We start from the raw sequence: 57671 nt of genomic DNA on the forward strand, positions 1-57671 counted from the left end.
GGAGTCACTCATGCTGGGCAAGTCGGGAAGCTAGCGGCGCGCCCGTGACCGAACCCGAAAAAGTTGCGTGCCCAAACCCGAAAGTTTTCCGTGATCATTTCAGAAAGACGGACTTGACCAAACACACCGCTGGCCGGGTAGGCGCCGGAAGGCCCCATAGGCCCCGCGGGGACCCGTTGCGCTGAGTCCGGGAGGGCCGGCCGGCGGGGCGCCCCCGCATGCCTCCAGGACCCAGCGCAACGCCCGCGCGGGCCCCGTCCGGGCGCTCCGAGCTGGGGGGATGCCGACCCGCGGGGGTCGGGGGCGTTGCGATGACCTCGGGATATGCGGACCGTGAGGAGGGTGTTGCATTGGGGTTGGGAATCAACCACATACTAGGAAACTGCACGAATGCACGCGCCCAATCCCCGTCGCGTCAACGGAAGGCTGATATAAGACGAGGGGACGGATGATGCGTCCGCCCCCTCGTCGTCAACGTCTTGTCCGCGCCAGAACTTACCTACCCTGTGCGCGAGACTCCTCGTAGAACTCGATCAGGTGCTTCTGCACGTCGTAGGGAACCTGCTCGTAACCGGCGGGCTCCATGGTGAAATCACCGGTGCCGCGCGTCAGCGAGCGCAGGCGGGTCGCGTAATCGACGAGCTCGGCGTACGGGACGGTCGCGGTGACCACGGTGTTGCCGCGATCATCGGTATCCATGCCGGTGACGCGGCCGCGGCTGGCGGACACGTCGCCCATCACGGCGCCGGCATAGCTCTCGGGGATGGTCACGGTGATGTTCTCCATGGGCTCGAGCACCACCGGGTCGGCCTCGGAGCAGGCCTTCTTGAGCGCGATGCGCGCGGCGGCGCGGAACGCCATCTCGTTGGAGTCGACCGGATGATAGGAGCCGTCGTAGCACGCCACGCGGATGCCCGTCAGCGGATAGCCGGCGATGACGCCTTCCTTCATGGTCTCCTGGACGCCCTTGTCGACCGCGGGGATGAGGGCGCGCGGGATGCGGCCGCCCACGACCTCGTCGACGAACTCGTAGTCGCCGTCGGCCAACGGCTCGACGCGCAGGTAGCAATCGCCGAACTGGCCCGCGCCGCCGGTCTGCTTCTTGTGGCGGCCCTGGGCGCTCGCCACGCGGCGGATGGTCTCGCGGTACGGAATGCGGATGGGGACGATGTGCGCCTCGACCTTGGTGCGCTCCTCGAGGCGGTTGAGCAGGACGGACACCTGGGCCTCGCCCACCGCGGAGATGATGGTCTGGCCGGTCTCCTCGTCGCGCTCGATCTTCATGGTCGGGTCCGCCTCGCACGCCTTGTCGATGAACGTGAAGAGCTTGTCTTCCTCGCTGCGGTTCACGGCCTCGATGGCGATGCGGTACTGGCTGTTCGGGAACTTGAACGCAGCGGCCTCGATCTTGCCGGACACCGACAGCGTGTCGCCGGTATCGGCGGAGATCTTGGTGGTGACGATGATGTCACCCGCCTCTGCCTTGCCGACCTCGTTCATGTCGCGGCCGCACATGACGTACAGGTGCGCCAGGCGCTCGCTCTTGCGGGTGCGGGCATTCACGAGCTCGATGCCGGGGGTGAGCGTACCGGTCAGAACCTTGAGGAAGGAGATGCGGCCCTGCTGGGCGTCGTTCAGGGTCTTGAACACGAAGGCCACGGGGCGATCGTCCTCAGAGGAGATCTTGAGGGTGTCGCCGTCCATGAGCGGCATCTCGCCGTAATCGGTCGGCGTCGGGAAATAGGTGGCGATATCGTCCATGACGGAATGGACGCCGAGCTCCTTGGTGCAGGAGCCGACGAACACCGGGACGAACAGGCGCTGGGCGATCGCCTTGGAAAGCAGGCTCTCGACCTCTTCCTGGGTAAGCGGCTCGCCGTCGAGGTACTTCATCATGAGCTCGTCGTCGGCCTCGGCGACGGCCTCGCACAGCTGCTCGCGCGCGGCCTCGGCGGAGGGCAGGTACTCCTCGGGGATGTCGAACTCGGTCTGCGTGGTGCCCTCGCAGTGGCGCGCCTTCATACGCACGACGTCGATGACGCCCTCGAACGCCTCGCCCGTACCCCACGGGAGGGTGACGGCACCCAGGCGCATGCCGAAGCGCTCGCGCAGCCGCTCCATGCAGGCGTCGTAATCCGCCGTTTCCTTATCGATGCGGTTGATGAAGACGGCGCGCGCCAGGCGCAGGTCCTCGGCGGCGTACCACAGCTTAACGGTCGTGGGCTGCGGCCCCTCGGAGGCGTCGACCACGAACAGCGCCGTCTCGCTGACGGCCATGGCCGCATACGCGTCGCCGATGAAGTCGGGGTAGCAGGGCGCATCGAGCACGTTGATGCGCGTGCCCTTCCAGTCGATAGGGGCGATGGAGGTGGAAATGGAGACGCCGCGCTTCACTTCCTCGGCGTCGTAATCCAGCGTGGGCTTGGTGCCCGCGTGACCGCCCAGACGGGTGGTCTTGCCTGAAAGATGCAGCATCGATTCTGCCAGGGAGGTCTTTCCTACTCCTCCCTGGCCAACCAAGACGACGTTCCTCACATTGTTCGTCTGAGGTGCACCCATGATGACCATCCTTTCTTCGGCACGCGTGGCGCCGACGAGCAGCGAGGCGGCATATCGCCCCGCATTTCAGCCGTATGGCTTGAGACTACCCCGGAGAGCTCCGGTCATAACTGACGTATCGCCAGACGGCGCACTGCAGCGCGCTAAAGGGTTGAAAGGGTGAGGAGACATGTGCCTTATCGTCTTCCCGCAAAAAACGTCGCGACGGATTTTGCGGGAAGACGGAGCCCGTTGTGCATAACGGCCAAATCGATATAGCTGTTTACCTGCGATGTTTTCATTATGCTTAATCAGCTGTGAATATTTCTTGCGCGCTTCCCGCGAAATCCGTTACTTCGTAATATATAGACAAAAATACTTTCTACATATATACAATATTGAGTGCTAATGATACTCTATTTGCTATGAAAGACTGGATACTGCATGGCATATCGGCTCTTGAATTCCTACGCACACCACCGTGCATCAGAGAGCTTGAATTTCCTCCCGAGGTGCTGGAGTCGCTGAATCGCGCTTCGCCTTCATATCGAGAACGCTTGAATACCCCACAGCTCATCTTGGAGATCCGCCACGAAATCTTCCGCTCGCTTAAAGGGGTCTCGATTCCCGTTCACGTGCTAACCGACGGAATCCCACGCGGCGCGTCGCCCTATGCCGTATGGCATACCAGGTCGAATGATATCTCCGACGATGATCTTGAGCAGATTTCCGACAACCTTTACGCCACCTCACCGCGGGTGGCGCTCCTCCATATGGCTCGCGACTGCACGCCCGTGCAATTGGCTATGGTCATGATGGAGTGCTGCGGACTCTACGCCACCTGTCCCGGCACGTCTCGCATGCAGCGCGCCATAAGCCTGCTCGACACTACATGCGGGCTGCCCGACACGACGCGACAACTCGCGGCGTTCTACGGACTCGACGGGAAACCGCTTGCGTTCACCGACAACCACGGCGCCCCCTTGCCTTGGAGCCCCTGCAGAACGCGTGACGGCACCATCTCCAATCTCTGGAAACGGCCGCCGCTGTGCAGCATCGAAGAGCTTGCGGAGTTTTCCAAATCGCTGGGACCGGTGCACGGGGCAAAGACCTTCAGGCGCGCACTCGAGATGGTCGTCGCGGGTGCCGCCTCTCCGCTGGAGGCCCAGGCCGCTCTCCTCATGGGCATCAACAGGAAGCTTGGGCTCGAGGGGCTTCCACCGTTTCAGCTCAATCGTCGTGTCAAGCTATCGCCCTCTTCGGCATCGGCGTGGGGATCGCCCATCTGCGTCGTCGACATCGGATGGTTCGACGAGGGGAGCCACACACCAAGTCTGTGCTGCGAGGTGGAGGGAGCGGCATTCCACGGCATCGCGCTCGAAGATAGCAAAGGGACGCAACGGGACGACTCAGCGCGCAAAACGGCTCTGCGCAGCATGGATATCGCCGTTGAAACCATCACACACTCCCAGATCAAGAACATCGAGCGATGGGACGTGCTGATGGACGTGCTCTACCGGCATCTCGGCATCGAACGCCCGGAGCGCACCAAAAGGTTTATGGAGCAGCGGGTAAAGCTTCGCAAAGACCTGTTTGGGAGGCCTCGGCTCTGAGCGCTCATATGAAATCGGTGCCTGTCCCCGTTTTCTTTTGGGAAAACGGGGACAGGCACCGATTTCTCACCTACAATCGAGGCGCATTGTTATTTGGCCAGATGGATGGTGCGGAGACGCACGGGCGCAGGCGAGATGCCGAACGCCCAGGGGAACGGGGTGAAAAGCCCCAGCTGTACCAGCAACCGTGAGTTCAGCTGCCGCGAGCATATCGTCGTAGATCGGGCGACGAGGCGCGGTGTGGGAACGAGCCGGATCGCCTCTCCATCGGTATGGGCCCTGGGGAGAAAGGCATGTATCATGCTCGAAAACCTGTCTCGCACGCTGTCCGCACTTTCGCGCCGCACCGTTGCAATCGGTGCGCTGACCTGCGCGCTTGCCGTTGCCTGCCTGGGCGGCTGCACGCAGACCACCGCCAGTGATGGCGGCTCGGGCGCAAGCAACGCCGCCGTTGTCGCCGACACGGGATCTGCCGCGGCGCCCGCTGCCGACGACGCCCAGATCGCCGTGCAGGTGGTCGTCGACTCGAGCGCGGCCGACGGCAGCGTGACCTATGACGACACCGTTGAGCTGGACGAAGGTGCCACCGTGCTCGACGCGATCAAGGCAACCGGCCTTGAGCTGGACATCCAGGACTCCGACTACGGTTCGTTCGTGAACGGGATCGGAGGGCTCGCCTCGTTCGACTTCGGCGATTCGAGCGGTTGGGGCTATGACCTCAACGGCGAGACGGTGATGGATTCCGCCGACGTGGCAACCGTGTCGGATGGCGATGTCCTCACCTGGACCTACCTCGTCTAGTCGCCACCATACGCGCCCGCGCCGACCTTGCAGAATGCGGTCGGCGCGGGCGTTTTTTGCAAGAGGCATCCTGATGCACGTTCGATACAATCCTTTTTCCGATTTCCATCCTGCGGTGGTCGTCGTCTACCTCGTCTGCGCCGCCGGCTTTGCCATGGCTGCCTCGCAGCCGGTCTATGCAGCGCTCTCGTATGCAGGCGCGGGCGCATGCGCCTGCTGCGTGCGCGGAATACGCGCCGGATTGCGCCAGATCGGCTGGACGATCCCCGTGGTAGGGGTGGTCGCCGTGGCGAACCTCCTGTTTGTAGGCCGGGGAGCCCACGTTCTGTTTTCGCTATTCGGCCGCGCGTTCACCGCGGAGGCCCTGTTTTTCGGCGTGTGCACGGGCATCATGCTCGCTTCCGTCCTGCTGTGGATGACCACATGCCTCGCCTGCATCGATAGCTCCGCGGCAACCGAGGTGCTCGGCGGCATCGCACCGACCGTCGCCCTGATGGCCACGCAGGCTATGCGTTTGATCCCCCAACTCGTTTCGCGCGGGCGCACCGTGGAGGCCGTCGCACAGGCGACGCCCGCGATCGCTCCGCGCACGACGCGCGAACGGGCGGCCGGCCACCTGCGCACCAGCTCGGTCCTCATGGGCTGGGCGCTGGAGGACAGCCTGGTGCGCGCCGACGCCATGCGCGCGCGTGGATACGCCTGCGGGGCGCGCCGCACGGTCTACCGCCAGTCGCGCGTCCGAAAGGCCGATGCCGGGCTGATCGGGGCCATGTGCGCGCTCGCGGCGGTCAACGTGCCGCTCGTCGCCATCGCCTGTTCCCAATACGCGTTCTACCCCACCCCTCCCCAACTCGTGTTGTGGTGGGGATATGCCCCGTTCGCCGCACTCATGCTGGTGCCCGTCGCACTGTCGATACGGGGGTGGTGGCTATGGCGAACGCTCTGAGCGCCCGCGCGGCACGAATCTGCGATCTCACCTTCGCCTACCCTGAACATGAACCGGTCCTCGAGCACATCTCCCTCGAGGTGGATGCCGGCGCGTTCTGCCTTGTGAACGGACCCACCGGATGCGGGAAGACCACGCTTCTGCGTCTGCTCAAACCCGAATTGGCGCCCGAGGGGATCAAAACGGGCACCATCGAGGTACTCGGCGAGCAGGCGACGGATTCTCTGCGCTCGGCAACTGACATCGGCTTCATCATGCAGGATCCCGCAGCTCAGATCGTGTGCGACACCGTCTGGCACGAGATCGCGTTCGGGCTGGAAAACATCGGCATGGCGCAAAGCGAGATGCGCAGGCGCGTGGCGGAGATCGCGCACTTCTTCGGCATCGAGCCGCTTATGCACACATCGACCGACGCGCTCTCCGGGGGACAGCAGCAGCTGGTGAACCTTGCCGGAGTGCTCGCGCTGCAGCCACGGCTGCTCGTGCTCGACGAGCCGACCGCGAGCCTCGATCCCGATGCCCGCCGACAGTTTTTGTACCTGCTCAGTCGGGTGCACCGGGAACTCGGCATCACCGTCATCATGTCGACCCATCTGCCTGAGGAGGCCGAGCATCTGGCGACCCAGACGTTCCCGATCGGGCCCGTGCCGCCCGCCGTCCCGCGCGCCGAGCTCGACCGTCGCCTTGCCGTTCGCTGGAGCACCTTCCATCGGGGCCTGCCGGTCCTGTCGGCGCGCGACGTGTTCGTCCGCTACGACCGCGATGCCCCCTGGACGCTGCGGGGCCTCGACCTCACCGTCTGTCAGGGCAGCGTGCACGCCATCGTCGGCGGCAACGGCTGCGGCAAGTCAACCCTGCTCAAAACGCTCGTCGGCATCCTGCGACCCCAACGCGGGCATGTGGACAACACCTGCCATGAAACCCAAAGCTACCTACCGCAGGACCCGAAGGCGCTTCTGGTGTGCAACACCGTCGCCGACGAACTCGACGAATGGCGCGAGCGGGCGGGATATAGCGCCGACGACATCGCGCGCATGATCGAGCGCATGGGGCTTTCCGGCCTTGAGGCCCATCACCCCTTCGACCTCTCCGGAGGACAGCAGCAAAAGCTCGCCCTCGCAAAGGTGCTGCTCACCAGGCCCCGGCTGCTCGTGCTCGACGAGCCCACCACGGGACTCGACGCGAGCGGGGCGGCCGAGATCGTCACCATCCTGCGCGGCATCGCCGAGCGCGGCTGCACCGTTTTGCTCGTGACGCACGACCTGGATGTCGCCTACGCCGTCGCCGACGAGGTGTCGCTCATGTTCGACGGGCAGATCGCCTGCACCGAGCCCGCACGGGAGTTCTTCGGCTACAGCCTCATGTATCGCCCCCACGAGCGCGCGCGGCTGTTCGGCATGCTGCTGCAACGCGAGGAGGCGCCGCTGGAAGCGGTCGATCAGCCTCCCTCGGATGTGCGCCCCTCCGTCGCAGAGGCCCCGCTCGAGCGGCCCCGACCCCGTAGGCCGAAGGGAAACGCGGCGCTCGAGGCAGTCGCTCTGGCCGCCGTACCGGCCGTGCTCGTCATTGCGGGCCTGTGCGGTTTCAGGCAGACCGCCCTGTTGTCGTTTACCGTGGTGCTCGCCGCGCTCGGCATCTTTTTCGCCTCATACGAGACGGGTGAGATGCATATGCGCGAGATCATGCCCACCGTGGTGCTCGCCGCAATCGCCGCCGCCGGCCGCGTGCTGTTCGCCGCGGTGCCGAGCGTGAAGCCGATAAGCGCCGTCGCGATCATCGCCGGCGTCTGCCTGGGAAGGCGCTCAGGCTTTATGGTTGGAGCACTTGCCGCCCTGACCTCGAATTTCTTTTTCGGACAGGGCGCGTGGACCCCATGGCAGATGTACGCCTGGGGACTCGTGGGCTATGGCGCGGGCGCGCTTGCGCAGATCGGCGTGTTCGGGCATCCGGACGCGAGCGGGCAGGAACGCAAGGGCATGCCGGCGCTGCTCATCTACGGATTCGTGGCCTCGGTGCTCTATGGGTGGATTCTCAACGCGTGGTCGATCATCGGCTACCTGCACACCGGGCTCGGTTTCAACCTGCTCGCGGTCTACGCCGCCTCGTTCCCCTTCGACGCCGCCCACGGAATCGCCACCGTCGCGTTTCTCGGCGCCCTCTACCTGCCCTGGCGCCGCAAGCTCGCCCGCATCGTGCGCAGGTACGGCATAGAGCGCGGCGAAAACCGCTGACCGGACTCGCCCCGCGCCGGAGCGTCGCGCGGGGCACCCGTTACGCAAGCCTCTGTCAGACGGGTTGGTTGGGGATGGGTTGGTTGGGGACGAGTTCGTTCCAACCCATGCCTGACGTCGCGACGGTTTCTGCGGGAAGGCGCCACGGCGGCCTAACGGAGGCCGACGCAAAAAGGCGGCCCGCCATCCGACGGGCCGCCTTGCAGCACCTATGCCTTTACCCCCGAGGCCGGCACGGTCACCTCGGGCATGAGCTCCTCGCTCATAACGGTCAGGATCTCCCCCATCTTCGTCAGGTCCTCCTCGGAGAACCGCTGACGGATGCGATCCATGACATCGTGGATATACGAGGAGCTGATGCGATAGTAGTCCAGGTACTTCTGCGTGGGGCGCAGATGGTACTCGCGCCCATCACTTTCCGATTGGACCTTCTCGACATACCCCTTGCGAATAAGGCTCCCGATCTTGTAGGCCGCGTTCGAAGACGAGATGCGCATGAACTCGGCGAACTCGTGCACCGTCGGTGAACCGAGCGCGTAGATCGCTTCCATGGCGAACGCCTCGACCGTCGTCAGGCTCGCCTCACGATCCTGAAAGCGCGAGAAGGTCTCCTGGTAGAAATGGAGCTTGAACTTGTTATATATGCTCTCAAACATCTCTTCCAACTCTTGATGCTCCCTGCGCGCTGACATGGCGCACTAGGCCTCGTCGGCGGAACCGAGGGCGAGCGTCAGCGTGGCGGTGCAGGCGACCTCGCCATCGACACGGGCCTCCGCCTCGACGAACGCGAACGAACGGCGCGTCTTGACGATGCGGCTCTCGAGCTCGAGCACGTCGCCGGGACGCACCTGCTTGCGGAACTTCGCATCCTTGATGGACGCGAAGAAGCCGAGCTTGCCGCGGTTCTCGGGAAGCGACAGCATGGCGACGGCCGCGACCTGCGCGAGCGCCTCGACGATCAGCACGCCGGGCAGGACATGGTACTGCGGGAAGTGGCCGCAAAACACCGGGCTCATATTGCTCACGCACAGGCGACCGCGGGCCCAGGAGCCCTCCTCGCCATCGGTGATGCGGTCGACGAGCGCAAAGGGGTAGCGATGCGGCAGGATCTCCGCGATCTGGTTGGAATCAAGCTGCATGTGACTCACCTAGCCATTCCATTTCTTGAGCAGGACGCAGGCATTGTGGCCGCCGAAACCAAGCGAGTTGGACAGCGCGTACTCGAAATCGGCCGCACGGCCCTCGTTCGGCACGTAGTCGAGATCGCACTCAGGGTCGGCCTCGACGTAGCCGATGGTGGGCGGCAGGAACTGATCGCGCAGGGCGAGCGCGGTGAAGATGGCCTCCACGGCGCCGGCCGCACCGAGCATATGGCCGGTCATTGACTTGGTGGAGGAGACGGCCATGTGGTAGGCATGATCGCCGAACACGGTCTTGATCGCCGCGGTCTCGCCCTTGTCGTTGAGCGGGGTGGAGGTGCCGTGCGCATTGATGTAGCCCACGGCCTCCGGGGCCACGCCGCCGGCATCGGCCAAAGCCTGCTCCATGGCGCGTGCGCCGCCCTCGCCGTTCGGCGCGGGAGCGGTGATGTGGTAGGCATCGCAGGTCACGCCGTAGCCGACGATCTCGGCGATGATGTTCGCGCCGCGGGCCTGAGCGTGCTCGAGCTCCTCGAGCACCAGCATGCCGGCGCCCTCGCCCATGACGAACCCGCTGCGACGGGCGTCGAAGGGCACGGAGGCGCAGGTGGGGTCGTCGCCGACGTGCAGGGCGCGCATGGTGGTGAAGCCGCCGATGGAAAGCGGGGTGATGGCCGCCTCGGTGCCGCCGGTGAGCATGATGTCCGCATAGCCGTCACGGATATGGCGGAAGGCGTCGCCCACGGCGTTGGAGCCGCCGGCGCACGCGGTCACGGGGCAGGTGCACATTCCCTTGAAGCCGAACTCGATGGCCACCTCGCCGGCCGCCATGTTGGAGATGCCCATGGGGATGTAGAACGGGGAGCAGCGGTCGAATCCGCGCTTGAGGCAGCTGGTCTGCTGGGTCTCGGTCTCGCGGACGCCACCGATGCCGGAGGACACGATCACGCCGGCGCGGGTGAGGTCCTCGGAATCCAGGTCGAGACCGCTCTGCGCGATGGCTTCGCGCGCCGACACAATCGCGAGCTGCGTGAAGCGGGACTTGTGCTTGGCCTCGGGAGCGGAGAAGTGCTCCTTGGGCTCGAAGCCCTTCACCTCTGCCGCGATCTTGACCTTCTGGGCGCTCGCATCGAACTGTGTGATGGGCGCGATGCCCAGCTTGCCGGCGCGAGCTGCGTCCCAGCTCTCAGTCGCGGTGTTACCGATGGGCGTCAGGGCTCCCATGCCGGTGATAACAACCCTGCGTTTGGACATATGAAAGCTCCTTTCGGGAGATGAATTCGAACAATTGGAGGCGGGTCACTTTTGGTCGAGATACCCGCGATGCGCTGTCCCAGGTGCGCCAGGTTGCCCTGAAAGAGGAGGGCATAGACCTTAGGGTCATGACCGACGATTGAAGGGCAAGATGGCGCACCTGGGACAGCGAGCCTACATGGCCATGCCGCCGTCGACGGCCAGCACCTGGCCGGTGATGTAGGCCGCGTCATCGGAAACCAGGAAGGCGACGGCACGCGCCACGTCCTCGGGCTTGCCGGCGCGGGCGGCGGGAATCATGGAGCACATGGCCTGCTGGGCGGCCTCAGGCATAGCCGCGGTCATATCGGTCTCGATGTAACCGGGGGCGACGGCGTTCACGCGAATGCCCGCGGCGGCCACCTCGCGCGCAACGGACTTGGTCATACCGATGAGACCGGCCTTGCTGGCGGCATAGTTTGCCTGCCCCGCGTTGCCCATGATGCCGACGACGCTCGCCATGTTGACGATGCTGCCGCTCTTGGCGCGCATCATGGGGCGCAGCACGGCCTTGGTCATGAGGAAGGCGCCCTTGAGGTTGGTGGCGATCACAGCATCGAAATCCTCCTCGCTCATGCGGGCGGCGAGCTTATCGCGCGTGATGCCGGCGTTGTTGACGAGGATGTCCACGCCTCCGAGCTCGCGGGCGGCCTCCACCAGCTCCTTTGCGGAGTCGGCGCTGGTCACATCGCCCTTCACGGAGCGAGCGGCCACGCCCTCCGCCTCGACGAGCTTCACGGTCTCGTCGGCAGCGGCCGCGTTGCCGGCGTAGGAGAACACGACGTTGGCGCCGCGGCGGGCGAGCTCGATGCAGATGGCGCGTCCGATACCGCGGCTGCCGCCGGTCACGATGGCGGTCTTACCGGTCAAATCCATGGGTAGTTCCTCCTTGGAACAAAACGTCGGGCGTTTTGGGGACGATAGGCCCCGCAGCAGGTCGCCGGGACCGAGCGCGCTGCCGCGCGGACTGCCCCGGCTCCTCGCCCTACTCGGCGGTCAGCTTGGCGAGATCCTCGACGGTCTCGACGGGGGTGCAGGCAAGCTCCTTGGCGGTCTTGCGAACCAAGCCGGAGAGCACCTTGCCCGGGCCGATCTCGATGATGCGATCGACACCCAGGTCGGCCAGACGGCAGATGGTGTCCTCCATGCGGACGGAGGACTGCACCTGGCGCTCGAGCAGGCTGACGATGGTGTCGCCCTCGCCCATCTCGCGCCCCAGCGTGTTGAACAGCACGGGCACGCGCATCTCGCCCAGCTCCAGGCCGGAAAGACGCTCGCGCAGGGCATCGCCGGCGGGCTTGAGCAGCGAGGTGTGGAACGGGCCGCTCACCTTGAGCGGGATGCAGCGGCGGGCGCCGGCCTCCTTGGCGGCGGCAGCGGCGGCCTCGACCGGCTCTCGGTCGCCCGCGATGACAATCTGGCCGGGGCAGTTGTAGTTGGAGACCTCGACGGTCAGGCCCTCGGCGGCGTCCGCAGCGGTAGCCTCGACCACGGACTCCACGGTCTGGCGGTCAAGGCCGAGGATGGAGATCATGGCGGTGTCGCGACCGGCGGCGGCGCTGGCCATGGCCGCCCCGCGGAAGGCAGCGAGCTTCACGGCCTCGACGGGATCGAACACACCCGCCGCGGCGAGCGCGGAGTACTCGCCCAGCGACAGGCCGGCGACGTAGTCGGGCGTGAGGCCGAGCTCGGCCAGCACCGCCGTCATGCCGCAGGCGAAAGCGACCATGCACGGCTGGGTGTACTCGGTCTGGTTCAGCTGGTCGTCGGGACCCTCGAACATGAGCGTCTTGAGATCGAAGTCGACGGCCTCGTCCGCGGCGTCGATCATGGCAGCGAACGTCGGATAGGCCTCGTACAGGTCACGGCCCATGCCCGCGTGCTGCGAGCCCTGGCCGGCATACAGAAACGCGGTCGTCATTATGCGCTCAACCCCTCGATCGTTGCCTTGCAGCCGGCAACCATGTCCTCGAGGATCGCGCGAACCGGACGGACCTCGTGCACCATGCCGGCGATCTGGCCGCACATGAAGCTACCGGTGTCCACGTCGCCATCGAGGACGGCGCGACGCAGGGAGCCGAGGGTCAGCGCCTCGAGCTCGTCGCGTTTGGTGCCCTCCTGCTCGAGCTCCAGATACTTCTTGGTCATCTTGTTCTTGAGGCAGCGAACGGGAGCGCCGGCGGGACGGCCGGTCACCACGGTGTCGTTGACGCCCGCCTTGACGACCTTCTCCTTGTAGTTCGCGTGGATGGGGCACTCCTCGCTCGCAAGCAGGCAGGTGCCCACCTGCACGCCGCACGCGCCCAGCGCATAGGCGGCCGCCATGCCGCGACCGTCGGCGATACCGCCGGCGGCGATCACGGGCAGATCGACCGCGTCGACCACAGCGGGGACGAGCGCCATCGTGGTCGCCTCGCCCACATGGCCGCCGGACTCGGTGCCCTCGGCGATGATGCCGTCGATGTCCAGCCGCGCCAGGCGCTTGGCGAGAATCGGGGCGGCGACCACGGGGAAGATGCGGATGCCCGCCTCCTTCCAGGCGGCAACGTACTTGGCGGGGTTACCTGCACCGGTGGTGACGACCTTCACGCCCTCCTCGACGACGACCTGCGCGCACTCGTCGATATGCGGGTTCATGAGCATGAGGTTAACGCCGAAGGGCTTGTCCGTGAGCTCCTTCGCGCGGCGGATCTGAGCGCGCAGGCTCTCGCCGTCCAAGCCGCCGCCGGCCACAAGACCGAGGGCGCCGGCATTGGAGCACGCGGCAGCGAACTCGCCGGTGGCGATATTCGCCATGCCGCCCTGGATGATGGGGAACTCGGTCCCCAAGATCTCGTTGAGCTTCTTCATGTATCTCTTCCTTTCGAAGGTCAGTTGCGTCTATCGATCTGATGCCCAGCGCTACGCCAGCTCGGCGAGGGCGCCGGCCCAGGTGAGACCCGCGCCGAATCCGGCCATGAGCACGCGGTTGCCGGGAACGATCTTGCCGGCGCGCACGAGCTCATCGAGCAGGATCGGCACGCTGCCGGCCGACGTGTTGCCCATATGGTCGATATTCCCCTCGCACTTCGCGGGATCGAGGCCGAGCTTCTTGACCGAATAGTCCACGATGCGCTTGTTGGCCTGGTGGTACACGAAGCGGTCGACCTCGTCTGCCGTGATGCCGGCGGCGTCGAGCACCTCTTTGGTGGCGCGCGGCATCACCTCGGTGGCGAAGCGGAAAACGGCGCGGCCGTCCATATGCAGGTACGACGGCTCGTCGCACCCCACGCCCGGCGCGTACAGGGACGCATCGTCGCCGCGCGAGCCCCAGACCGCATACAGCTGCGGGTAGCCCTCGCGGCACTCGAGCACCGCCGCGCCGGCGCCGTCGCCGAACAGCACGCACGTCGTGCGGTCCGTGAAATCCATGACGCGCGACAGCGTATCGATGCCGACCACGAGCGCATAGGGGCGCTTGGCGCCCGGAAGCAGGCACTCGGCGACGTGCAGGCCGTACACGAATCCCGCGCAGGCCGCGTTCAGGTCGAAGCACAGCGTGTCCTCGGGCATGCCCAGATCGGCCTGCAGCATGCATGCCGCCGACGGGGTGCAGGTGTCGGCGGTAAACGTGGCGACGAGGCACACGCCGACCTGGTCGGCGGTAAGACCAGCGGCCTCGAGCGCACGGGACGCCGCATCGCGCACGAGCGAGCGGTGGGTCTCCCCCGCCTCCGCGTCGCAATAGTGACGCGAGCGGATGCCGGTGCGCGAGCTGATCCACTCGTCCGACGTATCGACGATCTTCGCCATGTCGTCGTTGGTCATCACGCGCGACGGCACCGCCGATCCGGTTCCGACGATCTTCACTCCGCTCATACGCGACCCCTCTTCACGGCCGTCGTGCCCACGGCACGGAACTTGCGATACCGGTCGTTGGCGAGCGCGGTGGGGCTCATCTTGGAAAGCTCCTCGAGCTCGCGCGAAAGCTGCGTGTCGAGCACCTGGAACAGCGCCTGCGGGTTCTCGTGGGCGCCGCCGGCGGGCTCGGGGATGATCCCGTCGATGACGCCGAGCTCGAGCAGGTCGTCAGCCGTGAGCTTCATGACCTCGCAGGCCTCGTCGGCGCGGCTCGCGTCCTTCCAGAGGATCGATGCGAAGCCCTCGGGCGACAGCACCGAATACACGGCGTTCTCGAGCATGATGACACGGTTGCCCACGGCGAGCGCCAGCGCGCCGCCGGAGCCGCCCTCGCCGCAGATGACGCTGATCACGGGGACCGTCAGCGAGCTCATGAGCTCGATGGAGCGCGCGATGGCCTCGCCCTGACCGTGCGCCTCGGCCTCAAGACCCGGATAGGCGCCGGAGGTGTCGACGAACGTGAAGATGGGGCGGCCGAACTTCTGCGCCTGGAGCATGATGCGCTGCGCCTTGCGATAGCCCTCGGGAGACGCCATGCCGAAATTGAACGCGATGCGGTCCTCGATCTCGGTGCCCTTGCGGTTGCCGAGAATCGTGACCGGGCGGCCGTGGAAGCGCGCGATACCGCCCATGATGCTGCGGTCGTCGGTGGCGGCACGGTCGCCGCGCTGCTCGAAGAAGTCCGTGAACAGGGCGTCGACGATCTCGGCCACGCCCGGACGACCGGGATGGCGCGCGATGGCCACGCGCTGGGCTGCGGTAAGCACGTCGACTGGGACAAGGTTATCCGACATGTTCGGCACCCCCCTTCTTGTGGAGAGAAAGCAGACGGATGAGCGTGGTGCGCATGCGGGCACGCGGCACGACGGCATCCAGGAATCCGTGCTCGACCTGGAACTCGGCGCTCTGGAAGCCCTCGGGAAGCTTCTCGCCGATGGTCTGCTCGATCACGCGCGGGCCGGCGAAACCGATGAGCGCGCCGGGCTCGGCGAGCATGATGTCGCCCAAGCTGGCAAAGCTCGCGGTCACGCCGCCCGTGGTGGGATGGGTCATAACCGAGATATACAGGCCGCCGCGGTCGGAGAAGCGCTGGATTGCCGCGGAGGTCTTCGCCATCTGCATCAGCGAGATGATGCCCTCCTGCATGCGGGCGCCGCCGCTGGCGGAGAAGATGATCAGCGGAAGGTGCTGCTTGGTCGCGCGCTCGATGAGCCGCGTCAGGCGCTCTCCGACCACAGCCCCCATGCTCGCCATGAGAAAGCGCGTGTCGAGCGCGGCGATGGCGACGCGGATGCCGCCGATCTTGCCGATGCCCGTGACGACCGCGTCACCGGTATGCGTCTTGGCGCGCAGGGTGGAGAGCTTGTCGGGATAACCCGGGAAATCGAGCGGATCGGTCGAGACGAGCGAGGCGTCGAGCTCGCGGAACTGACCGTCGTCGACGACCATGCGGATGCGGTCGCGCGCGGGAATGCCGAAATGATGGCCGCAGTACGGGCAGACGAACTGATTCGCCGCCAGGTCGCTGTCTGCGAGCGCGCGCCCGCAGCTGGGGCACGTCTTCTCCTCAACCGTCGGGGCGCTGCCCTGCTCGCGCATCTTCTTGAGCGCTATGAGCCGGTTGCGGCGCTCGGCAAGAATTCCTGCCATGCGTTACGCCTCCTCTTGCACGTCGGCGGCGTTGGTCCACGCGAGCAACGTGTCCAGGTTCTCGTCGATAAACGACGTATTGTACGTCGCGCGGATGAAGCCGGGGTGATACATGATCTGATGAAGGACGTCGATGTTGGTCCTGGGGCCGTCGATAACGAACTCCTCCAGGCAGCGACGCATGCGGCGAATGGCCTCCAGACGCGTCGGCGCCCAGACGATGAGCTTGGCCGCCAGCGAGTCGTAGTAGGGCGGCAGCTCGCAGCCGGCATACAGGCCGGTGTCGACGCGCACACCATAACCGCCGGGCAGGTGCACGAAGTCGACAAGGCCCGGCGAGGGCATAAAGCCGTGAGCCGGATCCTCGGCGTTGATGCGGCATTCGATCGCATGCCCGCGCAGGTTGATATCGTCCTGCGTGAAGGACAGCGAGAGGCCCGAGGCCACGCGCAGCTGCTCGCGCACCAGGTCGATGCCGGTCACGCACTCGGTGATGGGATGCTCGACCTGAATGCGCGTGTTCATCTCGATGAAGTAGAACTCGCCGGAGGGATCAAGCACGAACTCGATGGTACCCGCGTTCACGTACCCTGCGGCGCGGGCCGCCTTGACCGCCGCCTCGCCCATGCGCTCGCGCAACTCGGGCGTGAGCACGCGCGAAGGGGTCTCCTCGATCATCTTCTGGCCGCGACGCTGGATGGAGCAGTCGCGCTCGCCCAGCTGCACGACGTTGCCGCAGCTGTCGGCCATGATCTGGAACTCGATGTGGTGGGGGTTCAGCACGAGCTTCTCGAGGTACATCTCGTCATCGTTGAAGCAGGCGCGCGACTCGGCACGGGCCTCCTCAAACAGGTCCTCGAACTGATCCGGGTCGAACACCTTGCGCATGCCGCGACCGCCACCGCCGGCAGCGGCCTTGATGAGCACGGGGTAGCCGATCTCATCGGCGATGCGCTTGGCCTCCGCCGCATCGGCGACCGAGCCGTCGGAGCCGGGCACGACCGGCACGCCGGCGTTCTTCATGAGCTCGCGCGCGGCGGCCTTGTTGCCCATCATGCGGATGACGTCGCCCGACGGGCCGATCCACGTGATGCCGTTCTTCTCGCACTCGTCGGCGAACTCGGCGTTCTCGGAAAGGAAGCCGTATCCGGGGTGGATGGCATCGCAGTGCGCGGCCTTGGCCACCGTGAGAATGGCGTCGGTGTTGAGGTAGCTCTGGGCCGACGAGGCGGGACCGATGCAGTAGGAATGCTCGGCGAGCTGCACGTGCAGGGCCTCGCGATCGGCCTCGGAATAGACGACCACCGGCTCGATGTCGAGCTCGCGGCACGCGCGGAACACGCGCACGGCGATCTCGCCTCGGTTGGCGATGAGGATTCGCTTGAACATAGACCCGCTTCCCTTACGCCTCGTGATAGCGGATCAGCGGGGCGCCGAAGGACACGAGCTCGCCGTCGGTCGCCATGATCTCGTCGATCACGCAGTCGACCGGAGCGGTGACCTCGCTCATCATCTTCATGGCCTCGAGCAAGCAAACCGTATCGCCCTTCTTGACGCGGTCGCCGGGCTGGACATAGGGGTCCTTGTCGGGCGACGGGGCGACGTAGAACGTACCGACGAGCGGAGCGGTGATGCAGGGACCGTCCGCTGCCGCGGGCTCCTCGGACGCAGGCGTGGGCGCGGGCGCAGCGGGTGCCACGGAAGCGGCAGGGGCAGCGGGCGCGACCGGCGACCGGAGCGGCAGGGGCGGCAGCAATCGCCGCGGGCGCCGGCACGCAGCCGGGCTTTTCGAGCTCGATGGTGGTGTCGCCACTCGTGATCTTCATGCGGCCGATGCCGCTCGTGTCAAAACGACCCATGAGGTCGATGATGTCCTGAGTTTTCATAGCCATGTGCATGGACCTCCTTTGTTCGGGAAACACTGGTCGTTTGCCTCCGGGGCGAGGCGCCCGTCTGCGGCGCCGGCTCGGAACCAATCGATCAGCGCATCCCGCGAAGCATAAATAAAACCGGGCAGAGCGCACGGCCCTGCCCGGTTCTCGGCTCGGATATGTTACTGAGCCTTGTTCTCCAGGTAGTCGGCCAGATCGCCAACGGTCTTGAACTGGTCGAGCTCGGCGTCGTCGATCTCGCAGTCGAAGGCCTCCTCGAGAGCCATGACGAGCTCCATGGCGGCCAGGGAGTCAGCGCCCAGGTCCTCCTCGAGCTTGGCCTCGCGGGTGACCTTCTCAAGGTCGCAACCGACGGTCTCGGAGATGACCTCGCGCATCTTCTCGAAATCCATGACAACTCCTTCCCGAGCGCGCCATTCGTCTGCGCTCGAATCCGAAACGCACGCAGCGCGCACGCCCCTGTCTGCAAAACTCGCTAAAGCATTTTAGTTAAAAATTTTGAGATGTTGACGACGCAACATCTCTACGCAGGAACTGCACAATCCGGCATTGTGGCTGGTAAAGATTGGTAAACGAGTCGTAAGGAGGTATACGGAAAGGCCGCATACGGGACAGCTCCCGCACGCGGCCCTGAAACCCTTGAGTTGCGATGGGATCCTATTCGGTGCGCAGCGCCGTGACCGGGTCCTTCTTCGCGGCCATGCGGCTGGGCGCCACGCCGGCGACGAGCGAGAGCACGACCGAGATGAGCACCAGTGCGACACCGGCGCCGACGGGCACCGCCGCGAGGTCGGCCACGCCCGCCACCTGCTCGATGATCATGTTGGCAGGGATGTCCAGCAGGACCGTGACCGCGATGCCCAGCACGCCGGAGACGAATCCGATGATGAACGTCTCTGCCGTGAAGATGCGGCTCACGTCGCGCTTGCTCGCGCCGATAGCGCGCAGGATACCGATCTCCTTGGTGCGCTCGAGCACGGAGATGTAGGTGATGATGCCGATCATGATCGAGCTCACCACCAGCGAAATCGCTACGAACGCGATGAGGATGTAGGTGATGGCGTTCACGATATCGGTCACGCTCGACATCAGCGTCCCCACGATATCGGTGTACTGGATCTCGGTCCCCTCGCCCGATGCGGCGATGTCGTCGTTGTACTCGGCGATGAGGTTGTCGACGTACTCTTTGGCCTCGAAGTCGTTGGGGTAGATGTTGATGGAGTACGGATCGTCCAGGTCCGCGACGCCGAGCTTCTCCAGATTGCCGTCATAGGTCGCGTTGTCGGTCTGCTGGGACATCTGGCGCGAGAAGGCGGAGGCGATCTCCTCGTCCGATAGGCCCTCGCTTCTCAGCTGGTCGACGTAGGCCTGCAGCTGGGCACCCTGCTCGGCGGGCATTTGGGAGATCAGGGCCTCGACGCCCTCCATGGTGAGCTCGTCGGTCGAAGAATCCTGGAAGGGCATGCCGGTGAAGATATCCGTCGAGGGATTGCCCTGCTGGGCCTCCACGACGGCGCTGTCGTTAACGAGGCCGACCATGTGCTCCATAAGCTCAGGTGTATACAGGACGGCGCCCCAGTTGCTACCCGAATCGTTGTCCTCCGAAGGGCGCACGATGCCCACGACGCGCACCTCTTCGGCGCTGTTGACCACATCGGTCATGTAGGCGTCGTCATCCTCCATATCAAGCCAGGTGCCGTCGTCCTGCTCTGCGTACTTGGAGCTCTCGGGCACGAGCTTGAACGCGAGATCCATGAGCTCGTCATAGGTGTAGCTCGTCTGCTCGACCTCCTCGACACGCTTGCCGGCGATGACGTCGGCCATCATGCCGCGCAGGTCGGACTGATCGAGCAGCCCGAGCGCGTAGAGCGTGTAGTCCGAGATGCGGTCGTTGCGGTCGACGTAGATGACGACCTCGTTCCAGCTCTCGGGCATGCGGCCGGCAACGATGTCGTAGTCGCGATCCCACAGCTCGCGGTTGGGGAGCAGCGCCGTCCATACGTCATAGCTCGAACCGCTCGTCCCCGACATGGAGCTCATCATCTCGGTCTGTGTCGAGCCGGAAGTCGAGAAGCCGAGCGAGTCCATCACGGTCGCGGGGTTGACCTGCACCGGGCCATCCGACGTATCGGACTTGTAGACGTTGAGCGGCGTGTCGTAGCTGTACTCTATCGCGGTCACGTAATCGTTGATGTCACCGGGGTTGGAGTCGAGCCACTTCTTGATGGCCTCCATGTCGTTCTCGTTAGCACCGTCGGCGACGCTGGTCACCATATCGGTCACCAGGTCTTTCGACTCGACCTCGCCCGATGTGTTCTCGGATGCCGCCTCTCCGGCGGTCCCCATCATGGACGTCATCATGCTCGCGATGTCGATCGAGGTCTCCTGGATCGTGAGCGGGTAGTCGCCCATCGTCGATTCCTCGGTCTCGGCGATATAGTTCTGCGCTCCATCCGACAGCGACAGAATCAGCGCGATGCCGATGATGCCGATCGACCCCGCGAACGCCGTGAGAAACGTGCGCCCCTTCTTGGTCATGAGGTTGTTGAACGACAGCATGATGGCCGATAGATAGCTCATGCCCCGCTTGCCCTTGCGCGCATCGGCGACGGCGTGCTCTTGGATCTGTTCTTCGGTGAGGTACTCGACCTGGGAGTCGACGGGATTGGAATCGCTTATCAGAACGCCGTCTGAGATGCGAACGATGCGATCCGAATACTCCTCGGCGAGCTGAGGGTTATGGGTCACCATGATGACCAGGCGATCGCGCGACAGACGCTTCAGGATCTCCATGACCTCGACGGAGGTGTCGGTATCGAGCGCGCCCGTCGGCTCGTCTGCCAGGATGATCTCGGGATCGTTGACGATGGCGCGCGCGATGGCGACGCGCTGCATCTGACCACCGGAGAGCTGGTTGGGGCGCTTGTGCATATGCTCAGCCAAGCCGACCTGCACCAAAGCCTCCTCGGCGCGCTGCCGGCGCTCCGCCTTGGGTGCACCCGAGAGCAACAGCGCCATCTCCACGTTCGCGATGACGCTCTGATGGGGGATCAGGTTGTAGCTCTGGAAGACGAAGCCCACGGAATGGTTTCGATACGTATCCCAGTCGCGATCGAGGTAGCTTTTGGTCGATCGTCCGTTGATGACGAGGTCGCCGCGGGTGTACTGGTCGAGTCCGCCGATGATGTTGAGCAACGTGGTCTTGCCGCAGCCGGACTGGCCGAGGATGCTCACGAATTCCTGGTCACGGAAGGTAACCGATATGCCCTTCAGCGCATGGACGACGGAATCACCTGCCGGATAGTCCTTGGTAATGCCTTTGAGTTCGAGCACCGAATCTCCTTTGGGATATGTGGATCGGCGAAAGGCCGCCTCGAGTTCCGAATGCAGTTATCCTACCCACTCGATGCGGCAGCATACGAAAAAGAATGGGGCCACGGCAGCAAAGTGGCCACATCGGACACATGGGGCAGGGACTGGATGCGAATGGCGCTGAAATCATGGGTAGTATGCCGGAAAACCCGGCATACTACCCATGATGTAATGTTTTTCTATAGTTATTATTTATTTAAATATGTTGCTCAAACAAAAAAGGGACTTTTGGGTACATTATTCATGGGTCCGTAAGTAGATGGCCTGATAGATATCTTTTTATATATTTTAACAGTATTGAATATTATCTACCTATAGGTCTACTCAGAGGGTCTCAAAATATGTACCCAAAAGTCCCGTTTTCGTTTTGGCCTCCCCTCTCATCGGCACCTCGCACCCCTTGAGACGTGTTCATTTTGCTGAAGGCGGGCGCGGACCGCTTTCATGCAGCACAATGGTTCTGTTTTGACCCACACCCAGCGCTCGATTGGATCGTTCATGCCAAAGCCCTCCGCCCCGCTCAAGCAAAAGCGCGTCACAGCCGACGGGCCGTGCCCGGTTATGCGTTCGTGCGGCGGCTGCGCCTGGCTTGGCATGCCCTATCGCAAACAGCTTGCCCGTAAGCAGCAGGCCACCGAGGGGCTCTTCGCCCCGCTCATCGCACGCCATCAGTGGGATGTCTCCATCGATCCCGTGCGAGGCATGGGAGGTTGCGCCGGTGAGGGGTCGCTTCCAGCTCCGCGCGCATTCCGCTACAAAGCGGTCACCCCGTTTGCACCCAGCCAGCACGGAGGGGTGCGCTGCGGGTTTTTCGCACGGGGCACCCACCGCATCGTGCACGTTCCGGACTGCATCGTAGAGGCGCCTGACGCCCGGCATATCCTCAACGCGGTGGCGCACGCAGCAGAATCCTGCCACATCCCCGCCTACAACGAGGACACCCACCGCGGCCTGCTGCGCTACGCCGTCCTCCGCATGGGATGGCGCACCGACGAGGCCATGCTGACGCTCGTGACGAGTCAGCGACAGCTGCCGCGCTATCGAGCCTTCATCGAGGCCCTTCAGCGTATCGACGGGCGCATCACCACGATCGCCCAAAACGTCAACCCTCGTGTCACCAACGCGATCTTGGGCAACGACACGCACATCCTCTTCGGTCGTACCCACCTGCGTGATGAGCTGCTCGGATGCACCTTCGACATCTCCCCCACCGCGTTCTACCAGACGAACCCCGCACAGACGGAGGTGCTCTATCAGCTCGCCATCGAAGGCATGGGGCTTAAAGAGGGGGACGTTCTGATGGACGCCTACTGCGGCAGCGGCACCATCGGCCTGTGCGCCGCGCAGACAGCATCGGATGCGGGGGTCAACGTTCAGGTCATCGGCGTCGAGCGCAACGCCGCCGGCGTCGCCGATGCAAAGCGCAACGCGCAGCTGAACAGCCTTGAGCAGCGCGCGCGATTCATCAACGATGACGCCACCTCGTATATGAAGCGCGCCGCCGAGCTAGGCGAGCGCGTCGACGTGCTGTGCTTCGACCCGCCGCGAGCGGGCTCTACGCCCGCATGCCTCGACGCGGCGTGCGCGATGGCTCCCCGCCGCATCGTCTACGTCAGCTGCAACCCTCAGACACAGGTGCGCGACATCGAGCATCTCGCACGCGGGGGATATCGTCTAACGCGTCTGACGCCCGTTGACATGTTCCCCCACACTGAGCATGTGGAGACGGTCGCGATTTTGAACAGGGTATTATAAAATAAGTTGATAATGATACTGATATTATAGTATTATTATATTTTTGATATGATAACACTAAAACTAGATATATATGCTGCAACTAGAGCCACATTTTCTTCCAAGAAGTGTAGTATCATTTTGTTGTTGAAAAAGACATCGTTCGTGTAGTAGTCGGGTGCTACGCATATGAACTTCTTATTCGTTGGAGCCTGTGACACGGCGGGTAGCTCCATCGCCACGCGCATGTACCGTGAGGGCCATCACATCGCATGGCTCACGGATGAACCCACGCTGCCGCTCTGGGGAGACAAGATCCATGGAAAGGTCTTTCGCAGCAGCATCACCCCAAAAACGTGCAAGCAAATCCTCGAAGGAGAGGCAGCCGACTACCTCATTTTTCTAACCGCCCCTTGGCGTGAAAAGACAAGTAGGAGCAAGAGCGCATACGGATCGCTCCTGAGCACCCTGAACGTCGTGCTGAGGACAGCCGCGGCGGCCAAAACGAAGCGAATCTGCCTCCTTTCGAGCGACCAGCTGGCTGACGACCATCTCCTCAATCCCGAACTTGAAGAGCTGCGTGCAGCCGAACGCATGGCAGCCTCGTTCAGCAAACAGAACAACATGAGCCTGCTCATTTTGCGCATGGGCCTCTTGTTCAGCGATGACATCACAACTGCCACGCTTGTTGAACAGCTGATACACGACATGACAGAAGACGATGTCCCTCGCATCCCCTTCACCGCCGATTCCGAGCTTGACCTGCTGTGCGCATCTGATTTAGCAGAGGCGTTCCTTCGACTCGTAAACCTCAACACCATGGGAACGCACACCGTGTTGACCGGGTCCCCTGTAACCGCGCGCACGCTCTGCACATCGGTCGCACACGTCGCTCATTACAGCGGGGAGATTGAATACGGAGGCACACAATACCTTTGCGACGAACGGCCTTCAGACGAGATACGCCTCCTCACCGGCTGGATGCCTTTCTATCTGTTCACCGAGAAAGGCGAGTTGTTTCTACAAAAGAGTCTCTCTCGCAAGACTGTGGTTCAAGAAGAGGAAGAAAGACGCACCTGGTTGCAGGTGCTCCGAAGCCATTCGTTTGCCTGGGCAACCATCCAGAACTTTTTGCTCTTCGCCGTCGCCGCAACAACTTCAGCGCTAACCGAAGATTGGAGCGACCTGCGATACGTCGACGTCCGCCTTCTCTATGTGGTGATCATCGCCATCACCTTCGGCATGCGGCAAGGACTGATAGCTACGGCGCTCGCCTGCTGCAGCTACGCCGTGAGCCTACTGAACTCAGGAATCGACTTGTCGTATCTGCTCTACAACGTCGGCACGTGGATTCCGTTCATCATTTACGGTGTAGCTGGTGCGTTCGGAGGCTATTGGAGCGATAAGAAAAACGATGAATACGATACGCTTCAAAGAGAGAAAGATGAGCTTAATCAACGCTATGACCTGCTCAAGCGGCTATATCGAGAAGTTGTGTCGCTCAAAAACCAGCTGCAGAAGCAAATCGTTGTTTCCAAAGAGAGCTTCACTCGCATGTACTCCATCATGTCGGAATTGGATTCCACCGATCAGCGCATGCTCATGGCACGCACCGTACGCGTAGCAGAGCAAGTCATGAATTGCGAGGGCGCGGCATTCTACATCCTCGCAGGGAAGCGTCATCAGTGGGCTCGCCTATCGGTTTGCTCAGCAGCATGGTCTCCCAATCTCCAGCGAAGCAAAGATCTTACCTCCATGCCAACACTGTACACCAGAATCATGGATGGAAAGATTTTCGTAAACACCGATCTTATGGCCGGATACCCATCCATGGCCATGCCGGTTATGCAAGGCAGCACGCCAAAGGCACTGGTCACCATCTACAACATTCCTTTGGAAAACTTCACGACCGACTATGAGAACCGTTTCCAAACACTCGTGCAGATGATTCAAGACTACCTGGTCAAAGCACTTGAGCACGAGCGAAAAAATCGCGACAGGCTCTTTCTGCCCGGCACGCGCATCTATAACGCAAAGGCGTTCTCTAAAGAGCTGGAAACCCTACGCACCATCGACAAAGAATTCGGCTGCCCGTTTTCCCTGGGCCGCCTGAATTGTACCGACGGGGCGACCAGCCTTAAGGCGCTCTATAAACGAGCTGAACCGCTTCTGCGCAGCACCGATCTCATCGGCGTCGGACCAGACGGCAGCGCACATGCCCTGTTCTTATATGTCGACGACTCCGCCCGTGCCCAACTGAGCGCGCGTCTCGCATCCAAAGGCCTCTCGGTAACGTGGGAGGACTAGGTTATGGACATGATCTTATGCATACTTCTGGCAATACATGTCATTCTCTCCCTCGTCTACCCATGGGACTGGTTCCAGACCTATGGCCGTATTCAAGAAGCCATCGTTCGTATGGTGATCAGCCTCTTCCTCCCACTTGTGGGAGTTGTCACCATGAAACTCGTTGACTACTTCTATGAGCAGAACCCATACGCCCAGATGGATGAACTCTATTTGGATCGAGGAGAATTGACTGACGAACTGCAGCTTCTTCGCGCCGTCGATTCGCAGCAAGCCGCCAAAACCGCCCCAGGCGTAGACGTGCTCCAGCTGGAAAACTATGACGAGCGTCGCCGAATGGTTATGAACACGCTGCGTCAATCCGATACCGCCGACTACATGGACGTACTGCGCCGAGCACTTGTCAACGAGGATCGTGAGACGTCCCATTATGCCAGCGTCGTGATCATGGACCTTCAGGAGCGCATGCAGAGACAGCTCGTCGCCGTTGAGCGGCGTCTTCGCGAGGATCCCGACAACCCTGATGCGCTTTATGCACTTGAAGAGGAGCTGTACAGCATTATCCGCAGCGAGGTCATTGACGAAAACAGCCTGCCGCGATATTACAACCGCTATATTCAGGTTTCCGATGAGCTCTTAGCACAGGCTTCGCCAAGTGCCGAGTGCTTCCATCGACGCATCAAAGTCGATCTCAAGACGCACGATAGCACCCATGCCAAAGAGACCGCCGAGCGGTTCCTTACGAGCAATCCGGACAGCGAAGATGCGGTTGTGGACATGATCAATGTGTGTGTCCAACTCAATGATCGCGCCGGACTGGACAGACTCCTTGACAACCTTGGCAGCATGCCCGTAGTGCTCACTGAACGTTCCCTGCAATACATCAGGTATTTGAGGAGGTAGATGAATATGGAAAAATACTATCGCAAGATCTACCTCTATATCTTCGGAGCTATCGCTATCGCTGTGGTGCTGTTTGCCATGAATAGCGGGCTGCTCATCAGGTCTGACGAGCAGAGCGTATCGTTTCAGCGCTCCGAATCCGTGGATACTCTATCCCAAGCGGATATGGAAGCCTCAACCACCTCCGCATTGGTGCTCTATGATCCCGGTGACGAAAACTCCAAAAAATACCAAACCAACCTGGAACGCGTGTTTGGTTGGCTCCGTATCGACGCGAAATACCTCTCCGCTGAGCGCAAGGACTCCGTCTCGTACCAAGACTACGACATGGTGATGGTTGCGTTTTCCGATTGGGAGGGATTGATCGGTCAGGACTGCACGCGTCTTCTGCATTACGTCAACGACGGAGGCAAGCTGTTCCTCGGCTTGCTTCCAGATGATTTGGGCGGCGCATATCAGACCCTCTACCGACATATGGGCGTCACGGATTACGGCGACTATCAGGAATCTGACGGCATTCGATTCGCCAAAGAGTTGGTACCGGGATCTACAAGCCAAACGTTCAAAGATGCCGACATATTCAGAGATGCCGTGCTCGGCGTTCAGGTGGAAGACAGCTGCCCCGTCTACGCCACGGCGCTCGTGGGCGATCGAGAAATCCCCCTGGTATGGCGCAGCGATTCGGGAGAAGGAGAAATACTCACCTATAACGGCACGGCAATCGTAGGCGACAGCTGGACAGGCTTTGCCGCGGGCTGCATTGCAACCCTGCTCGGCAACTACATGTATCCGGTCATCAACACCAAGACGGTGTTCATCGACGACTTTCCGTCGCCGCAGTACAACACCCAAAGCGATGTCATAGAGGAAGGCTACAACAGAACCGTGCAGGAGTTCTTCCGAGATATCTGGTGGCCGGATATGCAAAACGCCGCCCAACAATACAACTACGATTATGTTGGGTTGTTCATCGCGACCTACGACGACGTCGTCGATCCGGACGACTTCTTCTACCAGAAAGACACGGTGGAACAGTACTTCGGCAACAGCTTGCTCGACAACAACTTTGAAATCGGCGCGCACGGCTACAACCATCAGTCCCTTGCCCTCGATGGCGAGGTGCCCGCCGACCTCGGATACAATGCCTGGGATAACGAAGGCGATATGGAGGCCAGCCTGACCGAGCTGCTCGACATCACCGCAGATCTGTTTCCCGACGTCAAACTCTACACGTACGTGCCACCCTCCAACTACCTAGGATCCGACGGCCGCGAAGCCGTGGCACATGCCCTACCTGATCTGCAGGTGATATCCGGCGTGTACACAAGCGAAGGCGAGGAAGGCAGCGTCTACAAACAAGATTTCGAGGTCGCGTCGGACGGCATCGTCGAATTCCCCCGGACAACCTCCGGAACACTGGATGACCCCTACGATCGTTTCACTTCCCTCAGCGTTGGAGGACTCTACGGGGTCTTCAGCCACTTCATTCATCCCGACGACATTTTGGACGAAGAGCGCGGGCAGGGCCTTTCATGGGAAGAGCTCTACCGACAGTACTGCACCCGTCTGCAATACATCAATGATTGCCTTTCGAGCCTGCAGCCGGCAACCGCAGTGGAGGCGGCACAGGCGCTGCGCATCGCTGAGGAGCTTGATGTCTCATATGCCGAGACCGACGGCAGGATCGAAGGCCAGTGCAACGGATACACCGGTACAAGCTACTGCTATTTCCGTAGCGACAAGAAGGCGGTCACCGACAACGACAGCTGCAGCGTCAAACCCGTCAGCGATGTTGCCGGTGAGAAGTGGTATGTCGTGGAGATCTATGAGCCCACGTTCTCCTTTAAGCTGGAGGGCTGAGATATGAGAATCTGCCTGATAGCCGAGGGGTGCTATCCGTATGTAGCCGGCGGTGTTTCTTCGTGGGTGCAAATGCTCATCCAAGGCATGCCGGAACACACGTTCATCATCTACACGATCGGGGCGAACGAATCCCAACGCGGACAGTTCAAATACTCACTGCCCTCCAACGTGGAACATGTCGAAGAAAACTTCCTCGACCAATATATGGATGCCAAGATACGAAAGCCGGCGCGCTATGATCTTCAATCGAAAGAGCATGAAGCGCTGCTGGACCTCATCACCACCAGCAAACCGAATTGGAATACCTTATTCGACATGTTCTCATGTAACGGCCCCTACCAAGCAAATGAGTTCCTCGCAAGCGATGCCTTTTTGGACGTCGTGATGGACGCATGCCAAGACACCTTCAGGATGACTCCGTTTAACCAGGCATTTTGGACCATCCGGTCGATGCTGCTGCCCGTCTTGAACATCCTGCGCTGCCCCGCCCCCGAAGCCGATGTGTACCATACGGTTTCGACCGGTTATGCTGGCCTGCTGGGTGCACTGTTCCAAAAGCAGACCGAAAAGCCGCTCATCATCACCGAGCACGGCATCTACAGCCGTGAACGGGAAGAGGAGATTCTCAAGGCGGCATGGGTCGACATCTATTTCAAGAAAACCTGGATCGACTTTTTCTTGGGCATGGCGGGTGCCGCTTATAGCAGGGCGACCACCATCGTTTCGCTGTTTCAGCATGCTCGCGATCTGCAGATTGAATACGGCGCCGATGCGAATCGCTGCCGGGTCATTCCGAACGGCATCAAATTGCAACGTTTTGAAGATATCGATCCCCTTCCCCTCGAACGCAAGGGCCTGGTGATCGGCGCCGTCATTCGCGTCGTTCCCATCAAGGACCTCAAAACCATGATCAACGCATTCGCTTTGGTGCTTGAAAGGCGCCCCGATGCAGTCCTCTACATGATTGGCCCTACCGACGAGAATCCCGAATACTATCAGGAATGCCTAGAGCTCATCGAAAACCTGCATGTTCGCAATATTGCATTTGTTGGTCGCGTCGATGTGGCACAGTGGTACGGCGAGCTTGATCTGATGCTTCTGAGCAGCATCAGCGAGGGCCAACCCTTGGCAGTACTCGAAGCCATGGCAAGCCGTCGCCCCATCGTCGCAACAGATGTTGGATCCTGCCGGGAGCTTTTGGAAGGCGTTGACGATGGCATCGGCCCAGCAGGAATCATCGTTCCCGTCATGAGTCCGAACATTATGTCCCAGACCATACTGCAGCTTGCAGAAGATCGTCTCTTGATGCGACAGATGGGTGAAAACGGTCATGCCCGCGTAAGTCGTTACTACCGAGAGGAAGACTTCTTGACTACCTACAGACAGCTCTACCGGGAGGTGAGCGTGAGTATTCGTCCGCAGAGAAGCCACTAAATATTGCCAACTGGAGCCGGGGGTATTGCGCGTGAGAGCCGGGCGCGGTGCCGCAGGGAGCCGCGCCCGGCATCAGCTCGTCAGCCGGATCCGCTGCCGAGCTTCCTCCTCATGTTGAGCTCGCCCATCTCGACCCACGCGGTGCCGTGCACGATGCGGTCCATGATCGCGTCGGCGTGCACGCCGCCCCCGAGCCGCGCGTGCCAGTCCTTCTGCCTGAACTGGGTGCAGAGAACCGTCGAGCACGAGCCGTAGCGCGCCTCCATGAGCTCGAGCAGGAAGCCCCGGAACAGCTCGCCGGGGCGGTCGAGCAGCCACTCGTCCAGCACGAGCACCTGGAAGGCGGCGTACTTGCGGGTGAGCTTGCGCTCGCCGCCCGTTCGCTCGCGCGCCTCGCGCCACGCCTCCTCGAGGTCGGGGCAGCGTATGTAGCAGGCGCGCATCCGTCGCTGGCAGGCGGCCTTCGCGAGCGCGCAGGCCAGGTAGGTCTTCCCCGTGCCCGTCGGCCCCTGGAGCACGACGTTCTGGCCGCGCTCGGCGAACCCGCAGGTCGAAAGCTCGGTGACGAGCAGCCGGTCGAGCCCGCGCTCCTCCGAGAAGTCTATGGAGCGCACGTCCGCCTCGGGATAGCGCAGGCCCGCGCGCTTGGTGAGGTTGCGCACCTTGGACGTCAAGAAGGACGAGTGGGCCTCGTCCACGGCCATCTGCACGCGCTCGGCGCAGGTCATGCCCATGCACATGCCCTCGTCCTGCGCCGCGAAGGCGTCGAGCAGGTCGGATGCGCCCATGTCGCGCAGCTTGCGCCTGGTCTCCACGGAGAGGTCCATCTCCCTACACCTCCCCGTAGAAGTCCGCGCCCCGGACGTATCCGGCCTCGTCCTCGCCCGGCCCGCCGTCGTCGCCCGCCCGGGCGTCGGCGAGCCTGTCCTGGTTGCTCCTGAGTATCGGCTCCACATCCCGGTAGCGCGGTGAGCGCCTCCCCGTCGCCAGCGCCATCTCGCACGCCCTCTCGAGCCGCGGGGCGGAGTACTTGTGCGAGAGCCTCAGCACCGCGAGCGCGGCGTTGAACCCCTGCTCCTCGAACTCCACGGACTGGAATATCCGCTCGACGACGCCGGCGCACGACGGGCCGACCCTCTCCGCCCAGCGCCGGATTCGCCCGGCGTCCCAGTCCGAGTACGACCCCCCGTCCGGCAGGTCGGCCTCGTGCGTCGAGTACCTGTTGCGCGCGTATGCCGGGAACAGCGGGTGGGTCGCGAGCCGCTCTCCGCCCAGGAAGACCTCGACGGTGGACTCAGTGACGCGCAGGTCGACCGTCCTGCCGACGGCGAGATGGGTCACCGAGTAGAAGTTGCGCTTGTACGACACGTGGCAGTTGCGCTGGACCTTGCGCCCGTACACCCACTCGCAGACCTCGTAGGGGACGGCCGGCAGCGGCCTCAGGAGCGGGCGTTCCTGCTCCTCGAAGACCTGCCTCCGCGTGCCCTCCCGTTTGGAGAAGGGGCGGGAGTTGTGCTCGTCGACCTTCTTCCTGACGGCCTCCTTGAGCGCGCCGAAGTCCGTGAAGACCGTTTCGCGCAGCGCCGCTATCACCTCGGTGGCCGCCTGCCACACCTCGTTCTCCACGCTGGGCTTGTCGCGCGGCCTCCTCACGCGCGCGGGCATCACCGCCGCCCCGTAATGGGCTGCCATCTCCCGGTATGCGTCGTTGATGACGACCTCGCCCTCGCGGGGATGGCGCTTGACGCCCGTCTTGAGGTTGTCCGGCACGATGCAGGGAGCCGCGCCGCCGAAGTAGCCGAATGCGTGCACGTGGCAGCGAAGCCATGTATCCTGCTTCATGTCGAGCGTCGGCTCGACCCACGACATGCGGCTGAAGGGCAGGCAGGCCACGAACAGGTAGACCTTGGAGACCTCGCCCGTCGCCGGGTCGACGACCGCCATCGTCGGCCCGGCCCAGTCGACCTCCATGATCCTTCCCGCCTTGTGCCCGACGCGGCTCACGACGCTTTTCCTCACGGTGAACTCGCGGTAGCGCTTGCAGAAGCGGTCGTAACCCATCGACGCCTCGCCCCTCGCGGAGCACGCGTCCCGGTACTCGGCGTGCAGGCGCTTGAGCGTCACCCCGTCGCGGGCGAGCTCCCTGTGGATGCGCCCCCAGTCGGGATCGGGGTAGACGGTGGCCTCGTGCGCCCTCTCGGGGAAAAGGCGGTCGTAGACCTCGCGGTCCGAGAGCGGGCGGGCGTCCTCCCACCCGAAGCCCTCCCGCTTGGCCGCGGCGAGCACCGCGGTCACGCTGTTGCGCGACACGCCGAGGGACGCTGCGATGGTGCGCCCCGACAGCCCGGACCCGTCGAGCCTCAAGATGTCCTTGGCCCTGATTCTATTCGCCATGCTGAAAACCTCCTTCGTCTTGACTCCGACATGGCAAGACGAAGGTAGCAGCAGGCGGCTCCCTTGCGAAATATCGATGGCTCTCTATGCCAATATCTGACGTTGGCCACCAGCGGCTCCCATTCGCAATATCGCATGCTCTGAAGCGGGCGATTACTCAGTGAGCGGTCCATGGCGGGCGTCGGATTCGAACTGAAAAAGCTTTTCCGCCGAAAAGGCGGCTATATCAACACGCTCAAAGCCTATGCAACCACCGCAGTGGTTACCGAAGGCCCCATGGTGTTGTGCATCGTGATGCTATTTGCCATCCGCACCCTGTTGCGGATGTGGAACACCAGCTTTTCTGACCAAGAGGTCTACCTGATCACCACGACCTACATCATGGTGTTCTCCCTCATCCTGTCAAATTCCCTGCTGATGTTTATCAGCCGGTTCATCTCTGATTGCATTTATGAAGACAACAAGGACCAGATTCTCCCCTCTTTTTTCTGCACCATTGCCTACCTACTCGTGTTGGGGGGCATCATAGCGGTCATCTATCTTGCGCTGCTTGACATCCCCTTCCTGCATAAGATGCTGAATTTCCTCCACTTTGAAGTAATGCTCATTCTTTGGACCCAGATGGCGTACCTCTCTGCTATCAAGAAGTACCTCAAAGTGTTAACTGGATTCTTGATTGCAGCGCTGCTCGCCATCGGCGGCAGCATCGTGTTGATGCTTCTCAGTATAAACCCATTGACCGCAGCGTTTTTGGCATCGACCGCAGGGTTCGTCTTGATGATGATCCTCTACATGCAGGAGCTCATCACGTTTTATCCGATGGGTCCGCTGAGCCTTGTGACGCTCTTCCCCTATCTGGATAAATACAAGAGCCTGATACTCACGGGATTCTTTTCCGCCGTCGGTCTGTTTGGACACAACTTCGTATATTGGTGCAGCGAGTATCGAACTCATGTGATTCCACATATGATCTACTGCATGAAATATGATGTTGCCTGCTTCTGGGCAAGTCTTACGATCATACCTTTCCTGGTGATCTTCGTGGTGGCGCTCGAGGTGAACTTCCACAAAGCGTACCGAACCTATTTCGACACCATCCTTTACGGAGGAACGCTTACAGACATCCGAACCGAGAATCGAAACCTAAGACGCACCGCTTTTCGCGAGCTGGCGCACGTCTTCGAGCTTCAGTTTTTCGTCGAGCTGCTGTGCATCACGTTTCTGGGCAACTTTTTACAAAACTCTGCATTTGACCTCGAGATGCTCTCTATCTTTCGCTACCTGTGCGTGGGGTACTGCTTCTACGTACTTGTCAAAAGCCTCGTGACCATGCTCCTGTACTTCGATGACCGCAAAGGTGCCGCCGTGTTGAGTGGATCGTTCGCAGGATTGAGCATTCTCTGCTCCGTTCTCGTTCTACCGGCAGGCATCGAGTGGTACGGAACGGGCTTCCTGGTCGCCGGCGCACTGTGCGCCATCTTTGGACTCAAATATCTCCATAGGTATCTGGAGCGCCTTGAATATCAGGTGTTCTGCCGTCAGCCACTGTTCTACGAAGAGCCGCAGGGCATATTCAAGAACCTCGCTGACCTGGTGAACGAACAAGAACGCCAGATCAGCCTACTCCACCAGTACAAAGGCGGAAATGCTAAAGCAGATGCACCCGAGAGCGGACACGATGAAGAGGTGGTAATCGATGAGAAGGATTAAGTTGAAGCCGGCGTACCTGGCTGCAATGGCCGGCATCTTCCTGCTGCTGGCATTAGCGGCAGGCGCCTCAAGCCTTCGTCAATCCATCATACCCAATGAGGAAGCAGAGGATGTACCGGAGGCGATTGCCGAATCCCAGAAGAACGCTCAGCAGAACGATCAGGGGTTCCAGATCGCGGAAACCGACGATATCGACAGCGGCCTGAACGAAGACAAAAGCGTCTACGCCGAGGATGACCCAGATTCTCTCGTCTACTTCTACGTGACCGTAAGGTACGGAAGTGAAGCGAAGGGTACGAATCACACCTTCAACGAGGTCAACAACGCAATTCGCTTTGTCGACGATGCTCATCTCGATAACGACGTGTATGCCGAAGCTTTGGTACAGGTGGGCAATGAATCCGGTCCCCAACCGGGCATGCTGGGCTATGGCGAAACCGAGAGCAACGCAACCATTCGCGTCCGCGGCAATTCTTCTACCGTCATGCCTCAGAAGAACTACAAGCTCTCCCTCAACGATGAAGCAGGAACCTGGAGGGGACAGAGTAATATCGCCCTCAATAAGCACGCTTTTGATGCCACGCGCATTCGCAACAAGCTGTATTTCGATTTAGCCAAAAATCTCTCCGACGTACCCAGCGAGCGAACGCAGTTCGCCCGCCTCTTCATCAAGGACGAAACCTCAGGAGCAACCGAGTTCGTCGACTACGGCCTGTTCACCCAAGTTGAGGTCCCCACAAAAAAATACCTCGCGAATCACGGCCTCGACCGCGCTGGATACCTGTATAAAGTCATCAGCTTCAATTACGAGCCCAACGACCTGGTCAAGAATTTCGACGCTGAAGACTTTGATCGAGGGGCCATGGATACGGTCATTAGCTGTCGGGGGCGGGAAGACAACGCCCGTCTGTTGGAGATGGTCGATGCCGTTAACGACATGGCCCTCGACATCAACGACATACTCGATACCTACTTCGATCGGGACAACTATATGCAGTGGCTCGCGTTTAACCTGCTGATGGGCAATCGCGACACCACGATGCAAAACTACTATCTTTATAGCCCCTTGAACGGCACAAAATGGTATTTCATCCCCTGGGACGGCGATACGAGCCTAATGAGAGCTGAATACCAAATGGAGGGAAATTCGCAAATCTCGGATTGGGAATGGGGTATCGCCAACTACTGGGGAATTATACTTCACCAGCGCGTCCTTAAAAACGATCGCTGCCGCAAAGAGCTTGCAGAAACCGTAGAACAGATGCACAAATGGCTCAACAAGGAAACCGTCGATCAGATGGTTGACGGCTACTACGAAACCGTGAAGCCCTACATCTATGCCATGCCCGATTATCTCAACCTTCAGCACAACCAGGCGGAGGTCGAGCACCTTATCTCTGTGATGGGTGATGAGGTTGAAGAGAACTATGACAACATCATGGACAGCATGGACGACCCCATGCCGTTTTGGCTCTTCGAAGCCGAGCGCGTTGATGACCAGGTGCGCCTGAGCTGGGAGGCTGCTTACGATTTCGAGGGCGCGTCGTTTACCTACGACATCACGGTAAGTCGGTATCCCGACATGCGCGACCCCTTGTTCAGCCAGCAGGGATTGATAGCAACCGAGGCGACCATACCGCAAAGCACTTTGGAGTCCGGAGAGTTCTACTGGCGTGTCATCGCCACGCGCGAGGATGGGCAGACGGTCAACGCCATGAATCAGATAGAAGTGAACGATCTCTACTATCCCGGCGTCTACAGCTTCACACTGCAATAGGAGTCATCCCATATGAAGGCATACCGCTATGAGCAGAAGTACGTGCTGCATGAGGCTCAATACTTGCCGTTGCGGCAAGCGGTCAGAACTCTTATGGACCGAGATCGCCATGCAGGCCCTGGCGGAGAATACATGATTCGCAGTTTGTACTTCGATGATATGTATCAGACCGCATATCGAGATAAGCTTGGCGGCGTATATGCGCGCAAAAAGTATCGCGTTCGCATCTACAACTGCCAAACCACCAGCATCAACCTCGAGTGCAAATACAAACAAGGGTCCTATATCAACAAGGAAGCCGTCGCGTTGTCACTCGACGAGTATCGGCGCATCCTCGAGGGAGATTGTCGGTTCCTGTTGGATAAAGACTCCCATATGGCCCATGAGTTCTACCTTGATTGGCGCAATCGGCTGTTGCGCCCAGTGGTGATTGTGGATTATGAGCGCGAACCCTATGTGTTGGAAGCGGGTACGGTCCGCGTCACGTTCGACAAGAACCTGCGTGCGGTATCCCCGCAGGAAAACATCTTTGATGCTGACGCCGCAGCGCGCAGCGTCCTGTTCCCAGGACAACTCATAATGGAGATCAAATTCACGGGATACCTGCCCGAGCGCGTTCGGCGCATCTTCCATATGCGCAATACTACGCAGACATCAGCCTCCAAATTTTGCATGTGCATTGACCGCCTAAACGGCAACGCACCCATCCCCGTGATGCTTTAGACAGAGAAGGGACACGATACCATGGACCAAGCAACGACTACATTTGGGGATCTGTTCAAAAACTCATTCCTCAGCATGTTTCCGGAAACAGTCGACCCGTGGCAACTTATTACCGTGCTCGCGGTCTCTCTGCTTCTCGGCCTGGGCATATTCGCCAGTTATAGAGTTTAGCCTTTCCTTCGAACCACTTCTAGCCTTTTGCTAAAAAACGGCACGAAGGTAGCCTAAGCTCTACCGGTGTGACTCAGTCTAGCACCGATTTATTCTTTGTCTACCTTTTTTTCGTCAGGCTTTTTTCTTAAATCTTAAGAAGCGCGACGTTAAGCTGCATTTCTGGTGTGATTTGGCCGTTTTACCACCATATATTGTGGTCAATCCTCCGGCACGTCCGAAATTATAGGTGCTCGCCGCGAATTTGAACATATCCCAATTTCCTCCTTTATTTCTGCACTGTTTCCATCCGCGATTCAAATGACCCCGAATATCAGGCCTCGCTGACCACGTCGCGCGGGTTGTGCTCCTCCATGATCGCCCGCAGGCTCGACGACGAGACATGCGTGTAGCGCTCCGTGGTCTTAACCGAACTGTGACCCAGGAGCTGCTGGATATATCTAATACTTACTCCCTGCTCCAGCAGCGTGGTGGCGAACGTATGCCTGAACATGTGCGGCGTGATGTGCAGCTCCACGCCCGCCTCCTGCGTCCGTTTGCGGATGATCTTCCGCACCGCCTGGGTGGTCAGCCGCTGCATGGTCCTGCTCAAAAACAGCGCCTCGCTTTGCGGTTGCGCCCAAGCGGTCTTTGGCCCCTTGCGGCTTTTCATATATACCTCGAGCACCGCCAGCGTCTGCTTCGACCCCAGCACCACGATGCGTTCTTTCGACCCCTTTCCGAACACCCTCAATTGCTGGGTCGAGAGGTCGATGCTCTCTACATCAAGCGAACACAATTCCGATACGCGGATTCCCGTCGCCGTCAGCAGCTCCAACACGGTCTGGTCGCGCAGGGCGATCGCGCTTTTTTGCCACGCTCCCTTTCTGGGCCTCCCCTTCTGTGCCCGCCCGGACGGCTCCAAGATCCGTCGCAGGTCAGACAGCGCGATGGTGCGCGGCAAAAGCAACGGCTGACGCACGTTGACCTCGAGATCCTCGAATGGCGTGGCATATATCAGATGCTCGCGCTTGAGCCAGTTGGTCCACGCCCGAAGCGACGCGAGCTTGCGACGCACCGTGCTGGCCGAGAACTTGCCGTTGAGATACACCAGGTGCAGGCGCATCGCCTCACGGTTGAAGGTGAGCCGACACTCGGTGATCCAGTCGATGAACTGCAGGATGTCGCAGCGATACGCCTTCACGGTCTTGTCGTCCAGGCGCCGCTCATTGGTACAGCGCGCCAGATACAGCTCAAGGTCGGCCGCAAGCTCCGCGCGCTGCTCATCCAAGGTGCACACCGCCAGGGGCTGCACTTCCTCCACTCCGTCGTATCCGAGCAAGCTTTCCGTATTCCGATCGAATTCTTCAACCATACTGCCTCCCGTCCTCAAACATGAATGGAGCAATGGCGCCCGGCGGCGGGGCCATTGCTCCATCATGGGACGGGACGCATCCGTCCATATGCAATGAATCTACGAATGAACGACGTGCGGCTAAAAGCGGAACGCCTGAGCGATGTCGCACGAGATCAACAGGTCCGCATTGCGGTCCTGCGGCGTGGGGTCGCGGTTGATGATCACGAGCTTGTCGCCCCTGAAATACTGCGTGAGGCCGGCTGCCGGATACACCACGAGCGACGTGCCCCCGATGATGAGCATGTCGGCGTGCGCGATAGCGTCGACCGCGCCCATGATGACGCGCTCGTCGAGCGGCTCCTCGTAAAGCACGACGTCGGGCTTGATGTGCCCACCGCAGGCGGGACAGACGGGCACGCCGTGCTCATCCTCGCTCTCGCGCGCGCAGATCCATTCGGCACTATAGCTTGCGCCGCATGCCTGGCAGATGTTGCGGTGCACCGAGCCGTGAAGCTCCCAGACCGCCTGCGAGCCGGCCAGCTGATGCAGCCCGTCGATGTTTTGGGTCACAACCGCATCGAGCTTGCCGTCGCGCTCGAGCTCGGCGAGCTTGAGATGCGCCTGGTTGGGCTTGGCGCCCAGCGCGATCATCTTCTTGCGGTAGAAGTCGAAAAACTCCGCCGGATGACTCTCGTAGAAGCTGTGCGAGAGCATGGTCTCGGGCGGATAGTCGAATTGCTGATGATAGAGCCCGTCCACACTGCGGAAATCGGGAATGCCGCTCGCCGTGGACACGCCGGCGCCGCCGAAGAACACCGCGTGCTGATGGGTGTCAAACAGATGCGCGAGCTCCCGCGCCGCTTCTTGGGGATCCGAGATGACCTGAGATGCCATAGCCTGCCTTCTTTCGCATGTGGTTCGCACGGCACTCTCTATTGTACGGATATGGCTACAAGAAAGGCGGGCCAAAGCCCGCCTGATACGCCTCGTGAGCTGGTTACCCGCTAAGAGGGCCCCGTAACGGTATACCCAGAACTGCGGGTGAGAGCCCTCATATGGGCCCTCACCCGCAGTTCTGGGTACGGTTACGGGGTGTTCGACACGCTCGAGCGGGGGCATCCCGCCGGAGTCGCCTTTTCGCCCGCGATGGCCGGGGCATCAAAGGACGCCCAGCATCCCCTACCGCTTGCGGCCGAAATGCTTGCCGAGGAAACCGCCGACGCTGTCATCGTCATCGATGTCGTCGACCACACGGGACTGCGCGCCGAAGTCGACCCACTCGATCTCGCCCGCATACGTCTCGTCCAGGCTGCGCGGGGCGCTCGACGGCTGCTGGGCCTGCGGCGCCGGCGCCGGGGCAACGCCCTCGGGGATCGTCAGGTGACGGGCCGTGCGTGCGACCTTGGGCACGGGCACCGCACCGGGCGCATAGCGCTTGCCGGCGGGACGGGGCGGCTCGGGCTCCTCAACGGACTCGGGTGCGGGCGCGGCAACGGGCGCCGGCGCAGGCTGAACCGGAACGGAAGCGGGCGCAGGAGCGGGGACAGGCGCCGCGTGGTCCTCGAACGCCATGAAATCCAGCGGAACCTTGGTGAGACCCGCCGCATCGTCATCCTCATCGTCGGCCGCGGGCTCGGTCGCCTCGGGCACCAGCTCCCCGCGTGCCCTGAGCGCGGCCTGGATCAGGTCCTCGGTCTTGTCGCTCGGAGCCGCCCAAGTGGCAGGGATCGTGACGACCTCGGTCTTGTCGGCCTCGTCCTCGAGGTCTTCGGCCTCGTCTTCACCTTCGTCCTCGGCCTCCGCCTCCAGATCGGCATCCTCGAGTAGGGCGGGCTCGTCGCCCTCAAGGTCGCTCTCAAACTGGGCGGCGTCCTCCAGCTCGGGCTCCTCGACCGGCTCCTCCTCGAACTCGGCGTCTGCCTCGCCCTCGGCCTCGCCGTACATGGTGGGGGCCTTGCGCTGCAGCACGGTCCATGCAACGCCCGCCACAACTGCGAGCACCGCGAACACGGCGAACGTGGCGCACAGCGCCGTCACGATCACATCGCTGAACGCGCTGTCGTAATCGCTGAAATACGACGTGGAGACGCCCGCGATCATCACGATGACGGACACGAGGCTCACGCCGGAGAAGATCAGCATCGACATGTTGTCGCGCCTGCCTGCCGCCCATATGCCCAAGATGCCCGAGGCGAGCGTCAGTGCGAACAGCACCAGCGAGAACCCGATAACGCTCACGGTCGCCTGGTGCTCGGCGTCGAAGAATATGGCGCCCAGCACGGCGTAGTTTGCCCCGGCGACCGCAAGGTACAGCATGCTCGCGCAGATCAGCGCGAACGAAACGATTTTGACAGCCAGCATGCTGACGTGAAGCCAACGCTCCACGTCGTTTGAACGAATGTCATCCGGCATGAGGGCAATCCTCCCCTAAAGGCGAAGCGCGGCACGCAGGCCCGGCGCGCCGTTCGCGGTATCGTCGAAAGTGTTCTTATTATAGTGTCCTCGAGCCGCATGCGCGCGCATATACGATCCGGTCAACCGTGATTTGGAACAAAGAATCCCTAAAGTGCCACGTGATATGTCTCAATTCGACAGGGCGCGCGGGCGCGATCTTCCCGGCGGCGACCGCAAGCATGGGGCGGTTCCCCGACATGGACATGCGACGCTATGCCACAATAGGCCTCGCACGTCATCTCGTGCAGACGCCATCGCATGCAAAGGAGCACCCCATGCGCACATACAAGTTCGCCTCGTGGAACGTCAACGGCCTGCGCGCCGTGCTCAAAAAGGAGCCGAGCTTCACCGATATCGCCACCGAGCTCGATGCCGACATCCTCGCCATACAGGAGACCAAGCTGCAGGAAGGGCAGGTCGCCGTCGAGCTGCCTGGCTACGTTCAGACATGGAGCCACGCGGAGCGCAAGGGGTATTCGGGCACCGCGGTGTTCAGCCGCGAGGAGCCGCTGTCGGTGCGCCGTGCCGACAGCCTGCTGCCCTACGCCGCGGGCAACGAGCTGGTCGCGACGGCCGTGACCGAGGGCCGCGTATGCGCGCTCGAGTTCGACAGCTACTGGTTCGTGGACGTCTACACGCCCAACGCGCAAAACGAGCTGGCGCGCATCGACACGCGCATGGCGTGGGACGACGCCTACCGCTCGTTTTTGAAGGGCCTCGAGGGCGAGGCGGGCAAACCGATCGTGACCTGCGGGGATTTCAACGTGGCGCACGAGGAGATAGATCTCAAGAACCCCAAGTCCAACCGCGGCAACGCGGGCTTTTCCGACGAGGAGCGCGGAAAGTTCACCGAGCTTCTGGACGCGGGCTTTACCGATACGTTCCGTCTGCTCCACCCCGACGAGACGGGCGCCTACAGCTGGTGGAGCTACCGCTTCAACGCGCGCAAGAACAACGCGGGCTGGCGCATCGACTACTTCCTGGTGAGCGACGCCGTGCGCGACCAGGTGCGCGAGGCCACGATCCGCAGCGATATCTTCGGATCGGACCACTGCCCGGTGGAGCTCGTGATCGACCTGTAAGATCAGGGGATCAGGGGTTTCGCCGGCGGGGTGGGCCCCACCTCAAAAGGACCCGCCCCGCCCCAAGCCCGGCTACTCTCCGCGCAGGATCTCCTCCGCGCGGTCGAGGGCCTCGGATGTTCCCATGAGACCGACGGCATCCCCGGCGTGCAGCACGGTCGCGCCGTCCAGGAACATCTCAATCGTCTCGCCATGACGCAGCGCCACGGCGTTCACGCCCACCGCCGCGCGCAGGTCGAGCTCGGCCAGCGACTTGCCCGCGACGGCGCTGTTCTCGCCCACGCACACCCAGTGCAGGTCGACGTCGCGCATCGATGCGAGCATGCGGTCAAATGCCATGCGGCGCTGGGCGCGCGAGCCGTCGGCCAGCGCCTCGTAGCCGCTTTCGCGCAGGTCGTTCACATACCCCTGGATCTGGCGCGGGCGATAGCCCAGGTCGAGCAGCGCATGGCGCATGAGCTCGATGCCGCCCTCGAGCTCGGGGCGGACCACCTCGTTCACACCCGCCTCCACGAGCGCGACCACCGCGTCGTCGTTGTCGGCGCGCGCGACGATATGCAGATCGGGAGCCTGCTCGCGGGCATCGCGGGCGATCATCTCGGCCGATGCCTCGCCGCGGATGGCGATGACGAGCACACGGGCGCGGTCCAGATGCGCGTGCGCCAGGATCTCGGAATTGGCTGCGTCGCCCACGAGCACCTGGGCGCCTTCAGCCTCGGCCTCCTCGGCTACCGTCAGGTCGCGCTCGACCACCAGGCACGGCACCTCGAGGCCCTGCAGCACGTCGGCCACGCACGAGCCCGCATGGCCGTAGCCGATAACGACCACATGTCCGCTCAGCTCCTCCTTCGGCAACTCGATCTGCCGCACATGGCGCTCGTAGACCGCCGCCAGACGCGGACGGGAGACAATGGCACGCTCGAGCGGGCCCTCGAGCTTGAACACGAAGGTGTTGAGTGCGATGGAGATCACCGCGCCGCCCAGGATGAGGCTGTACTGGTCGGCGGAGAGCACGCCGAGCGACATGCCCGTCTGGCCGATGATGAACGAGAACTCGCCGATCTGCGCCAGGCCCGCCGCGATGGTGAGCGAGGAGCGCAGGCCCGTGGAGAACAGCGCGCCGAGAACCATGTTGATGAGCCACTTGCCGATCATGATGAGGGCGACGAGCGCTATGAGCTCGCCCAGGTGGGCGGTGAGCGTCGAGGGGTTCACCATCATGCCCACGCTCGCGAAGAAGATGATGGAGAACAGGTCCTGGAACGGGATGGCCTCGGCCGCCACGCGATGCGAGAGCTTGGAGGTGCCCACCACGACGCCGGCGAGAAACGCGCCGAGGGCGAACGACAGGTCGAAGAGCATGGCCGCGGCGAGCGCCGTGCCGAGCGCGATGACCACGACGGCGAGCTGGAACAGCTCGCGCGGGCAGAAGCGGGCGATCTTGGCGAGCAGCCACGGCAGGACGCGCGAGCCCACCACGAGCATGAGGGCCACGAACGCGACGGTCTTGGCGAGCGCCAGCGCGAGCTCGCTGGCAAGCTCGGCGGGGCTCGTCTCGCCCGGACCGAACACGACCGGCAGCACGACGAGGATCACGACGGTCGCCAGGTCCTCGACGATCAGCCATCCGGTTGCGATGCGCCCTCCCCTGCTTTGATACAGACCGGCATCGGTGAGGTTCTTGATCAGAACGACCGTGGACGCAATACTGACGGACAGGCCGAGCATGACGCCCGCCTCGGGCTGCCAGCCGAACGCCATCGCGAGCGCGTAGCCCGCGAGCGTGCCGAGCGTGATCTGGACGATGGCGCCGGGAACCGCGATGCCCTTGACCTCGTTCAGGTCCTTGAACGAGAAATGCAGGCCCGTGCCGAACATCATGAACATCACGCCGATTTCGGCCAGCTGGTTCATGGCGTGCGAGTCGCCCGAGAAACCGGGGGTAAACGGGCCGACGATCAGGCCGCCGGCCAGATAGCCCACGATGGGCGGCAGGCGCAGGGCGCGCGCGACCATGCCGCCGGCAAACGCGGCGACGAGTGCGAGCACGAACGTCATGAGCAAGATGGTGTCTCCATGCATAGGCAGGGGCCTCCTCACGGGCGCGGCATACATAACAGGAGGCGGGCCGTGCGTGGATGCGACCCGCCTCCGTACAAAGTGTGTTGGCTTTTTTATCCTACCCGCTTGACGTGCGGATATGCGCAGGAATTGCGACTTGCTGCAGGCGATTTTGTGAAGACGGCGCAACGTCTTCCCCCTCGGAAGGCATCGAGGGCGGTGCCCCTCCGCACGGCCAGACGGGTAAAATTGACCCCGGCCCCAAAGTATCGAACCGACCCCTGCGGTGGTTTGTATCTGAAATTACAATTATGCATACATGCTGCGGTATCATCGGACTACATGCGGTCCGCCTGCCCTGCAGGCCGTGCCGCACGCGCATGCACAACAACCCGAGGGGAGTCCGATGGACGTCACCGCAATCATCATGGCCGCAGGCGAGGGAACCCGCATGAAATCCAACCATGCCAAGGTTTCGCACAAGATTCTGGGAAAGCCGATGATCTGCTGGGTAGCCGACGCCGCCTTGCACGCCGGCTGCAATCGCATCGTCGTCGTTATCGGGAGCCATGCCGACGAGGTTCGCGCCCTGCTGACCGGCGCCTACGGCGACGCCGTCGAGTGCGTCGAGCAGACCGAGCGCCTGGGCACCGGCCACGCCGTCCGCGTCGCCCTCGATGCCACCGGCATCAACGAGGGCCCCGTCGTCGTGCTCAACGGCGATCTTCCCCTGATCCAGCCCGAGACCATCGCATCGTTCGCCCAGACGGTCGCCGAGGGCGGCAGCGCGGCTGCGGTCCTGACCATGACGCCGCCCGACCCGTTCGGATACGGCCGCATCCAGCTCGACGGCACCGGAGCGGTCGAGCGCATCGTCGAGCAGAAGGACTGCACGCCCGAGCAGGCCGCCTCCCTTCTGGAGTGCAACGCCGGCTGCTACGCCTTCGACGGCGCGCAGCTCGCCGCCCACATCGCCGAGATCGGATGCGACAACGCGCAGGGCGAGTACTACCTGCCCGATATGGTCGAGATCCTCAAATCCGCCGGCCAGACCGTCTCCATCTACCACTGCGACGACTACCGCGAGGGCCTCGGCGTCAACAGCCGCGCGCAGCTCGCCGAGCTCACCGCCATCGCGCGCGATCGCATCAACAGCCGCCTCATGGCCGAAGGGGTCACGTTCATCGATCCCGCGCAGGCATGGATCGGTCCCGACGCCACCATCGGCCGCGACACCGTCGTATGGCCGCAGACCCACCTGATCGGCGCATGCGTCGTGGGCGAGGATTGTCAGCTCGGCCCCAACACGCGCCTGACCGACACCCGCGTGGGCGACGGTTGCTCGCTCGATGAGACCGTCGCCATCGACGTCGTGGTCGAGAACGACGTCACCTGCGGCCCGCGCGCCTACCTGCGCCCCGGCACGCACCTGCTCGACGGCGCGCATGTCGGCACGCACGTCGAGATCAAGAAGTCCACGATCGGCGAGGGGTCCAAGGTCCCCCACCTCTCCTATATCGGCGACACCACCATGGGCGCCGGCGTCAACATCGGCGCGGGCTCCATCACGTGCAATTACGATGGTAAAAACAAGCACGCCACCGTGATCGGAGACCGCACGTTCATCGGCTCCGATACCATGATGGTCGCCCCCGTCCACATCGGCTCCGACGCCATCACGGGTGCCGGCGGCACGATCACCAAGGATGTCCCTGACGGCGCGCTTGCCATCGAGCGCACCGAGCAGCGCATCGTAGAGGGTTACACCGAGCGCAGGCGCGCTCGTCTGTAGCATAGCTAGGGTATGGCAGTCCACAAACAAAGGAGTACGGGCAGATGCCAACACAGGACCAAAAATTGACCCAGCAGATGTACAAATCGCTGCGCCTCTATTCGGGCTCATGCAACAGGCCGCTGGCGCAGAAGATCGCCGACATCCTGGGGGTCGAGCTCTCGGGCCTCGCCCTCGAGAAGTTCGCCAACGGCGAGATCTACGCCCGCTTCGACGAGTCCGTGCGCGGCGCTGACGTGTTCTTGGTCCAGTCCATCGCCGGGCCGAGCGTCAACGACATGCTGATGGAGCTGCTGGTGGCCACCGACGCCGCCAAGCGCGCCTCTGCCCGCACCATCACCGCCGTCATCACGCACTACGCCTATGCGCGCCAGGACCGCAAGGCCGCTCCGCGCGAGCCGATCACCGCGCGCCTGGTGGCCAACCTGCTTGAGCGCGCCGGCGTCGACCGCATCATCACCCTCGACCTGCATCAGGGCCAGATCCAGGGCTTCTTCGATATCCCGGTGAACCAGCTCTCCGCGCTGCCGCTGTTCGGCGAGTACTACAACAACATGGGCTTCGACACCAACAACCTCGTGGTCGTGTCCCCCGACGTGGGCCGCGCCAAGGCCGCCAAGATGCTGTCCGACATGCTCGGCTGCGATCTGGCCATCGCCCACAAGGGCCGTCCGCGCCACAACGCCGCCGAGGTCATGGGTATCATCGGTGACATCGAGGGCAAGACCTGCATCATCAACGACGACATGATCGACACCGCGGGCACCCTGTGCGCCAGCGTGCGCGAGCTCAAGAAGATGGGCGCCGGCGACATCTACGTGTGCGCCTCCCACGGCATCTTCTCCGGCCCGGCCATCGAGCGTCTGAACGACGCCCCCATCGTCGAGTGCGTGGTCACCGACTCCATCCCCGTCGAGGTGGGCGGCAAGATCAAGACCATCACCGTCGCCAACGAGTTCGCCGACGCCATCAGCGCCGTGTACGGCGAGCGTTCGGTCTCCAAGCTGATCGGCGGCGACTTCGCGCTGTAGGTCGCCCGTTTCGGCATCATCGCGTTTTGGATCAGGCCCCGCGGTTCGTCCCGCGGGGCCTTTTTCTGCCGTAAGCCCGACACGCAGCACACCCATTTCCAAAAGTGGTTAGAAATTTCTGTTTTGCTGTTGCGGACCCGCTCGGACAGACCAAAAACCTGCCCGCCAGTGCCACGTACCTCCCGACAAGACCAGATTCGAGGTATTCGGGGCCTTTGCCGTATCGCTATTACCTGCCAATAACGACAAATCAGCCAAACCGGACGTCTTCACTTGGCTCAGCCAACAGCAGAACAGAAATATCTAGCCACTTTTCCCATCTGCTCTAGTAAGCCCCGGGCTTTCTCTCCGTCGCGGTGCTCACACGTCGATTTTTCTTATTACTTTGATATGTATTTCAATCATGTTTCTTATTCTGTAATGTGATATATATTCATGGCTCTTCAATACTGTAACATGCTATCTTATTAACTATGTTGATATTAGATGACATACCAAGTATTCGAGGCATACGCCATGACAGACGAATCCATCGCTCTGTCACCTGGCCTGTTGTCGATAAGGCAGAGCAGAAACGAGCGCTTCAGCAAGCCGGCTCGTCGCTTGGTGAAATCGACTACGGCCTCCTTGCCCGCCACGGCTTTTGGGACGAGTCCGAGCAAGAGCCTGTACGTCTCCTTGTAAGTAGGCCTCAAGTACGCGTCTTCGACAAAAACGTCCACGTACGCGTTATTGCCGAGCAGCTACCCGCTGGATCGCTGCTCCGCGTGGAGCCTGGATTGTACTGCCTCTCTCCGGGATATGCCGCCATCCGATACCTGGCCGGCAGATCCTTTGCCATGTCCTTCATGCTGCTTATGGAGCTGCTGGGAACCTATACCCTTTCTCCGGACGCAACGATACCGATCGACCGCGGAGGCATCTGGCCCGATTGGAGAGCAGAAGGGCGTTCCAGTAACGAGGAGAACGACCAAGAGGAATCTGAGACAGCAGAACTTGAGGCAGCCGTCATAGAGCAAATCCACAACAAATGCGACCCGGCGCTTACGCCCGCGCAGCTCAAGCGCTTTATCAAGACCGCAACTGGAAATAGAGCCCATCCCTTGCGTCAGGCTGCGAAATACGTTGCAAAAGGATCCCGATCGCCGGCCGAGTCGCTCCTCTATGGGATGTTCTATCTCCCCCATGCGTACGGCGGTTTCAACTGTCGCGCACTGAAAGGCGGCATCATCCTCAATCATCGCATCAACTTCTCTCCGCGCGCGTCACATGTGGCGTCTGGGATGCCGTACGCCATCTGCGATGCATACATCCCTGCAGCGTCGACGGACATGGAGTACAACGGGATCGTCCACGAGCTGGAGAACTCGCGCATTCATGACGACAAGAGGAACAACGGGATGCAGGCAATGGGTATACGCGTCCTAGCCATCAACAGAGAGCAGATGCGCGACATTCCCGCACTTGAAGCCATAGCACAATCCCTCTTCAAGTATGCCCACACAAGGTTCCGATATCAGATTCAGGGATATCGTCCGCGGCAAGAGGCATTGCTCAATGGCCTCCGCGCAGCTATCGGCCTGCCGCCGGCATAGCGGTATGACCCGCCAGATGACCGCCCTTCTTCTCAAACTGGCTAGAAATTTCTATTTTGTGAGTATTCGTCCGCAGAGAAGCCACTAAATATTGCCAACTGGAGCCGGGGGTATTGCGCGTGAGAGCCGGGCGCGGTGCCGCAGGGAGCCGCGCCCGGCATCAGCTCGTCAGCCGGATCCGCTGCCGAGCTTCCTCCTCATGTTGAGCTCGCCCATCTCGACCCACGCGGTGCCGTGCACGATGCGGTCCATGATCGCGTCGGCGTGCACGCCGCCCCCGAGCCGCGCGTGCCAGTCCTTCTGCCTGAACTGGGTGCAGAGAACCGTCGAGCACGAGCCGTAGCGCGCCTCCATGAGCTCGAGCAGGAAGCCCCGGAACAGCTCGCCGGGGCGGTCGAGCAGCCACTCGTCCAGCACGAGCACCTGGAAGGCGGCGTACTTGCGGGTGAGCTTGCGCTCGCCGCCCGTTCGCTCGCGCGCCTCGCGCCACGCCTCCTCGAGGTCGGGGCAGCGTATGTAGCAGGCGCGCATCCGTCGCTGGCAGGCGGCCTTCGCGAGCGCGCAGGCCAGGTAGGTCTTCCCCGTGCCCGTCGGCCCCTGGAGCACGACGTTCTGGCCGCGCTCGGCGAACCCGCAGGTCGAAAGCTCGGTGACGAGCAGCCGGTCGAGCCCGCGCTCCTCCGAGAAGTCTATGGAGCGCACGTCCGCCTCGGGATAGCGCAGGCCCGCGCGCTTGGTGAGGTTGCGCACCTTGGACGTCAAGAAGGACGAGTGGGCCTCGTCCACGGCCATCTGCACGCGCTCGGCGCAGGTCATGCCCATGCACATGCCCTCGTCCTGCGCCGCGAAGGCGTCGAGCAGGTCGGATGCGCCCATGTCGCGCAGCTTGCGCCTGGTCTCCACGGAGAGGTCCATCTCCCTACACCTCCCCGTAGAAGTCCGCGCCCCGGACGTATCCGGCCTCGTCCTCGCCCGGCCCGCCGTCGTCGCCCGCCCGGGCGTCGGCGAGCCTGTCCTGGTTGCTCCTGAGTATCGGCTCCACATCCCGGTAGCGCGGTGAGCGCCTCCCCGTCGCCAGCGCCATCTCGCACGCCCTCTCGAGCCGCGGGGCGGAGTACTTGTGCGAGAGCCTCAGCACCGCGAGCGCGGCGTTGAACCCCTGCTCCTCGAACTCCACGGACTGGAATATCCGCTCGACGACGCCGGCGCACGACGGGCCGACCCTCTCCGCCCAGCGCCGGATTCGCCCGGCGTCCCAGTCCGAGTACGACCCCCCGTCCGGCAGGTCGGCCTCGTGCGTCGAGTACCTGTTGCGCGCGTATGCCGGGAACAGCGGGTGGGTCGCGAGCCGCTCTCCGCCCAGGAAGACCTCGACGGTGGACTCAGTGACGCGCAGGTCGACCGTCCTGCCGACGGCGAGATGGGTCACCGAGTAGAAGTTGCGCTTGTACGACACGTGGCAGTTGCGCTGGACCTTGCGCCCGTACACCCACTCGCAGACCTCGTAGGGGACGGCCGGCAGCGGCCTCAGGAGCGGGCGTTCCTGCTCCTCGAAGACCTGCCTCCGCGTGCCCTCCCGTTTGGAGAAGGGGCGGGAGTTGTGCTCGTCGACCTTCTTCCTGACGGCCTCCTTGAGCGCGCCGAAGTCCGTGAAGACCGTTTCGCGCAGCGCCGCTATCACCTCGGTGGCCGCCTGCCACACCTCGTTCTCCACGCTGGGCTTGTCGCGCGGCCTCCTCACGCGCGCGGGCATCACCGCCGCCCCGTAATGGGCTGCCATCTCCCGGTATGCGTCGTTGATGACGACCTCGCCCTCGCGGGGATGGCGCTTGACGCCCGTCTTGAGGTTGTCCGGCACGATGCAGGGAGCCGCGCCGCCGAAGTAGCCGAATGCGTGCACGTGGCAGCGAAGCCATGTATCCTGCTTCATGTCGAGCGTCGGCTCGACCCACGACATGCGGCTGAAGGGCAGGCAGGCCACGAACAGGTAGACCTTGGAGACCTCGCCCGTCGCCGGGTCGACGACCGCCATCGTCGGCCCGGCCCAGTCGACCTCCATGATCCTTCCCGCCTTGTGCCCGACGCGGCTCACGACGCTTTTCCTCACGGTGAACTCGCGGTAGCGCTTGCAGAAGCGGTCGTAACCCATCGACGCCTCGCCCCTCGCGGAGCACGCGTCCCGGTACTCGGCGTGCAGGCGCTTGAGCGTCACCCCGTCGCGGGCGAGCTCCCTGTGGATGCGCCCCCAGTCGGGATCGGGGTAGACGGTGGCCTCGTGCGCCCTCTCGGGGAAAAGGCGGTCGTAGACCTCGCGGTCCGAGAGCGGGCGGGCGTCCTCCCACCCGAAGCCCTCCCGCTTGGCCGCGGCGAGCACCGCGGTCACGCTGTTGCGCGACACGCCGAGGGACGCTGCGATGGTGCGCCCCGACAGCCCGGACCCGTCGAGCCTCAAGATGTCCTTGGCCCTGATTCTATTCGCCATGCTGAAAACCTCCTTCGTCTTGACTCCGACATGGCAAGACGAAGGTAGCAGCAGGCGGCTCCCTTGCGAAATATCGATGGCTCTCTATGCCAATATCTGACGTTGGCCACCAGCGGCTCCCATTCGCAATATCGCATGCTCTGAAGCGGGCGATTACTCATTTTGCTGTCAGACGACTTGGATGATGGTGTTCACTTTGGCCTATATGTCTATATTGGCTGCTTATGATACGACCATGATGGCCTCAAATGTCGCAAACCCACCCTTGGCAAGAAGATAAGAGACGCTAGCTGCGCGTTTTGATCCGCCTCGGGGAGAACCGTAACAGCAGAATAGAAATTTCTAGCCATTTTCTGCGGTGCCGGCGATTCGTTGACAGGTTCACGGGCACTTATCAGTATGTTGGGAGCACGCAACACAGGAGGGAAACGCATGGCAGCTGTTCAACCGAAGAAAATCCGCATGGTCGCGGGCCTTGGCAACCCCGGCGAGGAATATGCACGCACGCGGCATAACGCGGGCTTTTGCGCCATCGACGAGCTGGCCCGCCAGGCAAACGTGACCTACTGGAAAAACCAGTCCGGCGCCGAGGTGGCCTCGATCACGGTCAACGATGCGGACGCCGAGGGCGGCAAGCGCGAGGTCTTGCTGGTCAAGCCCCAGTCCTATATGAACACAAGCGGCGGCCCCATCTCCAAGCTGTGCGCAGCGAACAAGATCTCCCCCGAAGAGCTGCTGGTCATCCATGACGAGCTCGATATCCCCGCAGGCGACGTGCGCGTGAAGATCGGCGGCGGCCATGCGGGGCACAACGGCTTGCGCTCCATCATCGACAAGCTCGGGAGCCGCGAGTTCGCCCGCATCCGCGTGGGCATCGGCAACCCTCCGGGGCGCATGCAGGTGGCCGACTTCGTGCTCAAACAGCTGCGCGCCAAAGAGGCGGAGGACTTCGATGACGCGACGTTCCGCGCGGCGGAGGCGGCGGCGCTCGCCCTCACCCGCGGCGTCGTCTTCGCGCGCGATAACGTCAACGGCAAGCGCTGAGGAACCACTGACCAATTGCTTTCGCGGCGGTCGGTTCCGTGGCGAGGCGTGCATATCGGGGACGTACCTGTTGCATGAATGCACGCAACAGGTGCGTCCCCGATATGCACTGGGCCCGAAATGGCACCGCCTTACCGTCTAAACCCACGCAAGGCAATTTCGCCGGGCAGGACATTCACGCCGCAATACCGCGGGGTATACTTGAGGTTGTATGCGCGCGGGCGAAAAGCCGCAGCGGATTCGGCCGTCGCGCACGCAGGGTACCCATGGGGTGCTTCCGCTCGCAAGGACACGGCGGCATCCCCGCCTGATAAGAGAGGGGTTCTATGTTCAAGATCCTGAAAAAGACGCAGTTCTCGGAGAAGGTCTTCGAGTTCCGCGTCCACGCCCCGAGGATGGCCAAGCATGCACATGCCGGCCAGTTCCTCATGGTGCGCATCAACGAAACGGGTGAGCGCGTGCCGTTCACCTTCGCCAACTGGAATCCTGAGGAGGGCTGGGTCGAATTCATCTTCATGGTCGTCGGCAAGACGACCGAGTGCCTGTCTAAGCTCGAGGAAGGCGACTACATCCAGGACATCACCGGCCCGCTGGGCAAGCCGACCGAGATCGAGGGCGACCGCGTGGCCGTCATCGGCGGCGGCGTCGGCCTTGCCATCGCCTACCCCGTCGCGCGCATGCTGTGCGAGCAGGGCAAGAAGGTCTATGTCATCATGGGTGCCCGCAACAAGGACCTGCTGATCCTCTTCGAGCAGTTCGCGGCCCTGCCGCTCGAGGAACTCTTCGTCACGACCGACGACGGCTCCATGGGCGAGAAGGGCGTCGTCACGCTGCCGCTCGCCCGCCTGTGCGAGACCGACGCGATCGACTCCGCCTTCGCCGTGGGCCCCGTGCCGATGATGAAGTTCTCCGCGCGCACCTGCCGCGAGCATAAGATCCCCATCGTCGCGAGCCTGAACCCCATCATGGTCGACGGCACCGGCATGTGCGGCTGCTGCCGCGTCGAGGTCGGCGGCGAGACCATGTTCGCCTGCGTCGACGGCCCTGACTTCAACGCCGATCTCGTCGACTGGGACGACCTCGCCCATCGTCAGGCCAGCTACCGCGCCGAAGAGGCAACTTCCACCAAGCTCTATGAGGAGGAGTGCGCATGCCAGAAGTAAAGTACCGCCCCAACATCGGAGCTCCCCGCACGCCTGCGAACGAGGAGCCCGCTGAGGAGCGCGCTCGCGATTTCCGCCCGGTCGACACGGGCTACACCATCCAGGACGCCGTCGCCGAGGCCAACCGCTGCCTCGACTGCAAAAAGCCCCTGTGCATGGAGGGCTGCCCGGTCGGCGTCCACATCCCGCAGTTCATCGAGAAGATCCGCGAAGAGGACTGGGCCGGCGCGCTGAAGGCCATCAAGGGCGACAACCTGCTCCCCTCCGTCTGCGGCCGCGTCTGCCCGCAGGAGAACCAGTGCGAGGGCAAGTGCATCCTCGGCAAGAAGGGCGAGCCGGTCGCTATCGGCCAGCTCGAGCGCTTCATCGGCGACATGGCCGATGAGGTCGGCGAGGCCCCTGAGTGCAAGCCCGCAAACGGCCACAAGGTCGCCATCGTGGGCTCCGGCCCCTCCGGCATCGCCTGCGCCGGCGAGCTCGCCCGCGAGGGCTTCGAGGTTACCGTGTTCGAGGCCTTCTTCACCGGCGGCGGCGTGCTGACCTACGGCATCCCCGAGTTCCGTCTGCCCAAGGCGATCGTCAAGCGCGAGATCAAGGGCCTTGAGGACCTGGGCGTTCACTTTGAGTACAACTCCGTCGCCGGCCGCCTGTTCGACGCCGAGGAACTGTTCGAGGAGGGCTACGACGCGCTCTACCTCGCCGTGGGCGCCGGCCTGCCGCGCTTCCTGCATGTCAAGGGCGAGAACCTGCCCGGCGTGTACTGCGCGAACGAGTACCTCACCCGTACGAACCTCATGAGGGCCTACGAGTTCCCCGAGTACGACACCCCCATCCGCCACGGCAAGAACGTCGTGGTCTTCGGCGGCGGCAACGTCGCCATGGACGCCGCCCGCACCGCGCTGCGCCTGGGCGCCGACAAGGTCACGCTCGCCTACCGCCGCACCGAGGCCGAGATGCCCGCGCGTCGCGCCGAGATCCACCACGCCAAGGAAGAGGGCGTCGAGATCCTCGAGCTGTGCAACCCGCTGCGCTTCATGCCCGGTCCGGACGGCTTCGTGTCCACCATCGAGCTCCAGCGCATGGAGCTCGGCGAGCCCGACGCCTCCGGCCGTCGTCGCCCGATCCCCATCGAGGGCTCCGAGTTCGCGATCCCCTGCGACGTGGCGGTCACCGCTATCGGCACGCGCGCCAACCCCTTCGCCAAGCTCTGCGCTGACGTCGAGCTCAACCGCTGGGGCCTCATCGAGACCGATGAGGACGGTCGCACGTCCAACCCCAAGGTCTGGGCCGGCGGCGACATCGTCACCGGTGCCGCGACCGTCATCCTGGCCATGGGCGCCGGCAAAAAGGCCGCCGCTTCCATCAAGAAGACGATCCTCGGCGAGTAAAGACGCCTGGGAACAAAAACGCCTCATAAGCGCACAGGGCGCCCGCCGGCAACAACCGGCGGGCGCCCTTTTTTGGGAAACGTCAATCGTTCGACATAAAAAAGGCGGCACCCGCAGGTGCCGCCCGCTTGCTCCTTAGGCCTCGATGGAGACCTCGACCTCCTGAACGGGGACGTCGTAGAACGGGTCCTCGCGGCGGCCGAGGAAGTCGCGCGCCTGATCAGGGAACAGGGCGTAGTCGAGCACGTCCTCCTCCGTCTTGGCGTACTGCTTGATCTCCTCGCGGATGCGCGGCAGCTGCGGCTCGATCAGGTCGGCCGGACGGCAGGTGATGGGCTCCTCGTCGCCGATGATCATCTGCTTGACCTCGGGGTCGATGGGCGCCGGGGACTTGCCGTACTGGCCGCGGACGTAGTCCTTGATCTCGTTCGGGACGACCTTGTAGCGCGCGCCGGACACAACGTTCATGAGCGCCTGGGAGCCGACCATCTGGGACAGCGGGGTGACCAGCGGCGGATAGCCCAGGTCGGCGCGGACGCGCGGCACCTCGGCGAGCACCTCGTTGTACTTGTCGGACACGCCCAGGTCGGCGAGGTTGGAGATGAGGTTGGACAGCATGCCGCCGGGAACCTTGTACAGCAGCGCCTTGGGCTCGACCTCCATGACCTTGGGGTTGAGCTGGCCGATCTCCTTGAAGTGGGCGCGCACGGGGGCGAAGTGCTTGGCGATGGCCTCGAGCGCGTCCAGGTCGAGACCGGTCTCATAGCCCATGCCCTCCAGCGCGATGGCCATGGACTCGGTGCAGGGCTGGGACGTGCCGCCCGCGAACGCGGAGATGGCGGTGTCGATGATGTCGGCGCCGGCCTTGACGGAGTTCAGCAGCGTCATCTCGGCGATGCCGGCGGTGCAGTGGGTGTGGACCTCGAGCGGCAGGTCCACGGCGGCCTTGATCTCGCCCACGAGCTCGGAGGCGATGCCCGGCTCGAGGACGCCGGCCATGTCCTTGATGCAGATGGTGTCGGCGCCGGCCTTGGCCATCTCCTTGGCGAGGTTCACGAAATACGGGATCGTGTGCACCTCGCTGGTGGTGTAGCAGATCGCGGCTTGGACCTCGCCGCCGGCCTCCTTGGCGGCGCGGATGGAGGTCTGCAGGTTGCGGACGTCGTTCAGGGCGTCGAAGATGCGCAGCACGTCGATGCCGTTCTCGACGGACTTCTTGACGAACTCCTCGACGATGTCGTCGGCGTAGTTGCGGTAACCCAGCAGGTTCTGACCGCGCAGCAGCATCTGCAGCTTGGCGTTCTTCACGTGAGCGCGGAAGGTGCGCAGGCGCTCCCACGGGTCCTCGTTGAGATAGCGCAGGCACGAGTCGAACGTCGCGCCGCCCCAGACCTCGAGGGCGTAGTAGCCCGCCTTGTCCATCGTCTCCAGAATCGGCAGCATGTCCTCGATGGGCATGCGGGTCGCGATCTGGCTCTGCTGGCCGTCACGCAGGACGGTCTCGGTGAACTTGATCTGCTTGCTCATGATTTAGATATAACCCCCTTGGCTTATGATTTCGGCTATTTTCTCCTGCATCTCAAGCACGGTGTGCGCGCGCGAACGGGCACACGCCTTGGCCTCTCCGTCGCAGATGAGACACCTGCGCGGAGCCAGGCCGATCTCGGTCCTCTGCACCGAGAAGAGCGTATCGCCCGTTCGTCCGAGCACATCGAGGTCGGCGAGACGTCCCAGCGAATGGGTCTCCTCAACGGCCGACACGCGCCGCTTGAGCTCAAGCGGCTCGAGCTCCACGAGCATCATCAGCTCGGGGCCGGACACGCCGCCCAGGCTCGTGCGCTCGCGCACGGCAGCGCCGTCGAGCGCGGCCACGGCCTGATCCACCAGCTCGTCGAAGACGCGCTCGAGCACGTCGGACGTCTTGTGCGGACCGGGGATGGACAGCGTGATGGAAAGCAGCGATTCGCCGTCGCGCGCACCGGCGAGCAGCGTGCGCTGCATCGCGGCGCGGCGCTCGCGCGCATCGAGCATATCGGGAAGCTGGGCCTCGGGACCGCAGAACACGCGGCTCACGAGCGCGGATGCCGTCTGGATCTCGTTCGCGGCGTCGCTCATCTTTCCACTCCCCTCGTATACATCGTGCGCATGCGCGGCGCAAAGAATCGGCGGGCGCGCCTTGTCGCGAAGGACAAGACGCGCCCGGGTGCCTGGTGCTTACTTGTCCTTATCGGCCGGGAACATCTTCATGAGCGCCATGGACACCAGGTAGATGATGATCATGACGACGAAGATGCCGCCCCAACCAAGGGCCAGGATCAACAGGGATTCGCTCAGGATAGCGGTAGTCAACGTAGCTCCCCCTTCCTTACATCAGACCGGGGACGATACCCAAGATCAGACCACCGGCGACAACCGATGCGATCTGGCCGGCCACGTTAGAACCGGCTGCTTGCATGAGGATGAAGTTGCCGGGATCCTCTTCGGTGGCAAGACGCTGGATGACGCGGGAGCTCATGGGGAACGCCGAGATGCCGGACGCGCCGATCATGGGGTTGATCTTCTCCTTGCGGAAGATGTTCAGCACCTTGGCGAACATGATGCCGCCCACGGTGTCCATCACGAAGCCCAGAAGACCGAGGCCCATGATGATGAGCGTGTCGACCTGCAGGAACTCGCCGGCCTGCATGCGCACGGACACGCAGAGGCCCAGCAGGATGGAGATGAGGTTCACGAGCTCGTTTTGCGCGGACTTGGACAGGTTGTCCAGCACGCCGCACTCACGCAGCAGGTTGCCGAACATCAGGAAGCCGACCAGCGGCAGCGAAGCGGGCGCAATCAGGCCGGCGACGATGCAGATAACGACCGGGAAGATGATCTTTGCGGTCTGCGAAACCGAGCCCGGCTTGTAGACCATGCGGATCTGGCGCTCCTTCTTGGTGGTCACGGCCTTGATGGCGATCGGCTGGATGATGGGCACGAGCGCCATGTAGGAGTAGGCCGCCACCATGATGGCGCCGAGGTATTTGGATTGCAGCGAGTTCGCCACGAAAATCGACGTGGGGCCGTCTGCCGCAGCGATGATGCCGGCGGAGGCGGAGTCTGCCAGGTTGAAGCCGAGCAGGCCGGCGACGATGATGACGAAGAAGATGCCGAACTGGGCGGCGGCGCCGAACAGCAGCAAAAACGGGCTTGCCAGAAGCGGGCCGAAGTCGATCATGGCGCCGATGCCGATGAACAGCAGCAGCGGGAACAGCTCGGTGTCGATGCCCATGTCGAACAGGATCTGGAACGGGCCGGGCTCTCCGCCGAAAGCGAGCACGCCGGAGTCGGGAATGTTCACCAGGATGGTGCCCAGACCCATCGGCACGAGCAGGGTCGGCTCGTATTCCTTCTTGATGCCCAGGTACATGAGCACGATGCCGACGAGCATCATGACGAGGCGGCCGGGCTCCGCAGCGAGCCCAAGCACGCCCGCAGTAAGCACGTCAACTGCGGTAGACAGAATTTCCAATGGTCAATCCTCCTATAGATACGATGTGCGCGGGAGTTCGCGCACCCAGGTGCTGCCGTCTTAGGCGATGCTGAACAGCTCGTCGCCGGGGTTCACCATGTCGCCCTTGGCGACCGCGATGGACGCGATCTTGCCGTCGGACTCGGCGATGATCTGGTTCTCCATCTTCATGGCCTCGAGCACCATGACGACCGTACCGTTGGAGACGGCGTCGCCCACGTTGAGCTTGATGTCAACGATCTTGCCGGGCATCGGGGCGGTCTGGACCTTGGCGCCGGCGGGAGCGCTGGCGGTCGCGGGTCGAGGCGACGTGCGCGAAAGGGGGTGAGGGGGCGGCGGGG

47 protein-coding genes are annotated in these 57671 nt (G+C 62.6%); 19 read left to right on the forward strand and 28 right to left on the reverse strand.

Annotation, left to right across the window (positions count from 1 at the left end; genetic code table 11):
* Nucleotides 1–495: 495 nt before the first annotated feature.
* Nucleotides 496–2559, reverse strand: coding sequence for an elongation factor G (locus tag BN3789_RS04030; protein ID WP_066831058.1), 2064 nt, complete (start codon nt 2557–2559; stop codon nt 496–498).
* Between the two features lie 404 nt (nt 2560–2963).
* Between BN3789_RS04030 and BN3789_RS04035 the strand changes: the two genes are divergently transcribed.
* From BN3789_RS04035 to BN3789_RS13165, 4 genes are all read left to right on the forward strand, one after another.
* Nucleotides 2964–4151: a hypothetical protein gene (locus BN3789_RS04035; RefSeq protein ID WP_143753807.1), complete on the forward strand. Its 1188-nt coding sequence runs from the start codon at nt 2964–2966 to the stop codon at nt 4149–4151.
* Between the two features lie 300 nt (nt 4152–4451).
* A complete protein-coding gene (locus BN3789_RS04040; RefSeq protein ID WP_066830401.1) occupies nt 4452–4952 on the forward strand; it encodes a DUF4430 domain-containing protein in 501 nt (166 codons plus the stop codon).
* Nucleotides 4953–5025: 73 nt separating this feature from the next.
* Nucleotides 5026–5898: an energy-coupling factor transporter transmembrane component T family protein gene (locus BN3789_RS04045; protein WP_066830404.1), complete on the forward strand. Its 873-nt coding sequence runs from the start codon at nt 5026–5028 to the stop codon at nt 5896–5898.
* Nucleotides 5883–8129, forward strand: coding sequence for an ATP-binding cassette domain-containing protein (locus BN3789_RS13165; protein WP_229254178.1), 2247 nt, complete (start codon nt 5883–5885; stop codon nt 8127–8129). Before BN3789_RS04045 ends, BN3789_RS13165 begins: the two co-directional genes overlap by 16 nt.
* A gap of 209 nt (nt 8130–8338) precedes the next feature.
* Here BN3789_RS13165 and BN3789_RS04055 read toward each other — a convergent pair whose 3' ends face one another.
* The 13 genes from BN3789_RS04055 to BN3789_RS04115 all read right to left on the reverse strand — a co-directional run bounded on the left by BN3789_RS04055 (nt 8339) and on the right by BN3789_RS04115 (nt 21336).
* A complete protein-coding gene (locus tag BN3789_RS04055) occupies nt 8339–8785 on the reverse strand; it encodes a MarR family winged helix-turn-helix transcriptional regulator (RefSeq protein WP_229254197.1) in 447 nt (148 codons plus the stop codon).
* Nucleotides 8786–8827: 42 nt separating this feature from the next.
* A complete protein-coding gene (gene fabZ / locus BN3789_RS04060; RefSeq protein WP_066830410.1) occupies nt 8828–9268 on the reverse strand; it encodes a 3-hydroxyacyl-ACP dehydratase FabZ in 441 nt (146 codons plus the stop codon).
* Nucleotides 9269–9277: 9 nt separating this feature from the next.
* Complete coding sequence (gene fabF, locus BN3789_RS04065; protein ID WP_066830413.1) at nt 9278–10522, reverse strand: beta-ketoacyl-ACP synthase II; 1245 nt, start codon at nt 10520–10522, stop codon at nt 9278–9280.
* 174 nt (nt 10523–10696) lie between these two features.
* Nucleotides 10697–11437 (reverse strand): 3-oxoacyl-[acyl-carrier-protein] reductase, encoded by a 741-nt coding sequence (gene fabG / locus BN3789_RS04070; RefSeq protein ID WP_066830416.1) that lies wholly within the window; start codon nt 11435–11437, stop codon nt 10697–10699.
* A 109-nt stretch (nt 11438–11546) separates the two neighbouring features.
* Complete coding sequence (fabD, locus tag BN3789_RS04075) at nt 11547–12482, reverse strand: ACP S-malonyltransferase (protein ID WP_066830419.1); 936 nt, start codon at nt 12480–12482, stop codon at nt 11547–11549.
* The gene (locus tag BN3789_RS04080) at nt 12482–13411 is read right to left on the reverse strand and encodes a nitronate monooxygenase (protein ID WP_066830423.1); all 930 of its coding nucleotides are present in this window, start codon (nt 13409–13411) and stop codon (nt 12482–12484) included. Before BN3789_RS04080 ends, fabD begins: the two co-directional genes overlap by 1 nt.
* A gap of 51 nt (nt 13412–13462) precedes the next feature.
* Nucleotides 13463–14419: a beta-ketoacyl-ACP synthase III gene (locus BN3789_RS04085; RefSeq protein ID WP_066830426.1), complete on the reverse strand. Its 957-nt coding sequence runs from the start codon at nt 14417–14419 to the stop codon at nt 13463–13465.
* The gene (locus BN3789_RS04090; protein ID WP_066830429.1) at nt 14416–15255 is read right to left on the reverse strand and encodes an acetyl-CoA carboxylase carboxyltransferase subunit alpha; all 840 of its coding nucleotides are present in this window, start codon (nt 15253–15255) and stop codon (nt 14416–14418) included. The genes BN3789_RS04085 and BN3789_RS04090 overlap by 4 nt, the downstream gene beginning before the upstream one ends.
* On the reverse strand, nt 15245–16111 hold the full coding sequence (accD, locus tag BN3789_RS04095) for an acetyl-CoA carboxylase, carboxyltransferase subunit beta (RefSeq protein WP_066830432.1): 867 nt from the start codon (nt 16109–16111) through the stop codon (nt 15245–15247). The genes BN3789_RS04090 and accD overlap by 11 nt, the downstream gene beginning before the upstream one ends.
* A gap of 3 nt (nt 16112–16114) precedes the next feature.
* Complete coding sequence (gene accC / locus BN3789_RS04100) at nt 16115–17500, reverse strand: acetyl-CoA carboxylase biotin carboxylase subunit (protein ID WP_066830434.1); 1386 nt, start codon at nt 17498–17500, stop codon at nt 16115–16117.
* Nucleotides 17501–17513: 13 nt separating this feature from the next.
* Complete coding sequence (locus BN3789_RS12995) at nt 17514–17810, reverse strand: acetyl-CoA carboxylase biotin carboxyl carrier protein (RefSeq protein WP_202615079.1); 297 nt, start codon at nt 17808–17810, stop codon at nt 17514–17516.
* Nucleotides 17811–18164: 354 nt separating this feature from the next.
* Nucleotides 18165–18395, reverse strand: coding sequence for an acyl carrier protein (gene acpP, locus BN3789_RS04110; RefSeq protein ID WP_066830438.1), 231 nt, complete (start codon nt 18393–18395; stop codon nt 18165–18167).
* A 265-nt stretch (nt 18396–18660) separates the two neighbouring features.
* The gene (locus BN3789_RS04115) at nt 18661–21336 is read right to left on the reverse strand and encodes an ABC transporter ATP-binding protein/permease (protein WP_066830440.1); all 2676 of its coding nucleotides are present in this window, start codon (nt 21334–21336) and stop codon (nt 18661–18663) included.
* A 537-nt stretch (nt 21337–21873) separates the two neighbouring features.
* On the opposite strand from BN3789_RS04115, the gene rlmD reads away from it, so the two are divergent.
* From rlmD to pelF, 5 genes are all read left to right on the forward strand, one after another.
* The gene (gene rlmD / locus BN3789_RS04120; protein ID WP_066830442.1) at nt 21874–23130 is read left to right on the forward strand and encodes a 23S rRNA (uracil(1939)-C(5))-methyltransferase RlmD; all 1257 of its coding nucleotides are present in this window, start codon (nt 21874–21876) and stop codon (nt 23128–23130) included.
* A 168-nt stretch (nt 23131–23298) separates the two neighbouring features.
* Complete coding sequence (locus BN3789_RS04125) at nt 23299–25416, forward strand: NAD-dependent epimerase/dehydratase family protein (RefSeq protein ID WP_066830444.1); 2118 nt, start codon at nt 23299–23301, stop codon at nt 25414–25416.
* Nucleotides 25417–25419: 3 nt separating this feature from the next.
* Nucleotides 25420–26319 (forward strand): hypothetical protein, encoded by a 900-nt coding sequence (locus BN3789_RS04130; protein ID WP_066830446.1) that lies wholly within the window; start codon nt 25420–25422, stop codon nt 26317–26319.
* Nucleotides 26320–28179 (forward strand): DUF2194 domain-containing protein, encoded by a 1860-nt coding sequence (locus BN3789_RS04135; RefSeq protein WP_066830449.1) that lies wholly within the window; start codon nt 26320–26322, stop codon nt 28177–28179.
* Nucleotides 28180–28182: 3 nt separating this feature from the next.
* Entirely contained in the window at nt 28183–29616 is a 1434-nt protein-coding gene (gene pelF / locus BN3789_RS04140) for a GT4 family glycosyltransferase PelF (protein ID WP_066830452.1), read from the forward strand.
* Nucleotides 29617–29696: 80 nt separating this feature from the next.
* On the opposite strand, the gene BN3789_RS04145 is transcribed toward pelF, so the two are convergent.
* Both BN3789_RS04145 and istA (BN3789_RS04150) read right to left on the reverse strand, forming a co-directional pair.
* Nucleotides 29697–30443: an ATP-binding protein gene (locus BN3789_RS04145; protein ID WP_066830455.1), complete on the reverse strand. Its 747-nt coding sequence runs from the start codon at nt 30441–30443 to the stop codon at nt 29697–29699.
* A gap of 4 nt (nt 30444–30447) precedes the next feature.
* Entirely contained in the window at nt 30448–32010 is a 1563-nt protein-coding gene (gene istA, locus BN3789_RS04150; RefSeq protein ID WP_066829446.1) for an IS21 family transposase, read from the reverse strand.
* 171 nt (nt 32011–32181) lie between these two features.
* Between istA (BN3789_RS04150) and pelG the strand changes: the two genes are divergently transcribed.
* From pelG to BN3789_RS04165, 3 genes are read left to right on the forward strand one after another with little or no spacing between them, the layout of a single operon-like run.
* Nucleotides 32182–33720: an exopolysaccharide Pel transporter PelG gene (pelG, locus tag BN3789_RS04155; RefSeq protein ID WP_066830458.1), complete on the forward strand. Its 1539-nt coding sequence runs from the start codon at nt 32182–32184 to the stop codon at nt 33718–33720.
* Nucleotides 33707–35497, forward strand: a complete 1791-nt coding sequence (locus BN3789_RS04160) for a CotH kinase family protein (protein ID WP_079989082.1) — start codon at nt 33707–33709, stop codon at nt 35495–35497. Before pelG ends, BN3789_RS04160 begins: the two co-directional genes overlap by 14 nt.
* Before the next feature lie 12 nt (nt 35498–35509).
* Complete coding sequence (locus BN3789_RS04165) at nt 35510–36220, forward strand: polyphosphate polymerase domain-containing protein (protein WP_066830464.1); 711 nt, start codon at nt 35510–35512, stop codon at nt 36218–36220.
* A 484-nt stretch (nt 36221–36704) separates the two neighbouring features.
* Here the strand turns inward: BN3789_RS04165 and BN3789_RS04170 are convergent, their stop codons facing one another.
* The 3 genes from BN3789_RS04170 to BN3789_RS04180 form a co-directional block, all read right to left on the reverse strand.
* Nucleotides 36705–37745 (reverse strand): tyrosine-type recombinase/integrase, encoded by a 1041-nt coding sequence (locus BN3789_RS04170; protein ID WP_066830467.1) that lies wholly within the window; start codon nt 37743–37745, stop codon nt 36705–36707.
* Nucleotides 37746–37865: 120 nt separating this feature from the next.
* Entirely contained in the window at nt 37866–38621 is a 756-nt protein-coding gene (locus BN3789_RS04175) for an NAD-dependent protein deacylase (protein ID WP_066830474.1), read from the reverse strand.
* A gap of 285 nt (nt 38622–38906) precedes the next feature.
* Nucleotides 38907–40139, reverse strand: a complete 1233-nt coding sequence (locus BN3789_RS04180) for a hypothetical protein (RefSeq protein WP_066830477.1) — start codon at nt 40137–40139, stop codon at nt 38907–38909.
* A 317-nt stretch (nt 40140–40456) separates the two neighbouring features.
* Here BN3789_RS04180 and BN3789_RS04185 point away from each other — a divergent pair, with 317 nt between their 5' ends.
* Nucleotides 40457–41263: an exodeoxyribonuclease III gene (locus BN3789_RS04185; RefSeq protein ID WP_066830480.1), complete on the forward strand. Its 807-nt coding sequence runs from the start codon at nt 40457–40459 to the stop codon at nt 41261–41263.
* A gap of 72 nt (nt 41264–41335) precedes the next feature.
* Here BN3789_RS04185 and BN3789_RS04190 read toward each other — a convergent pair whose 3' ends face one another.
* Entirely contained in the window at nt 41336–43345 is a 2010-nt protein-coding gene (locus BN3789_RS04190; protein WP_066830483.1) for a monovalent cation:proton antiporter family protein, read from the reverse strand.
* 385 nt (nt 43346–43730) lie between these two features.
* On the opposite strand from BN3789_RS04190, the gene glmU reads away from it, so the two are divergent.
* Both glmU and BN3789_RS04200 read left to right on the forward strand, forming a co-directional pair.
* Nucleotides 43731–45116: a bifunctional UDP-N-acetylglucosamine diphosphorylase/glucosamine-1-phosphate N-acetyltransferase GlmU gene (glmU, locus tag BN3789_RS04195; RefSeq protein WP_066830486.1), complete on the forward strand. Its 1386-nt coding sequence runs from the start codon at nt 43731–43733 to the stop codon at nt 45114–45116.
* Between the two features lie 44 nt (nt 45117–45160).
* Nucleotides 45161–46147 (forward strand): ribose-phosphate diphosphokinase, encoded by a 987-nt coding sequence (locus tag BN3789_RS04200; RefSeq protein WP_066830489.1) that lies wholly within the window; start codon nt 45161–45163, stop codon nt 46145–46147.
* A gap of 482 nt (nt 46148–46629) precedes the next feature.
* Here the strand turns inward: BN3789_RS04200 and BN3789_RS04205 are convergent, their stop codons facing one another.
* Nucleotides 46630–46809: a hypothetical protein gene (locus BN3789_RS04205; protein WP_147569551.1), complete on the reverse strand. Its 180-nt coding sequence runs from the start codon at nt 46807–46809 to the stop codon at nt 46630–46632.
* 177 nt (nt 46810–46986) lie between these two features.
* Between BN3789_RS04205 and BN3789_RS04210 the strand changes: the two genes are divergently transcribed.
* Nucleotides 46987–47742 (forward strand): hypothetical protein, encoded by a 756-nt coding sequence (locus tag BN3789_RS04210; protein WP_147569552.1) that lies wholly within the window; start codon nt 46987–46989, stop codon nt 47740–47742.
* A 168-nt stretch (nt 47743–47910) separates the two neighbouring features.
* Here the strand turns inward: BN3789_RS04210 and BN3789_RS04215 are convergent, their stop codons facing one another.
* Together BN3789_RS04215 and istA (BN3789_RS04220) are read right to left on the reverse strand one after the other, a co-directional pair.
* Nucleotides 47911–48657, reverse strand: a complete 747-nt coding sequence (locus tag BN3789_RS04215; protein WP_066830455.1) for an ATP-binding protein — start codon at nt 48655–48657, stop codon at nt 47911–47913.
* A 4-nt stretch (nt 48658–48661) separates the two neighbouring features.
* The gene (istA, locus tag BN3789_RS04220) at nt 48662–50224 is read right to left on the reverse strand and encodes an IS21 family transposase (RefSeq protein WP_066829446.1); all 1563 of its coding nucleotides are present in this window, start codon (nt 50222–50224) and stop codon (nt 48662–48664) included.
* 432 nt (nt 50225–50656) lie between these two features.
* Here istA (BN3789_RS04220) and pth point away from each other — a divergent pair, with 432 nt between their 5' ends.
* The 3 genes from pth to gltA all read left to right on the forward strand — a co-directional run bounded on the left by pth (nt 50657) and on the right by gltA (nt 53819).
* Nucleotides 50657–51268: an aminoacyl-tRNA hydrolase gene (pth, locus tag BN3789_RS04225; RefSeq protein ID WP_187119110.1), complete on the forward strand. Its 612-nt coding sequence runs from the start codon at nt 50657–50659 to the stop codon at nt 51266–51268.
* Nucleotides 51269–51594: 326 nt separating this feature from the next.
* Complete coding sequence (locus BN3789_RS04230) at nt 51595–52431, forward strand: sulfide/dihydroorotate dehydrogenase-like FAD/NAD-binding protein (RefSeq protein WP_066830501.1); 837 nt, start codon at nt 51595–51597, stop codon at nt 52429–52431.
* Nucleotides 52419–53819: an NADPH-dependent glutamate synthase gene (gltA, locus tag BN3789_RS04235; protein ID WP_066830504.1), complete on the forward strand. Its 1401-nt coding sequence runs from the start codon at nt 52419–52421 to the stop codon at nt 53817–53819. The genes BN3789_RS04230 and gltA overlap by 13 nt, the downstream gene beginning before the upstream one ends.
* 135 nt (nt 53820–53954) lie before the next feature.
* On the opposite strand, the gene BN3789_RS04240 is transcribed toward gltA, so the two are convergent.
* The 5 genes from BN3789_RS04240 to BN3789_RS13000 form a co-directional block, all read right to left on the reverse strand.
* Complete coding sequence (locus BN3789_RS04240; RefSeq protein ID WP_066830507.1) at nt 53955–55346, reverse strand: oxaloacetate decarboxylase subunit alpha; 1392 nt, start codon at nt 55344–55346, stop codon at nt 53955–53957.
* A 3-nt stretch (nt 55347–55349) separates the two neighbouring features.
* Nucleotides 55350–55934: a citrate lyase holo-[acyl-carrier protein] synthase gene (gene citX, locus BN3789_RS04245; protein ID WP_066830510.1), complete on the reverse strand. Its 585-nt coding sequence runs from the start codon at nt 55932–55934 to the stop codon at nt 55350–55352.
* A 99-nt stretch (nt 55935–56033) separates the two neighbouring features.
* Nucleotides 56034–56168, reverse strand: coding sequence for an OadG-related small transporter subunit (locus tag BN3789_RS13330; RefSeq protein WP_255375126.1), 135 nt, complete (start codon nt 56166–56168; stop codon nt 56034–56036).
* A gap of 16 nt (nt 56169–56184) precedes the next feature.
* On the reverse strand, nt 56185–57330 hold the full coding sequence (locus BN3789_RS04250; protein WP_229254180.1) for a sodium ion-translocating decarboxylase subunit beta: 1146 nt from the start codon (nt 57328–57330) through the stop codon (nt 56185–56187).
* A gap of 60 nt (nt 57331–57390) precedes the next feature.
* Nucleotides 57391–57582: a biotin/lipoyl-containing protein gene (locus BN3789_RS13000; protein WP_066830513.1), complete on the reverse strand. Its 192-nt coding sequence runs from the start codon at nt 57580–57582 to the stop codon at nt 57391–57393.
* Between the last annotated feature and the right edge of the window lie 89 nt (nt 57583–57671).

The sequence above is a fragment of the Collinsella ihumii genome (assembly GCF_900046475.1).
GTDB classification, from domain to species: domain Bacteria; phylum Actinomycetota; class Coriobacteriia; order Coriobacteriales; family Coriobacteriaceae; genus Collinsella; species Collinsella ihumii.

Excerpts from the sequence above, each read along its gene's own strand:
- BN3789_RS04030 (WP_066831058.1), bottom strand. The coding sequence starts at position 2,559 with ATGGGTGCACCTCAGACGAACAATGTGAGGAACGTCGTCTTGGTTGGC.
- BN3789_RS04035 (WP_143753807.1), top strand. The coding sequence starts at position 2,964 with ATGAAAGACTGGATACTGCATGGCATATCGGCTCTTGAATTCCTACGC.
- BN3789_RS04040 (WP_066830401.1), top strand. The coding sequence starts at position 4,452 with ATGCTCGAAAACCTGTCTCGCACGCTGTCCGCACTTTCGCGCCGCACC.
- BN3789_RS04045 (WP_066830404.1), top strand. The coding sequence starts at position 5,026 with ATGCACGTTCGATACAATCCTTTTTCCGATTTCCATCCTGCGGTGGTC.
- BN3789_RS13165 (WP_229254178.1), top strand. The coding sequence starts at position 5,883 with ATGGCGAACGCTCTGAGCGCCCGCGCGGCACGAATCTGCGATCTCACC.
- BN3789_RS04055 (WP_229254197.1), bottom strand. The coding sequence starts at position 8,785 with ATGTTTGAGAGCATATATAACAAGTTCAAGCTCCATTTCTACCAGGAG.
- fabZ (WP_066830410.1), bottom strand. The coding sequence starts at position 9,268 with ATGCAGCTTGATTCCAACCAGATCGCGGAGATCCTGCCGCATCGCTAC.
- fabF (WP_066830413.1), bottom strand. The coding sequence starts at position 10,522 with ATGTCCAAACGCAGGGTTGTTATCACCGGCATGGGAGCCCTGACGCCC.
- fabG (WP_066830416.1), bottom strand. The coding sequence starts at position 11,437 with ATGGATTTGACCGGTAAGACCGCCATCGTGACCGGCGGCAGCCGCGGT.
- fabD (WP_066830419.1), bottom strand. The coding sequence starts at position 12,482 with ATGACGACCGCGTTTCTGTATGCCGGCCAGGGCTCGCAGCACGCGGGC.
- BN3789_RS04080 (WP_066830423.1), bottom strand. The coding sequence starts at position 13,411 with ATGAAGAAGCTCAACGAGATCTTGGGGACCGAGTTCCCCATCATCCAG.
- BN3789_RS04085 (WP_066830426.1), bottom strand. The coding sequence starts at position 14,419 with ATGAGCGGAGTGAAGATCGTCGGAACCGGATCGGCGGTGCCGTCGCGC.
- BN3789_RS04090 (WP_066830429.1), bottom strand. The coding sequence starts at position 15,255 with ATGTCGGATAACCTTGTCCCAGTCGACGTGCTTACCGCAGCCCAGCGC.
- accD (WP_066830432.1), bottom strand. The coding sequence starts at position 16,111 with ATGGCAGGAATTCTTGCCGAGCGCCGCAACCGGCTCATAGCGCTCAAG.
- accC (WP_066830434.1), bottom strand. The coding sequence starts at position 17,500 with ATGTTCAAGCGAATCCTCATCGCCAACCGAGGCGAGATCGCCGTGCGC.
- acpP (WP_066830438.1), bottom strand. The coding sequence starts at position 18,395 with ATGGATTTCGAGAAGATGCGCGAGGTCATCTCCGAGACCGTCGGTTGC.
- rlmD (WP_066830442.1), top strand. The coding sequence starts at position 21,874 with ATGCCAAAGCCCTCCGCCCCGCTCAAGCAAAAGCGCGTCACAGCCGAC.
- BN3789_RS04125 (WP_066830444.1), top strand. The coding sequence starts at position 23,299 with ATGAACTTCTTATTCGTTGGAGCCTGTGACACGGCGGGTAGCTCCATC.
- BN3789_RS04130 (WP_066830446.1), top strand. The coding sequence starts at position 25,420 with ATGGACATGATCTTATGCATACTTCTGGCAATACATGTCATTCTCTCC.
- BN3789_RS04135 (WP_066830449.1), top strand. The coding sequence starts at position 26,320 with ATGAATATGGAAAAATACTATCGCAAGATCTACCTCTATATCTTCGGA.
- pelF (WP_066830452.1), top strand. The coding sequence starts at position 28,183 with ATGAGAATCTGCCTGATAGCCGAGGGGTGCTATCCGTATGTAGCCGGC.
- BN3789_RS04145 (WP_066830455.1), bottom strand. The coding sequence starts at position 30,443 with ATGGACCTCTCCGTGGAGACCAGGCGCAAGCTGCGCGACATGGGCGCA.
- istA (WP_066829446.1), bottom strand. The coding sequence starts at position 32,010 with ATGGCGAATAGAATCAGGGCCAAGGACATCTTGAGGCTCGACGGGTCC.
- pelG (WP_066830458.1), top strand. The coding sequence starts at position 32,182 with ATGGCGGGCGTCGGATTCGAACTGAAAAAGCTTTTCCGCCGAAAAGGC.
- BN3789_RS04160 (WP_079989082.1), top strand. The coding sequence starts at position 33,707 with ATGAGAAGGATTAAGTTGAAGCCGGCGTACCTGGCTGCAATGGCCGGC.
- BN3789_RS04165 (WP_066830464.1), top strand. The coding sequence starts at position 35,510 with ATGAAGGCATACCGCTATGAGCAGAAGTACGTGCTGCATGAGGCTCAA.
- BN3789_RS04170 (WP_066830467.1), bottom strand. The coding sequence starts at position 37,745 with ATGGTTGAAGAATTCGATCGGAATACGGAAAGCTTGCTCGGATACGAC.
- BN3789_RS04175 (WP_066830474.1), bottom strand. The coding sequence starts at position 38,621 with ATGGCATCTCAGGTCATCTCGGATCCCCAAGAAGCGGCGCGGGAGCTC.
- BN3789_RS04180 (WP_066830477.1), bottom strand. The coding sequence starts at position 40,139 with ATGCCGGATGACATTCGTTCAAACGACGTGGAGCGTTGGCTTCACGTC.
- BN3789_RS04185 (WP_066830480.1), top strand. The coding sequence starts at position 40,457 with ATGCGCACATACAAGTTCGCCTCGTGGAACGTCAACGGCCTGCGCGCC.
- BN3789_RS04190 (WP_066830483.1), bottom strand. The coding sequence starts at position 43,345 with ATGCATGGAGACACCATCTTGCTCATGACGTTCGTGCTCGCACTCGTC.
- glmU (WP_066830486.1), top strand. The coding sequence starts at position 43,731 with ATGGACGTCACCGCAATCATCATGGCCGCAGGCGAGGGAACCCGCATG.
- BN3789_RS04200 (WP_066830489.1), top strand. The coding sequence starts at position 45,161 with ATGCCAACACAGGACCAAAAATTGACCCAGCAGATGTACAAATCGCTG.
- BN3789_RS04210 (WP_147569552.1), top strand. The coding sequence starts at position 46,987 with ATGTCCTTCATGCTGCTTATGGAGCTGCTGGGAACCTATACCCTTTCT.
- BN3789_RS04215 (WP_066830455.1), bottom strand. The coding sequence starts at position 48,657 with ATGGACCTCTCCGTGGAGACCAGGCGCAAGCTGCGCGACATGGGCGCA.
- istA (WP_066829446.1), bottom strand. The coding sequence starts at position 50,224 with ATGGCGAATAGAATCAGGGCCAAGGACATCTTGAGGCTCGACGGGTCC.
- pth (WP_187119110.1), top strand. The coding sequence starts at position 50,657 with ATGGCAGCTGTTCAACCGAAGAAAATCCGCATGGTCGCGGGCCTTGGC.
- BN3789_RS04230 (WP_066830501.1), top strand. The coding sequence starts at position 51,595 with ATGTTCAAGATCCTGAAAAAGACGCAGTTCTCGGAGAAGGTCTTCGAG.
- gltA (WP_066830504.1), top strand. The coding sequence starts at position 52,419 with ATGCCAGAAGTAAAGTACCGCCCCAACATCGGAGCTCCCCGCACGCCT.
- BN3789_RS04240 (WP_066830507.1), bottom strand. The coding sequence starts at position 55,346 with ATGAGCAAGCAGATCAAGTTCACCGAGACCGTCCTGCGTGACGGCCAG.
- citX (WP_066830510.1), bottom strand. The coding sequence starts at position 55,934 with ATGAGCGACGCCGCGAACGAGATCCAGACGGCATCCGCGCTCGTGAGC.
- BN3789_RS13000 (WP_066830513.1), bottom strand. The coding sequence starts at position 57,582 with ATGCCCGGCAAGATCGTTGACATCAAGCTCAACGTGGGCGACGCCGTC.